Below are 57,671 nucleotides of genomic sequence, written 5' to 3'. Positions count from 1 at the left end.
GCATCATACAAACGAAGGCGCCGATCCGGTCGCCGAATTTAAGAATGGGATATCGATCGGCCATATCGATGCGCCCCGCGCCAAGGCCGGCGGTCTCGCCGGCGGTCTTTGCGCCATCTATATTCCTTCCGGCCATCTCGTCTTTGCCGAGCCCGACCGCAACGGCCATTATGCGACGCCCCTCGCAGCCCCGCTGGAACGGGCACCCTCGCTCGATATCGCGCTGGAAATGGCCGCAATTGCGCTCAAGCTCGACCGTGCCGGCGCCTGGAAGCTTTGCCGGTCGACCGCAGACATCCGCGACAGCATGGAAAAAGGCATCTTCGCCGCCGTCATGCATATGGAAGGCTGCGAGGCGATCGACGCCGATCTCGTCGCGCTCGAGACTTTCTATGCGGCGGGCCTGCGCTCGCTCGGCCCGGTCTGGAGCCGCAACAACGTCTTTGCCCATGGCGTGCCCTTCGCCTATCCGAGCTCGCCGGATACCGGCCCCGGCCTGACGGATGCAGGTTTTGCGCTGGTGCGTGAATGCAATCGGCTCGGCATCGTCATCGATCTCGCCCATATCACCGAGAAGGGCTTTTGGGATGTGGCGAAGACATCGGACCAGCCGCTGGTCGCCAGCCACTCCAACGCCCATGCGCTGACCCCGGTCGCGCGCAACCTGACCGACAAGCAGCTCGACGCCATCAAGGAGAGCCGTGGGATCGTCGGCCTCAACTATGCGACCGCCATGCTGCGAGAGGACGGACGCTCGGATGCCGACACGCCGATCGAGGTGATGATCCGCCATCTCGACCATCTCATCAAACGCGTCGGCATCGATTGCGTCGGGCTTGGATCGGACTTCGATGGGGCGACGATTCCGGCGGATATCGGCGATGCCGCGGGCAATCAAAAGCTGATTGCTGCGCTCCGGAACGTTGGCTATGGTGAGGCCGATCTTGCGAAGCTATGCAGGGAGAACTGGCTTCGTATTCTGGCGTCCGCTTGGGGAGAGGGCGGCGCGTCGCGTGCATAATTATACTGATAAAAGTCAAAATAAGGGAACAAGAACATGATGATCACCAGGATGAACCGCAGATTCCGTGCCCTTTCGGCCGGTGCGGCTCTCTCGATTTTGCTGGCAGCGGCACCGAACGCCTTCGCCGAAACGCCGAAGGACACGCTGGTCGAGGGCTTCGCCTTCGACGACATTCTCAGCATGGACCCGGCTGAGGCCTACGAGCTTTCCGCCGCCGAAATCACCGGCAACACCTACAGCCTGCTCGTCCGCCTCGATATCAAGGATACCTCCAAGATCCAGAGCGATCTTGCCGAGAGCTGGTCGGTGTCCGACGACCATCTGACCTATACATTCAAGCTGAAGCCCGGCCTGAAATTCGCCTCCGGCAATCCGATCACCGCCGATGATGTGGCTTATTCCTTCGAGCGCGTCGTCAAGCTCGACAAGAGCCCGGCCTTCATTCTCACCCAGTTCGGTCTCACTGGTGACAACGTGACGGAAAAGGCCAAGGCAACCGATCCGAACACATTCGTCTTCACCGTCGACAAGCCCTATGCGCCGAGCTTCGTGCTGAACTGCCTGACCGCCACCGTCGCCGAAGTGGTCGACAAGAAGCTGGTTCTGCAACACGTCAAGCCGGCGACGCCGACGGCCGACTACAAGTATGACAACGACTTTGGCAATAGCTGGCTGAAGACCGGTTTTGCCGGTTCCGGCCCGTTCAAACTGCGCGAATGGCGTGCCAACGAGGCCGTGGTTCTCGAGCGTAATGAAAATTTCTATGGTGAAAAGCCGAAGCTTACCCGTGTCATCTACCGCTTCATGAAGGAAAGCTCGGCGCAGCGCCTGGCGCTGGAGAACGGCGATATCGACGTTGCGCGCAATCTGTCGCCGACCGATCTCGCCGCCGTCGAAAAGAACGCGCAATTGGCCTCGACCAGTGCGCCGAAGGGCACGATCTATTACATCAGCCTCAACCAGAAGAACCCGAACCTTGCCAAGCCGGAAGTGCAACAGGCGTTCAAGTACCTGGTCGACTATGACGCCATCGGCAAGACGCTGATCAAGGGCATCGGCGAAATCCATCAGACCTTCGAGCCGAAGGGCTTGCTTGGCGCGCTGGACGAGAATCCGTTCAAGCTCGATGTCGCAAAGGCCAAGGAACTGCTGGCCAAGGCCGGCCTGCCCGACGGCTTCTCCGTGACCATGGACGCGCGCAGCATCGAGCCGGATACCGGCATCGCCACCACGATCCAGCAGACGCTCGGCCAGGCCGGCATCAAGGTGGAGATCATTCCCGGCGACGGCAAGCAGAAGCTGACCAAATATCGCGCCCGCAATCATGACATCTATTACGGCCAGTGGGGCAACGACTATTGGGATCCCCATTCCAATGCCGATACCTTCACGAACAATCCCGACAACTCCGACGCCGGCACCAACAAGACGCTTGCCTGGCGCAATACCTGGACGACGCCGGAACTCGACAAGGAAACAAAGGCCGCCCTGTTCGAGATCGATACCGCCAAGCGCGCCGCCATGTATCAGGAGATCCAGAAGAAGTACCTGGAAGCCAGCCCCTTCATCTTCCTCTATCAGCAGACGGAAGTGGCCGGCTATCGCAAGGACGTGAAGGATTTCAAGCTCGGTCCAAGCTTCGACACCAACTTCGTATGGCCGATCTCGAAGTGATAATCCGGCAGGATTGATCCCTTGAGCACTGTCGAACGGAAAATGGAGGTGCGGCCCAAAAAGGGCCGTGCCGCGCCCATCGCGATGGGCGTTTTGCGCTTCCTGGTCGTTGCCATCACGACCTATCTCGGCCTTCTGGCCGTCACCTTCTTTATCGGGCGGGTAATTCCGATCGATCCGGCGCTGGCGATTGCCGGCGACCATGCGCCTGCGCAGGTGATTGAACGCCTGCGCCGCGAAATGCATCTCGACCAGCCGCTCTATCAACAGTTCTACTTCTATCTGGTGAGCGCGCTTACCGGCGATTTCGGCACGTCGGTGCTGACGACCAATCCGGTGATGGACGATATAAGGCGCGTCTTTCCGGCAACGATGGAGCTTGCGACCGTCGGCACGATCATCGGCGCCGTCTTTGGCGTTCCCTTCGGCGTGCTTGCCGCCGTGCGCCGCAACAGTTTCATCGACCAGATCGTCCGCGTCATCGGTCTCGTGGGCTATTCGGTGCCCGTCTTCTGGCTGGCGATGATATCGCTCCTCATCTTCTATGCCGAGCTGCGCTGGGTAGCCTATCCCGGCCGCATCGACATCGCCTATGAATATACCTTCACACCGATCACCGGCTTCTACCTGCTGGACAGCGCCATGCAGGGGCAATGGGACGTGTTCTGGGACGTGTTTCGCCACATTATCCTGCCCGCCTCGCTGCTCGGTTATCTGTCGCTGGCTTATATCAGCCGCATGACGCGCAGCTTCATGCTGAACGAACTGGGCCAGGAATATATCGTCGCTGCCCGCGCCAAGGGACTTTCGGAAACGCGGGTGATCTGGGGCCATGCGCTGCGCAGCGCCGCCGTGCCGCTGATCACGGTGATCGCGCTCTCCTATGCATCGCTGCTGGAGGGCTCGGTGCTGACGGAGATCGTGTTCTCCTGGCCGGGCATCGGCTTTTACATCACCAGTTCGCTGCGCAATGCCGATATGAACGCCGTGCTCGGCGGCACCATCGTCATCGGCACGGTTTTCATCGGCATCAACCTGCTTTCCGATCTGCTCTATCGGACCCTCGATCCAAGGACGCGACGTAAATGACGGCTGGGACCACGCAAATCGGCTGGCGTGACTGGCTGCTGTCGGACCGGCCACAGTCGCGCCGGCAGGCAAGGCTCGGGCGCGCTTACGTCACCTGGCGGCAATTTTCCGCCAATCGCTTGGCCGTCGTCGGATTGCTGATCATCCTCGCACTGGTGCTGATCGCAGCACTTGCCGATGTTATTGCCCCGCATTCGCCTGTTATCGGCGATCTCAGCAATGCCTATCTGATGCCGCCGGGCACGGAGGGCTACCTTCTCGGCAGCGACGATCTCGGGCGCGATATTCTCTCCCGGCTGATCTACGGATCGCGCTGGACCTTGTATATCGTCGTGCTCGTCACGATCATCTCCGCGCCGATCGGGCTGATCATCGGCATGGTTTCCGGCTATATGGGCGGCTGGGTCGATACCGTGCTGATGCGTATCACCGACATCTTCCTTGCTTTTCCGAAGCTGGTGCTGGCGCTGGCCTTTGCCGGCGCGCTCGGGGCGGGCATTGAAAACGCCGTCATCGCCATCGCCATCACCTCCTGGCCGCCTTATGCGCGCCTGGCGCGGGCCGAGACGATGACAGTGCGGCGCTCGGACTATATTGCCGCCGTGCAGCTCATGGGCGCCTCGCCGCTGCGCATCATCTTTCGCCATGTCATGCCGCTTTGCATCTCCTCGTTGATCGTGCGTGTCACACTCGACATGGCCGGCGTCATCCTGACGGCCGCCGGTCTCGGTTTTCTCGGCCTCGGCGCGCAGCCGCCGTTGCCGGAATGGGGCGTGATGATCGCCAGCGGCTTCAAATACTATCTCGACCAATGGTGGGTGGCGGCCATGCCCGGCATCGCCATCCTGATCGTCAGCCTCGGCTTCAACCTGCTCGGCGACGGCCTGCGCGATGCGCTCGATCCGAAGGAGAGCGGCCAATGACGACGATGTTGACAGTCGAGAACCTTAGAGTTCGCTATCCCACCCGTACCGGCGTCATCGAGGCGGTACGGGGCGTGTCCTTCACGCTCGGCCGCGAGCGGCTCGGCATCGTCGGCGAGAGCGGTTCCGGCAAATCGCAGACCGGTCGCGCCATCATGGGGCTGACACCGCCGCACGCGCTCGTCAGCGCCGACAGGCTGAATTTCAACGGCATCGATCTCTTGTCGATCTCCGCCAAGGAGCGCCGTTCGCTGCGCGGCAAGCGCATCGCCATGGTGCTGCAGGATCCGAAATATTCGCTGGACCCGGTGATGCCCATTGGCCGGCAAATCACCGAGACGTTGCGCACGCATGAAAAAGTCGGCAGGGGCGAAGCGCGTGATCGCGCCATGGCCATGCTGGAAGCCGTGCAGATCCGCGACCCGAAGCGGGTCTACGACCTGCATCCGCATGAAGTTTCCGGCGGCATGGGCCAGCGCGTGATGATTGCGATGATGCTGATCGCCGGACCGGAGCTGCTGATCGCCGACGAACCGACCTCGGCGCTGGATGTCACGGTGCAGCTCGATGTGCTGCGGATCATGGATAAGTTGGTGTCGGAGCGTGGCATGGGGCTGATTTTCGTGTCGCACGATCTGCGGCTGGTCTCCTCCTTCTGCGACAGGGTCATCGTCATGTATGCCGGCAAGATCGTTGAGGAGCTCAAGGCCTCCGAGCTCAACAATGCGCAGCATCCCTATACGCGTGGCCTGCTGAACTGTATGCCCGTCATTGGCGAGAACCGCCATCCGCTGCCGGTTCTCGACCGCAAGCCGGAGTGGGCGGCATGACGGCAGCACTTGCGGTTGACGGCCTCAGCGTCGTCTATGATGGTTATTATGCCCTGGATGCTGTCAGCATCGATGTGAACCGGGGCGAATCCTTCGGTCTCGTCGGCGAGTCCGGTTCCGGTAAATCGACCTTGCTGCGGGCCGTCGCCGGTCTTGCGCCGATCAGCGGCGGCACGATCCGCATCGACGGCGAGGTGCTGAAGGGTTCGAAGCGCGCCAAGGCGTTCTATCGGCAAGTCCAGATGGTGTTTCAGGACCCCTACGGCTCGCTGCATCCGCGCCAGACGATCGACCGGTTGCTGTTGGAGCCGCTGGCAATCCATGGCATCGGCGACAGCGAGACGCGCATTGCCCGGGCGCTTGACGAGGTCGGTCTCGGTACCGGTTTCCGCTTTCGCTATCCCCACCAGCTTTCCGGTGGCCAGCGTCAACGCGTGGCGATCGCCCGCGCCCTGATCGTCGAGCCGTCCATCCTGCTGCTCGATGAGCCGACCTCGGCGCTGGATGCATCCGTGCAGGCCGAAGTACTCAATCTCTTGGAACAGGTGCGCAGGGATCGCCATCTGACATTCGTCATGGTCAGCCATGATCTTGGCGTCGTCACCCATATGTGCGAGCGCCTCGTGGTCATGCAGAACGGCGCCATCGTCGAGCGGCTGAGCGCGAAAGATCTGGCGGCCGGCAAGGTCGAAGAAGACTATACGCGCAATCTGATGATCGCGAGCAAAGGGTTTGTTCGCGATTAAGATGTAGCTATACGATTGATTTAGCTTGTTAATCTATCGTCATCGCACCAAAAGACGACCAATCGTATAGACTATTGACACCTGCCGCATTTCTGTCATGATGTTGTTAATGACGGTTAACTTTCGTGATCCTGACCGGGTCGTACACGAGTGGAGGCAGGCATGTTTTTCATGGGTGGCATGACCATGGGCTATCTTCATCCGCCGATACCGGCGAAGGAAGAGGACGCCTTGACCGTCACTCTGCCGGAAGAAAAGAGCCGTCATCTGATCGGTCAAACTGAGGCTCCGGCCTCTGAATCAAGCGCCGTGGAGCGCACCTTGATCTGGGCCCGCCGCATTCTCTGCTGAGCTTCTGCTCCGCCGATTGTCGAGCCCCACCTGTATCCAGTGGTTTATTTTTCCCCTCGCGGCCCTCTGGACGGAAAACTATCTCTACCTAATTGATAGAGACTATATAAATGTCAGGCATGGGTTCGTCCCTGCGACAATAAAAAATCAACGGAGGCAACACATGGCGAATTTGGGTATGTCGAATACGCATGTGAACCGGTTCGATGCTTCGAAGCGTGCTGCCGCGACGCGGCACAAGATCCACACCGCGATCAATGTTGCGCTGTGTTCCGCCGCGTTCATTTTCGTCGCCGCCATCGTTTGCGGCGTCGTGGTCTGATTTCCGTCGAGGGTGATGCGGCCGGGTTTGGCCGGTCGTGTTGAAGCGGTCTTCTCTCGCTTGTCCCCAGGAACGACAGTATTTCATCGGGCCGGTGTTCAGCTCCGGTTGGCTATGGCTGGCGGTTTGATCCAGCTTTTTCCAAAATCAATCCTTCCCGCACATGGCCGGAACTTTGCCGGGCAAAGAAATTTTGCCCTGCCCAATAGAATGCGCCTCGTTAAAACAGTAAGCTCCGCCAAAAGATAAAATAGATTGGGGCGGAGGGATGACCAAGGTGGAGGCTGGGCGCAGCGGCAGGCGGAATGGTGCACATGATGCGAAGGCAATTCTGAAACAGGATCCGCACGCCCTGCGCGACGCGAAGGAGAACAACCTCGAAATGGCGATCGGCCATGAGGTTCGCGCCTATCGCAAGAAGCTCGGCATCACCGGCGCCGATCTCGCCTCGGCCACGGGCATCTCGCTCGGCATGCTCTCCAAGATCGAAAACGGCAATACCTCGCCGTCGCTCACCACGCTGCAGTCCCTGGCGCGGGCACTCGGCGTGCCCGTCACCGCATTCTTCCGGCGATTTGAAGAGAAGCGCAATGCCGTCTTCGTTAAGGCTGGCGAGGGTCTGGAGATGGAGCGTCGCGGCACGCGCGCCGGTCACCAGTACAATCTGCTCGGCCATATCGGCAACGGATCGAACGGCCTGCAGGTCGAGCCCTATCTCATTACCCTGACGGCCGATTCGGATGTTTTTCCGGCGTTTCAGCACGCGGGGCTGGAATTGATCTATATGCTGGAAGGCGAGGTCAAATATCGCCACGCAGACAAGCTCTATGCCATGTTGCCGGGCGACAGCCTGTTCTTCGATGCCGATGCGCCGCATGGCCCGGAAGTGCTGGTCAGTCTGCCGATCCGTTTTCTGTCGATTATTTCCTATCCGGAAAAAAATGGCGCTTGAGACGAATTTGCGAATCTTTTGAGGGAGTTCAGTTTAAGTTCATCTTCAGCGGGATATGGAGGGCTCAGTCTGAAATACCCTGCTTCCTGTTTGCAAGAAGTCAGCCCAAGGAGAATGCCTCGTGACCCTGATCGATTGTTTTTAACGCACCGGGACTGCTGTCGGAGCGATCCGGCCGCCTTTCAAGTTTCATGGGAAGCCTGTTTCGCATGGTGGCGTAAAATCGCCACGATCCCGAAGAAAACCCCATGAAAATCTTCGCCTGAATCGTTTGTTCTAAGCCGCCACCTCCAATTCACCCCCTTCGCGCGCCGGGAAGCGAAGCAAAAGGGTCCAAATGTGTGAATGGTTGTGTCGGGCAGAATAAAGACATCAAAGGCGATAATGCCTGTCACTCTGTTTGGACCCAGAACCCGAATCCATGACGACACAAAATCTCTCCACTGTTTCGCTACGCGATTCTGAAGCCAAGCAGATCGATCACAATGATTCGATCCGGGCTACCTATTTCTCCAACGAGCAGATACGCGAATGCGGCGCGACCTTCGCCCGCAACGGCGCCAAGACGACGCTGCCGGGCTTTGCGCCTTTCGACTTCTTCGCGCGCCACAAGGAGAACGAGAAGGAGATCCTGCGGGTCTATCGTTCGGCCAATGCCGATGTCGACGCGGGCGAATCGATCACGCCGGCGGCAGAATGGCTGCTCGACAACCATTACGTCATCGAAGAGGCGATCCAGGAAGTCCGCCGCGATTTCCCGAAGAAGTTCTACGATCAGCTGCAGACGATCACCATCGGCGGCATGGTCATGCCGCGCACCATGGCGCTCGCCTGGCTCTATGTCGCCCACACGCACAGCACCGTGTCCAACCAGGGCCTGCTGGCGCTGGTGGAAGGCTTCCAGTCGGTGGAGATGCTGAAGATCGGCGAGTTATGGGCCGTCCCGTCGCTGGTGCGCTATATCCTGGTCGACAATCTGCGCCGCATCTCCAGCCGCGTTGAGCAGAGCCGCATCACGCGCAAGAAGGCCAACGAGGCCGTCGACGAGCTGATCCGCCTTAACGACGACGCCAAGGTCGCCGAATTCCTGAAGACGCTCGAGCCCTATACCTCGGACAATACGTTTGCGACGCAGTTCCTTTATCGTCTCCGTGATGGCTCCCACACCTCGGGTCTCGCCGTCACCTGGATGGAAAAGCGCATGGCGGATGCCGGTACGGACGCCGAAAGCGTCATGATGGCCGAGCATAACCGGCTGTCGTCCGGCAATGTGACGATGGGCAACATCATCAAGAGCCTGCGCCTGATCGACGATACGGACTGGTCGGTCTGGGTCGAGGAGGTGAGCGCGGTCGACAAGCTGCTGTGGGACGAGACCGACTACGCCAAGCTCGATCCCGGTTCGCGCAACAGCTATCGCCGCCGCATCGAAAAGCTCGCCCGCCGCTCCAAGAAGACCGAGATGGAAATCGCCCAGGTCGCCATGGCGATGACGGAAGCCGCCAAGGCTTCGGGCGAGCCGCAGCCGCAAGAGCCGAATATCGGCGACTACATCATGGGCCAGCAGACGGAAAAGCTGGAAAAGGCGATCGGATATCGTCCTCTGCTCTCGGCGCGTTTCGTGCGCCAGTGGCGCAAGCTCAACTGGCTGGCAATTGCAGCGCCCGTGATGCTTTTGACGGCCCTTGCGTTGGCCGTCGTCGGCTATTTCATGATCCAGGCCGGCATGGGCTGGGCTGAAACCATTCTCCTGCTGCTGATGTTCTCGCTGCCGGCGTCCGAAGGGGCGACGGGCCTGTTCAATTTCTTCGTCACCATGTACCTCACGCCGGCGCGCCTCGTCGGTTACGAGTTCAAGGAAGGCATTCCGGAAGAGGCCCGCACGCTGGTCGTCGTGCCGACCCTTATCGGCAACCGCGACAGCGTCGACGAACTGGTGCGCAATATCGAGGTGCATTATCTCGCCAATCCGCGCGGCGAAGTCTATTACGCGCTGCTCAGCGACTGGCCGGACAGCCAGGAGGAAGAGAGCGAGCGCGATCTGGAAATCCTGGACTACGCCCGCCGCGAAGTCGCCAGCCTCGCGGCTCGCTACGCCGAGGACGGCAAGCAGCGTTTCTATCTCCTGCATCGCCGCCGCCTCTACAATCCCGCTGAAGGTTCCTGGATGGGCTGGGAGCGCAAGCGCGGCAAGCTGCACGAACTGAACCTGCTCCTGCGCGGCGACCGAGATACGACCTTCCTGCCCGGTGCCAATACCGTGCCGAAGGACGTGAAATACGTCATGACGCTCGATTCCGACACGCGCCTGGTGCGCGATACGGTGACGAAGCTCGTCGGCAAGCTGCATCATCCGATCAACCGCCCGGTTTTCGATCCCGAGACCAAGCGTGTCGTTCGTGGCTACGGCGTCTTGCAGCCGCGAGTCACCCCTTCGCTGACGACCGGCAAGGACGCTTCGGTGTTCCAGCGCGTCTTCTCCGTCAATCGCGGTCTTGACCCCTATGTCTTCGCTGTTTCCGACGTCTATCAGGATCTGGTCGAGGAAGGCACGTTTACCGGCAAGGGCCTCTATCATATCGATGCCTTCGAGGCCTCGCTGAAGGGCAAGATCGACGAGAACGCCGTTCTCAGCCACGATCTGCTCGAAGGTTCAATGGCGCGCTGTGCGCTGGTGACCGATTGCGAGCTCGTGGAAGACTTCCCGATCCGCTATGAAGTCGAAGTCTCGCGCCAGCATCGCTGGGCTCGCGGCGATTGGCAGCTGCTTTCCTACCTCTTCAATCCCAAGCGCGGTGTCACCGGTCTTGGCCGTTGGAAGATGATGGACAATCTGCGTCGTTCGCTGACGCCGATCGCCTGGTTCTTCGCCTCGGTTCTCGGCTGGTATTTCATGGGGCCGTTCGGTGCCCTGATCTGGCAGATCCTCTTGATCTTCTGCCTATTCGTGGCGCCGACGCTGTCGCTCATTAACGGCATCATTCCGCGCACCAGCGATATCATCGCCCGCGCCCATCTCTATACGGTCTGGACGGATATCCGCGCCGCCAATGCGCAAGTGGCGCTGCGTATCGTCTTCATCGCCGACAGCGCCTGCGTCATGGCCGACGCCATCGGCCGTTCGCTCTACCGCGCCTTCGTCAGCCGCAAGCTGATGCTGCAATGGCGGACCGCCGCCAGTGCCCAGGCAGCGGCCCAGACCACCATTCTCGGCCACTACCGCGTCATGTGGCATGCGCCGGTACTGGCGCTGCTGGCGCTCGCCTTTGCGTCGCTGTCGGGCGACAATGCCTTCCTCGTCGGCATTCCCTTCGCGTTGCTCTGGGTGCTGTCGCCGGCGATTGCCTGGTATGTCAGCCAGTCGGCGGAAACCGAGGACAAGCTCGAAGTGTCGGAAAGCGTCTCGTCGGAACTGCGCAAGATCGCGCGGCGTACCTGGCGCTATTTCGATACCTTCGTCGTCGACCAGCAGAACCATCTGCCGCCGGACAACGTGCAGCAGACGCCGCATCCGGTCGTGGCTTCGCGCACCTCGCCGACCAATATCGGCGTCTATTTTCTCTCGGTCATCTCGGCCCGCCACTTCGGCTGGATTTCCTTCGAGGAAACCATCGATCGCATGGAAAAGACCATGGCGACCGTCGAGAAGCTCGAAAAGTTCCGGGGACATCTCTGCAACTGGTATCACACGGACACGCTGAAACCGATGGGCGCGCGCTATGTCTCGGCGGTCGACAGCGGCAATTTCGCCGGTCACCTGATCGCCGTGTCCTCGGCCTGCCGCATCTGGGCGGAAGCGCCTTCCGCGCATATGCAGGGCAATCTCGACGGCATCGGCGATGTCGCCGGCATTCTTGGCGAAATGCTCGCCGAACTTCCGGATGACCGCAAGACCGTGCGTCCGCTGCGCCATCGCCTGGAAGAGCGCATCGTCGGCTTCCATAATGCGCTGGCGGCGGTCAAGCGCGAGCATGAGTTCGCCTCGATCCGCATCATCAATCTTTCGGTCCTGGCGCATGATATCGAGAAGCTTGCCGCCAATCTCGACCATGAGGTCAAGTCGCAGCAGAGCGGCGAGGTGCTCACCTGGTCGCAATCGCTGGTGAAGGTCTGCGAAGGCCATATCGCCGACAGCGTTTTCGATCTCGCCAATGTTGACGCGCTGCGCCAGCGGCTGGCGAAGCTCCGTGACCGTATGCGCGAAACCGCCTTCGGCATGGAATTCGACTTCCTCTATCGTCCGGAGCGGCGCCTGCTCTCCATCGGTTTCCGCGTGGAAACCAACGAGCTCGATGCCGCCTGCTACGACTTGCTGGCGTCGGAAGCCCGCCTCACCAGCCTGTTCGCCATCGCCAAGGGCGACCTGCCGACGGAGCATTGGTACCGCCTCGGCCGTCAGGTCGTGCCCGTGGGATCGCGCGGCGCGCTGGTGTCCTGGTCCGGCTCGATGTTCGAATATCTGATGCCGCCGCTCGTCATGCAGGAGCGTCAGGGCGGTATTCTCAACCAGACCAACAATCTGATCGTCCAGGAACAGATGAACTATGCCAAGCGTCTCGGCGCCGGCATTCCCTGGGGCATTTCGGAAGCGGCCTTCAACGCCCGCGACCACCAAATGCAGTATCAGTACACCAACTTCGGCGTGCCCTCGCTCGGCCTGAAGCGTGGTCTCGGCCAGAATGCCGTCATCGCGCCCTATGCCTCCATTCTCGCCAGCCAGTATCGGCCGGAAGCGGCGCTCGAAAACCTGCAGAAGCTGCGCAAGGTCGGCGCGCTTGGCATCTATGGCTTCCATGACGCCGTCGACTTCACGCCGACCCGCGTTCCCGAAGGCAAGAAATGCGCGGTGGTCTTCAATTACTATGCCCACCACCATGGCATGTCGATTGCGGCTATTGCCAACGTCGCCTTCAACGGACGCCTGCGTGAACTCTTCCACGCCGATCCAGTGATCGAAGCGGCCGAACTGCTGCTGCAGGAAAAGGCGCCGCGCGATATCCCGGTCATGGCCGCCAAGCACGAGAGCGACCAACCGGCCAATATTCAGGAAGACATGCTGCGTCCGGAGATCCGCAAGATCGCCGATCCGGCCACGCGGGACCGCGAACTCGCCTTCCTCTCCAACGGCCATTACTCCGTCATGCTGACGGCGACCGGCGCCGGCTATTCGCGCTGGAATGGCCTCACCGTGTCGCGCTGGCGGCCCGATCCGACGGAAGACCGCTGGGGTACTTTCATCTTCCTGCGCGATACCGTGTCCGGCCAATGGTGGTCGACGACATCGGAGCCGCGCAGCATCGAAGGCGAAAAGGTCAAGGTCGCCTTCAGCGACGAAAAGGCGGAATACAGCAAGACCATCGGCGATCTCACCAGTGAGGTCGAGTGCATCGTCGCCACTGAACACGACGCCGAAGGCCGTCGCGTTACCTTGCTCAACATGGGTACGGAAGATCGCTTCATCGAAGTGACCTCCTATCTCGAGCCGGCGATTGCCAGCGATGATGTCGATTCCGGCCATCCGGTCTTCGCGCGCATGTTCGTGCGCACCGAAATCGGCGGCAGCGGCGACGTGCTCCGCGCCGAGCGCAACAAGCGCGACTATAACGAGCCGGACATGTCGATCGCGCATCTGGTCGTCGACAATGCCGGTTCCGAGCGCCCGACGGAATTCGAGACGGATCGCCGCAAGTTCCTCGGCCGTGGTCGCACCCTTGCCGAAGCCGCCGCCTTCGATCCGGGCGCGACGCTGTCGGGCACGGAAGGCTTCACGATGGATGCCTGCCTGTCGCTGCGCCGCGTCGTGCGCGTACCGGCCGGCAAGAAAGTCAGCGTGATCTTCTGGACGATCGCCGCGCCGAACCGCGAAGAGGTCGACAAGGCGGTGGACCGCTACCGCAATCCGGATGCTTTCGCAGCCGAACTGACGCAGGCCTGGACGCGGACGCAAATGCAGATGCGCCATGTCGGCGTCTCCTCGCAGCAGGCGGCCGCTTTCCAGAAGCTTGCGCGTTATCTCGTCTATCCCGACATGCATCTGCGCGCCGACAGCGCCACCGTGCTCGCCGGCCTGCATTCGCAGTCGGCGCTCTGGCCGGTGACGATTTCCGGCGATTTCCCGATCTTCACGCTGCGCATCAATGACGAAATCGACATCGAAATCGCCAAGGAAGCGCTGAGTGCCGGGGAATATCTGCGCTCGCGCGGTATCGCCGCCGATCTGGTGATTCTCAACGAATGCGCCGCCGAGCATGTACAGGCGATGCAGCATCAGCTGGATGCGCTTGCCGACCATATCCGCCACAATCAGGGGGATGGGCTGCGCCAGCACATCTTCGCGGTGCGCAAGGACCTGATCGAGAACGAGACCTATCAGCAGATCCTCGCCTCCTCCCGCGTCGTCTTCCATGCCCGCAACGGCAAGCTGGTCGACCAGATCGCTCGTGCCGCAACGCTGTTCGGCTCGGCACCGCAGGGCGATCAGGCCCCGGTCGATCGCCGTGCCGTGGCGCTCGCGCCGCAGGAATCGGTGTTTGTGGCCACGGAACTGGGAGCGCAGGCCGATCTCGACTTCTGGAACGGCTACGGCGGCTTCGCCGAAAACGGCCGCGAATATGTCGTCCGGCTTGCCGGGGGACAATCGACGCCGCATCCGTGGATCAACGTCATCACCAATGAGCGCTTCGGCTTCCATGTGCCCGCCGAAGGCGGCGGTTTCACCTGGAGCCACAATTCGCGCGACTATCAGTTGACCCCATGGACCAACGACATGGTCATCAACCGTCCGGGCGAGGCGCTTTATGTGACCGATCTCGACAGCAATGCGGTCATGACCCCCTATGCCGGCCTGTCGCGCAATCCGAAGGTTCAATATGAGGCCCGCCACGGCCTCGGCTATTCGGTCTTCTCGAGCGAAGAGAACGGTATTGCGCTGGAACTGACGCAGACGGTCGATCGCGAGCGTCCCGTGAAGGTCTTCCGCCTGCGCGTCAGCAACAAGGGCAAGAGCACCCGGCGGTTGCGGCTCTACAACTATGCGGAATGGGTGCTTGGCATCAATCCGCACAAGACCAAGCCTTTCATCCTCTCGTCGCTGGACGAGGAGACGGGAGCGCTGTTTGCCAACAATCCCTACAGCATCGATTATTCCAAGCGGGTCGCCTTCATGGCGGCAAGCGAGGCGCATTCGAGCTTCTCGGCCAGCCGCCGCGAATTCATCGGCCGTCACGGCACGGTGCAGATGCCGGAAGCCGTTGTCTCCGGCGCCGTCCTCTCCAACTCCACCGACCTCGACGGCGATCCCTGCGCGGCACTCGCCTTCGACCTGACCATCGGTGCGGGCGAAGAGAAGGATATCTGCTTCTACATGGGCGATACCGCTTCTCTCGAAGAGGCGCGTTCATTGGTCGCCGAGATCCGCAAGGCGGATTTCGAGACGGTGCTTTCGGCCACTCGCGGCTTCTGGGACGGTTTTACCGGCCGTCTGCAAATCTCGACGCCGGATAAGGCGATGAACAACATGATCAACGCCTGGCTCCCCTATCAGAGCCTTGGCTGCCGTATCATGGCGCGCACCGCCTTCTATCAGGCATCGGGCGCCTTCGGCTTCCGCGACCAGTTGCAGGATACGCTGGCCTTCCTGACGCATGCGCCGGAACTTGCGCGCAAGCAGATCGTCAATGCGGCCCAGCGCCAGTTCCGCGAAGGCGACGTGCAGCATTGGTGGCTGCCGGGCAGCGGCGCCGGCGTGCGCACGCATATCTCGGACGACGTCGTCTGGCTCGCCTATGCGATCAACCAGTATTGCACGGTGACGGGCGACAAGTCGCTTCTGGATGAGGAGCTTGCCTTCGTCGAGGGTGCCGCCCTCATGCCCGGAACGCATGACGCCTTCTACCAGCCGAGCGTGTCCGAGGATAAGGTCAGCGTCTACGAGCATGCGGCGCTGGCACTCGATCTCGCCATCAAGCGCAAGGGCGGCAACGGCCTGCCGCTGATCCTCGGCGGCGACTGGAACGACGGCATGAACCGTGTCGGCATTCAGGGTCGCGGTGAAAGCGTCTGGCTCGGCTGGTTCCTTGCCGGCACGCTCACCGCCTTCCTGCCCTACGCGGAAGCGCGCGGCGACAAGGAGCGCGTCGAGCGCTGGACCAAGCATCTGCCCGAACTGCGCAAGTCGCTGGAAACAGCGGGCTGGGACGGCAACCATTATCGCCGTGGCTATTTCGACGACGGCAGCCCGCTCGGCTCCAGCGAGAACTTCGAATGCCAGATCGATTCGATCGCGCAATCCTGGAACATCCTCTCCGGCGAAGGCGACCCCAAGCGCGGCGAGACGGCGATGAACGCCGTTCTCGAAAAGCTGGTCGACGACGACAACCGAATGATCCGGCTGTTCACGCCGCCTTTCTCCAAGTCGGCGCGCGATCCGGGCTACATCAAGTCCTATCCGCCGGGTGTTCGCGAGAATGGCGGTCAGTATACCCATGCCGCCACTTGGGTGGTCATGGCGCTGGCGGAAATGAACCGTGGCGACGATGCCTGGCGTTGCTTCGAGATGCTGAACCCGGTCAACCACGCACTTGATCGTGATCAGGCCGATACCTATCGCGTCGAGCCCTATGTCATTGCCGCCGACATTTATGGTGAGGGGCAATTGACCGGCCGTGGCGGCTGGACCTGGTATACGGGCTCGGCCGGCTGGTTCTATCGCGTCGCGATCGAGGGCATTCTCGGCATCCGCGTCAAGAACGGCCGCCTCTACGTCAAGCCGGCGCTGCCGTCGACGTGGGATGGCTTTGCGGCGGATCTCGATCTGTCGAGCGGAAAATACCGCATTTCCGTCTCAAAAGCGCCCGATGAGAGCGGATACTCGGTCACCGTGAATGACAGGGCGCTTGCCCATCCCGAAGAGGGCTATCCGATCGAGCAGTAACGTTTTCGTGCACTGTTTCGCATCGATCGATGGGGCCAAGGAGGGAACTCTTTGGCCCCATCCGCATTTGATTGTCGGAACAGGAGATGTTCATGAACATCAGGGCACATATCGACACACAGTCGGGAAGCGCCATCGGTTCGCCGAAAATGTCGGCAGGGCGCGATACCAGGCTGGATGTTTTGAGGGCTTTGGCCCTGATCACGATCTTCATCAATCACGTACCCGGCCAGTTCTTCGAACGGCTAACGACAAAGAATTTCGGTTTTTCCGATGCGGCAGAGGCTTTCGTGCTGATCTCCGGCATCTCGGTCGGCCTTGCCTACGGAACGCGGTTCAAGCCCGGCAATCGGCTCTCGACCGCCTGGAAGGCAGTCAAGCGCGCCTTCACGCTTTATACGGCGCATATGATCACCACCTTTATCACGCTGGTGCTGTTCATCTCCGGCGCCTGGATTTTCCGCCAGGTGGGCCTGCTCTGCGAGGTGAATATCCTTGCGGTGCTGATGGATCCGGCTCGCGGCATTCCGGCGCTGCTGCTGCTTGGCCACCAGATCGGTTATAACAATATCCTGCCGATGTATGGGGCGTTGTTTCTCATGCTGCCGCTGATGCTGGTGCTGGAGGCGAAAAGCCCGTTGCTTCTACTCCTGGTTTCTGGTGCCGTCTGGCTGCTCGCCGGCATCTACCAGATCGCGCCGCACACGACGCTGCTCGACGGCTTCTGGTTCCTGAACCCGCTGTCCTGGCAATTCCTGTTTGTCATCGGTTTCGTCGCCATCATGCATGTGAAGCGTGGCGGCCGGATTGCCTATAATCCGGTCCTGTTCGCGCTTTCGCTGGCCTATGTCATGCTGTCCTTCATCTGGGTTACAGATAAGCTCTGGGTGCTGGGCGATCAGTTGGCTGCGCTCGGCCTGCCCACCGTCGTCACCGGTTTCGACAAGACCTTCCTGTCGCTGCCGCGGCTGTTGCATGTGCTGGCGCTTGCCTATCTCATCGTCTGCATACCGGCCGTCTCGCGATTGCTGCGCCGGCCGGCCAACCACCCGCTGGCGATCTTCGGGCGGCATTCCCTCAGCATCTTCGTTGCCGGCACGATCCTCGCCATGGCGGGACAGGTCATCCTCTATGTCACGGAGAAGGACCCGGCCGTCGGCGCCGCTTATGTGGTTGTCGGTATCGTCCTGCAGTTCGCCTATGCTTATTATCTCGAGCACAAGCGGCTGGATACCGCCAACCATCGCCCCGCCAAGACATCGGTGGGCGTGCTTCCCCTGCCTATACGGGTCGAACGGCGCCGATAACCCGTCTGGTGGCCATTCAGTACCAGACGAACAACAGATTGATTTTCAGGGACAATCCATTCACGACACTTTCGTGAATGGATTGTGACGTGATTTTTCTGCAACGCAGTGATGTTTCGGTGCGCCGCAGTCGATATTTAATTGCTCAAAATCTTGTTGTGCAAAATTGAAATCCCTAAATCGAATCCGTGGCGACGCTCGGGGAGCGTCGCCACCCCGGCGTCATACGTGCCCGAACGGGTGCGTGGCGTAATTGTGGGGATCGTCAAAACGGGAATGGGGTAGGGAGCGTCGAATTTTCGACGCGATAACTCATGCCCAATCGATACTGGATTGGAGCAATCATGAATATCAGAGGTCTTCTTCTTGGTTCGGCCGCTGCCCTGGCCGCCGTCTCGGGAGCGCGGGCGGCTGACGCCATTGTGGCCGCCGAGCCGGAACCACTTGAATATGTTCGTATTTGCGACGCCTATGGCGCTGGCTACTTCTTCATTCCCGGAACCGAAACCTGTTTGAAGGTTGGCGGCAAGGTCCGCACCGAGGGCTATTGGAAGGACCCGAGGAACGCTGCAAGCCGCATCGGCACACAATGGCACACCCGCGCGGAACTTTCCTTCGATACCGCCTCCGATACTGAATATGGTCCGCTCAAGACCAACACCGTTTATCGGTGGGATTGGCAGGATGGCGGCACCACCAACGCGAGGCTGCTGTTTGCCAATATCAGCCTCGGTGGCTTCACCGTCGGCAAGCTCGACTCCCAATATACGATGTACATGGGCTACACGACCAGTCTGATCAACGACGAGGTCATCTACGAAGGCCCGAAGGAGCTTAACCAGCTCACCTACAAGTATGATTCCGGCAACGGCTTCACCGCATTGGTGTCGCTGGAAGATAGCAACTCCTCGGCAACCACCTCATCCTATCGCGGTGCGTGGCAGACCGGAGAGGCCAATCATTATGCTCCCGACGTCGTCGTCGGTGCGGGCTACAAAGGCAGCATGTTCCAGCTCAGGATCGTCGGCGGATATGATTCCATCGTCGAAGAAGGCGCCATCAAGGCGCGTATCGATGGCGATTTCGGCGCCTTCAAGCCGTTCTTCATGGGTGGCTGGAATACCGACGGTGACAAGCTGAACAAATATGCCGGATCCTTCCTCAACACCAATTCGGCGGCTTGCCCGAGGAATGGTGCGGATTGCGGATGGGGCGACTGGGCCTTCTGGACCGGCTTCAGCTACACGTTTACGCCGAAGCTGCAGAACACCACGATGGTTGCCTATACTGACAGCGGCATTTTGCAGGCGACGACGAACCTAGCCTGGCGCCCGGTCAAGGACCTGGCCGTCACGCCTGAACTTACCTACATGCGCTACGATGCCACCAATTCCGATCAGTGGACAGGTGCCTTGCGCTTCGAGCGCAAGTTCTGATCTGATCCCGGCTTAACGCCAGTCCTACCCTGGCCTGAAGCTAATCATAACCGATCTGGCGCCCGTCATAACTCCGCGGTCGTCGGGACCGATTTGACCTCCGATCAGAGCAGGAGAAAGGCCCGGTTTTCCCTACCGGGCCTTTCTTGTTTTGTCTCTTAGTTCCGCCCCACGGGCGAGGGTATCAACGCGCGCAAAAAAAACCGGGGGAGCATTGCTCCCCCGGCTTCGACTTTTGGGCCCCATTCGAATGATCAGGCGGCTTCGTGTTCCGTGGTATGGGCCTTGCGGACTTCCTCGTCCGTCAGGATACCGCTGGCGCGCAGCAGGGCGGCGAAGCGGCCGTTGCTCTGGCTGAGCGCGCTGAAGCTGCCGTTCTCGATAACGCGTCCGTTCTCAAGGAAGAGGACGATATCAGCTTCGCGTACCGTCGACAGACGGTGGGCGATGATGAAGGTCGTGCGGTTCTGCCTGAGATTGTCGATCGCCGCCTTGACGCGGTTCTCGGTCTCCACGTCGAGCGCGCTGGTCGCTTCGTCAAGCACGAGGATCGGCGCGTCCTTGAGGATGGCGCGGGCAATCGCAATACGCTGGCGTTCACCACCGGAGAGCTTGTTGCCGCGCTCGCCGACGCGGGTCTCATAGCCGCTTTCGCGCGTCTCGATGAAGTCGTTGGCGGCAGCCGCTTCGGCAGCGCGCATCATCTCTTCCTCGGTCGCACCCTCGCGGCCGAGACGGATGTTGTCGCTGATCGAGCGGTTCAGCAGACCTGCGTCCTGGAAGACCGTGGCGATGTAGCGGCGCAGCGACTTGCGCGTCACCTTGGTGATGTCGTGACCGTCGACAAGGATCTGGCCGCCCTGCGGATCGAAGACACGTTGCAGCAGGTTGACCAGCGTCGTCTTGCCGGCGCCGGTCGGGCCGACGATGGCGACGGTCTGGCCGGCCTTCACCGTGAAGTTGATGTTGTGCAGGCCCTGTGCGCTGTTGCCGAAGCCGAAGGAAACATCGCGGAACTCAACCTCGCCCTTGACGTCCTTAATCTCGGCAAGGCCAGCCGGTTCCTCGCGGTCGCGGACGGAATCTTCCAGTTCATAGAAGTCCACCAGCTTGGCGCGGGCTTCGAAAATCTGGTTGGCGAAGTTGCGCAGCAGCTCCAGGCGGCCGATCAGCACGTTGGCAAAGGCGATGAAGGTGATCAGCGCGCCGATGCTGAGGCTGCCGCCCTGGACGAGTACCGTGCCGATCATCAGGATCGCCATCATCGCGATGGTCGAGGCCGTGCGGTTCAGCGCGCCGGCGAGCGCCCACCAGTCGAGGACCGGATACTGGGCGGCAAGCAGGTGTTCGGTAAAGGACTTCAGCGCCTTGGTTTCAGCCTCGATGCGATTGTAGCTATGCAGCACCGAGACGTTGCTGATCGAGTCGCTGACATGCGAGAAGACGGTATTGTAGTGGCTCTCGACCGAAGTCTGGCCGTCCTTGGTGCGGCTCATGACCAGGCTGCCGACGATCCAGTAGAAGATGCCGAGCAGAACGAGAACCGCGGACAGGCGCAGGTCCATGGCCACGGCGGTCGGGACCATCACGATAAGTGCCACGGCCGTCGTCAGGTGGTTGCGCATGAATTCGAGCCACAGGCCGAACAGGGCTTCGCAAGCGCGCAGCAGCGTGTTCAGCGCGCTGGCCGTGCCGCGCTGGCTATGCCAGGACAAAGGCATGGAAATGATGCGGCTGAAGGCTTCCGTCAGCAGCGATGCGCGACGGCCATGGGCGAGACGGTCCGCCTCGCGGGAAACGATGATGAAGGCCACCGCGCTGAAGACGGCGAAACCGGCCCACAGCATCATGGTCGGCGTCACCGGCTCTTTCTTGCCGATGGCGTCGAAGATGCGGCCGAACAGAACCGGCTCATAGATGGTGGTCATGGCCAACGCGATGTTTGCGACGACGACCATCCAAACGCGGTAACGATACGCGCCAAGATACTTCAGGGCTCTTGCATAGACTTTGAAAAGAGACACGTCTGGCAACCTCTGTGCATCAGCAATTTCGGAATGTTGGCGACACTACAGATTGCTACCTGAACCGGCGATTAACGGAATCCGGCGCTGTTTTTTCAGAGGAAATTTCATGGGTTATGCGCCAAACCGCCAAGGCGGGCTGTTGGCCGCTTGAGAAATATGAGGATTTAGGAATACTTGCCTTCATTAGCATTGTCGTGGGGCGAGGTGATTGCTATTCGAAGTTGAATACTGAATTTCTCGCCAAAGACGTTCAATTTTATCTCGACCCGAGTATGTTTGCCCGCCATTCGCCGCGCCGCATGGCCGAGTGGATATCGAATGGGGCGCTCGCCGATGAAGAACCAGGCTTTCAAGCCAGGGGGTATGTGTGAATATTCATTCGTTAATACAATTGCTTGTGGTCATTGAAGAATGCAAGCAGGCCAAGAATGTCGTGGCGGAGCTGGAGCTGGTGCTGCGCTCCTACAAGTTCGATTTCTATGGCCTGCTGAGGCAGCCGCGGCCGGCTGTCGACCTTGTCAGCGTTATGCTTGCCGGTCGCTGGCCGGACAAGTGGCCGCTGACCTATGTCGCGCGGAAATATGTGCTTGTCGATCCGACCATCCGCTATCTCGGCCAGGCGCAGCGGCCATTCCGCTGGCGCGATGCGATGGCGGCCTTGAAGGGCGATCCGCTTCGCCGCCGCATGGAGCAGATGATGGCCGATGCCCGCGCCAACGGGCTTGTCGACGGCTATATCTTTCCCATTCACGGGCGCAACGGCCTGCTGGGCACGATGACGGTCGGCGGCAATGCGGTCGATCTGTCGCCCTCGGAACTTTCGTTGTTCGATGCCGTGGCCAAAAAGACGTTCTGGCGGCTTCTGGAGCTGCGCGACGAGGCGCGGCCGCTGGAGGAAACTCCCACGACCGACGCCAAGCTGACCAGACGCGAGATGGAGGTGCTGAACTATCTGTCGGAAGGCATGACCTCGATGGAGATCAGCCGCACGCTGAAGATCTCAAACCATACTGTCGATTGGTATATGAACAGCATCCAGGACAAGTTGAACGCCCGGAACCGCCAGCATATCGTCGCAATCGCCTTCAGAAATGGACTTGTTCCCTAGCCGCAACTATTTTGGTTTCTGACGCTACGGGAAATTGAACTTCTCGTGACAAGAAGTTAAGAATTCTCTTCGCGGGTGCAGCATTGCCCGTTTCGATGCCGTGAGGAGACAGCATTGCCCATATCCAAGATCCTGGTTGCCAACCGTTCCGAGATTGCGATCCGCGTGTTTCGCGCCGCCAATGAGCTCGGGATTAAAACCGTCGCCATCTGGGCCGAGGAAGACAAACTGGCATTGCACCGCTTCAAGGCGGACGAGAGTTATCAGGTCGGCCGCGGCCCGCATCTGGCGCGTGATCTCGGTCCGATCGAGAGTTATCTGTCGATCGACGAGATCATCCGCGTCGCCAAGCTGTCCGGCGCCGATGCCATCCATCCCGGCTACGGCCTGCTGTCGGAAAGCCCCGAGTTCGTCGACGCCTGCGATGCCGCCGGCATCATCTTCATCGGCCCGCGCGCCGATACGATGCGCCAGCTCGGCAACAAGGTGGCGGCCCGCAACCTGGCGATCTCGGTCGGCGTGCCGGTGGTGCCGGCAACCGAGCCGCTGCCCGACGATATGAAGATCGTGGCGAAGATGGCCGAGGAGATCGGTTATCCGGTAATGCTGAAAGCCTCCTGGGGCGGCGGCGGTCGCGGCATGCGCGCCATCCGTGACCCCAAGGATCTGGCCAAGGAAGTGACGGAAGCCAAGCGCGAGGCGATGGCCGCCTTCGGCAAGGACGAAGTCTATCTGGAAAAGCTGGTGGAGCGTGCCCGCCACGTCGAGAGCCAGGTTCTCGGCGACACGCATGGCAATGTCGTGCATCTGTTCGAGCGCGACTGTTCGGTCCAGCGCCGTAACCAGAAGGTCGTCGAGCGTGCCCCCGCGCCCTACCTCAACGACGCGCAGCGCCAGGAGCTGGCCGCCTATTCGCTGAAGATCGCCGGCGCGACCGGCTATGTCGGCGCCGGCACCGTCGAATATCTGATGGATGCCGATACCGGCAAATTCTACTTCATCGAAGTCAATCCGCGCATCCAGGTCGAGCATACCGTCACCGAAGTCGTCACCGGCATCGACATCGTCAAGGCGCAGATCCATATCCTCGACGGCTTTGCCATAGGCACGCCGGGCTCGGGCGTGCCGAAGCAGGCGGACATCCGCCTCAACGGCCATGCGCTGCAGTGCCGCGTGACGACCGAGGATCCGGAACACAACTTCATTCCTGACTATGGCCGCATCACCGCCTATCGCTCGGCCGCCGGCTTCGGCATCCGTCTCGATGGCGGCACGGCCTATTCCGGCGCGATCATCACCCGTTTCTACGATCCGCTGCTGGTCAAGGTGACCGCCTGGGCGTCGACGCCGGACGAGACGATCGCCCGCATGGACCGGGCGCTGCGCGAATTCCGTATTCGCGGCGTGGCGACGAACCTCACCTTCCTCGAAGCGATCATCACCCACCCGAAGTTCCGCGACAACAGCTATACGACGCGCTTCATCGACACGACGCCGGAACTGTTCCAGCAGGTCAAGCGCCAGGACCGCGCCACCAAGCTGCTCACCTATCTGGCCGACGTCACGGTCAACGGCCATCCGGAAGCCCGTGGCCGGCCTGCGCCGTCGCCAAAGGCCGCCGAGCCCATTCTGCCCTATATCGATGGCAAGGTGCCCGATGGCAGCAAGCAGCGGCTCGATAAGCTCGGCCCGCAGAAATTCGCCGAATGGATGCGCAACGAAAAGCGCGTGCTTTTGACCGACACGACGATGCGCGACGGCCATCAGTCGCTGCTCGCCACCCGCATGCGCACCTTCGACATCGCGCAAGTGGCCGGCACCTATGCCCGGGCGCTACCGCAACTGCTGTCGCTCGAATGCTGGGGCGGCGCGACGTTCGACGTCTCCATGCGCTTCCTCACCGAAGATCCGTGGGAGCGCCTGTCGCTGATCCGCGAGGGTGCGCCGAACCTGCTCCTGCAGATGCTGTTGCGCGGCGCCAACGGCGTCGGCTACACCAACTATCCCGACAATGTCGTGAAATACTTCGTCCGCCAGGCGGCCAAGGGCGGCATCGATCTCTTCCGCGTCTTCGACTGCCTGAACTGGGTCGAGAACATGCGCGTGTCGATGGATGCCATCATCGAGGAGAACAAGCTCTGCGAGGCGGCGATCTGCTATACTGGCGACATCCTCAATTCCGCTCGCCCGAAGTATGATCTGAAGTACTATACCGATCTTGCCGTCGAGCTGGAAAAGGCCGGTGCCCATATCATTGCGCTGAAGGATATGGCGGGTCTTCTGAAACCGGCCGCCGCCAAGGTACTGTTCAAGGCACTGCGCGAGGCGACCAGCCTGCCGATCCACTTCCACACGCATGATACCTCGGGCATAGCCGCCGCCACGGTGCTGGCCGCCGTCGATGCCGGCGTCGATGCGGTCGATGCGGCAATGGATGCGCTTTCCGGCAATACCTCGCAGCCCTGCCTCGGCTCGATCGTCGAGGCCTTGAAGGGCACGGAGCGTGATCCGGGGCTCGATCCCGAATGGATCCGCCGCGTCTCCTTCTACTGGGAAGCGGTGCGCCATCAGTATGCGGCCTTCGAGAGCGATCTCAAGGGACCGGCCTCGGAAGTCTACCTGCACGAAATGCCGGGCGGCCAGTTCACCAATCTCAAGGAACAGGCGCGCTCGCTCGGTCTCGAGACCCGCTGGCATCAGGTGGCGCAGGCCTATGCCGACGCCAACCAGATGTTCGGCGATATCGTCAAGGTAACGCCGTCGTCCAAGGTGGTCGGCGACATGGCGCTGATGATGGTCTCACAGGACCTGACAGTTGCCGACGTCGTCAATCCCGACCGCGAAGTCTCCTTCCCGGAATCGGTGGTCTCGATGCTGAAGGGCGATCTCGGCCAGCCGCCGGGCGGATGGCCGGAAGCCTTGCAGAAGAAGGCTCTCAAGGGCGATGCGCCCTATACCGTGCGCCCAGGCTCGCTGCTGGCCGAAGCTGATCTCGATGCGGAGCGCAAGGTCATCGAGACCAAGCTCGAGCGCAAGGTCGACGATTTCGAGTTTGCCTCCTACCTGATGTACCCGAAGGTCTTTACCGACTATGCGCTGGCCGCCGATACCTATGGCCCGGTCTCGGTGCTGCCGACGCCCGCCTACTTCTACGGATTGAAGGAAGGCGGCGAACTCTTTGCTGAGATCGAGAAGGGCAAGACGCTGGTGGTCGTCAACCAGGCGATGACGGCGACCGACGAGAAGGGCATGGTGACGGTGTTCTTCGAGCTCAATGGCCAGCCACGCCGCATCAAGGTGCCGGATCGCGCCCACGGTGCTGCGGGCAGTGCCGCCCGTCGCAAGGCGGAACCCGGCAATGCCGCCCATGTCGGCGCGCCGATGCCGGGCGTCATCTCCCGTGTCTTTGTCACCCCCGGCCAGGCGATCAAGGCCGGCGACGTGCTCGTCTCCATCGAAGCGATGAAGATGGAGACGGCGCTGCATGCGGAGAAGGACGGCACCATCACCGAAGTCCTCGTCCTTGCCGGCGACCAGATCGACGCCAAGGATCTGCTCGTCGTCTACGGGGCTTAGGGTCCGTCACGAGACAAAGGAAGTGGCCGGCTCCTGGGCCGGCCCTTTCCTGAACGTGGCCTTCAAGGCGAGATCGCATCCATGACCGACAGTCTCCGGCGTTTCGGGCAGTATGACGTTATCCTTTTACGCGATGGCGTCTTCGAAGCGCCGGCGGACGTGTTGATCCATGCGGATGGCGGCGTTGCACGGCAGCGCGCGATCGAGGCGTTGGGCAAGCCGACGCTTCAGGTGGATGTAAACTGTTTCGCCCTGCGCGGCGCCGACGGCATCATTCTCGTGGACGCCGGTACCGGGACCGCTTGGGGACCCAAATACGGCCATGCGCGTTCGGCGTTGCATGAGGCCGGCATCACGCCGGACCAGATCCGGCTGATATTGCTGACCCATATCCATGGGGACCATGCGCTCGGTCTGTTCGACGGAGATGCACCGTATTTCGCCAATGCCGAAGTATTCGTGCCGGCCAGGGATTTTGCCTTTTTCACCGATCCGGTCGCTCGAGAGGCGACACCGGAGGCGCGCCGCGGCGGCTTCAAGATAGCTGAGCAGCTTGTCCGCATCTATGGGTCTCGAGTCCGGCAGATTCCGGATGGCCCTGTGTTGGCCGGTATAGAGGCCCGCCTTCTGCCGGGTCACACCCCCGGCCACACCGGCTATCTGGTGCGCGGCGGCGATCGGATCGACGCTGAGAACAAGGATCTCCTGATCTGGGGCGACACCTTGCATTTGGAAGATCTTCAGCCCGGCGATCCGAAGATCGGCCTGGTTTTCGACCTCGACCCCGAGATGGCGGTGCGAACTCGTCAGGCGACATTGGAAGATGCCGCCCGCGAAGGCTGGATTATCGCCGGTGGTCATATCACCGGCTTTGGCCGCGTAGAACGGGCCTCCGAGGGCTACCGGATCGTGCCGGTGTGAATCTGGGATCTCCGGGAAGACGCCCCGATCTCATATATCGTAACTATGCCCCGCATTCAGCGTCGAGATGAACTGCTTCGTCCGTTCCTGCTGAGGTGCGCCGAAGATGGTGCGGGAGGGGCCGGTTTCGACGATGTTGCCGGCTTCGAGGAAGACGACATTCGTGGCGATCTTCGAGGCGAGGCGCAGGTCGTGCGTCGCCATCACCATGGTCGTGCCCTCGTTGGCGAGCCGGCCGAGGACATCGACGACTTCGGCGGCCAGTTCCGGATCGAGCGCCGAGGTCGGCTCGTCGCAGAGGAGAACGCGGGGCGAGGGGGCAAGGGCGCGGGCGATCGCCACGCGCTGCTGCTGCCCGCCGGAGAGCGTCGATGGCCAGGCATCGATCTTGTGCGCCATGCCGACCTTGGTCAGAAGCTCGACGGCGCGGGCGCGCGCCTTGTCGGCCGGCCAGCGCAGCACCGTCGTCAGGCCCTCCATGACGTTTTCGATGGCGGTCCTGTGCGGAAAGAGCTGGAAATTCTGGAAGACCATGCCGGTCTGGCGGCGGATCTTCTGGATATCCTGCCAGGCAGTTTTCTTGCCCGGCTGGAAGGTGGTGCTCACGTCGCCGATGCGGATCGTGCCGGCCGTCGGGATTTCCAGGAGGTTTATGCAGCGCAAAAGCGTGCTCTTGCCGCCGCCGGAAGGGCCGACCAGCGCCGTCACCGTACCTTCCGGAATGGTCAGGCTGATATCCTTCAGGATGACACTGTCGCCGAAGCGTTTTTCGATATGTGACAGCTCGATCATGTCCGCGCCTCCAGCGTGCCGCCGGAGCGGGCGAAACGGCGTTCGAGGTAGCCCTGCAGCGTCGAGAGGAAGGTGCTGAGCACGAGATAGATGATGGCGGCCTCGATATAGAGGATCAGCGGCTCATAGGTGGTCGCGACGATGCGCTGTGCGGCCTGGAACAGTTCCGGCACGGTGATCGCGGCGGCCAGCGAGGTGTCCTTGACCAGCGAGATGAAGGTGTTCGACAGCGGCGGCACGGCGACGCGGGCCGCCTGCGGCAGGATGGTGCGGCTCATCGCCTGGCGCCAGTTCATGCCGATGGAATAGGCCGCTTCCCACTGGCCCTTCGGCACGGAGGAGATGACGGCGCGGATGATCTCGGATGAGTAGGCGCCGACATTCAGCGTGAAGCCGATGACGGCGGCCGGAAAGGCGTCGAGCAGGATGCCCATGCTCGGCAGGCCGTAGAAGATGACGAACAGCTGCACCAGCAGCGGCGTGCCGCGGATCACCCAGACATAGAAGCGCGCGACGGCGACAAGCGGTTTTGGGCCGAACAGCCGGGTGACGGCGGTGACGAGGCCGAGCGCTAAGCCGAGAACGAAGGTGATCAGGGTGAGCGGGATGGTGAAGATGAGCCCCGCCCAAAGCAGCGTGCCCAGCGACTCCCACATCAATTGCAACCAGTGCTCCACGGAGAAGCGACCTTTCCATAATAAAATGCGTCCGGGGATGGCCCCGGACGCATCTTTTTCACAATTTGGCGTTTCTGCCTATTCCCACTTACTTCGAAACGTCCTGGCCGAAGTATTTGTCGGAGATCTTGGCGTAGGTACCGTCAGCCTTGATGTCGGCCAGCGCCTTGTTGATGGCGGCCTGCAGTTCCGGCTCGCCCTTGCGGATGATGGCGGCGGAAAAATCGGCATTGGCCTGCTGGGCGACGATCTTCACCGGCGCGTCGGGCTTGTGCTTCTTGAAATCGAGGAAGGACAGGCTGTCGTTGATCGTGGCGTCGGCGCGGCCGGTGAGCACAAGCTGGATCGACTGATCGAAACCATCGGTGCCGACGAGTTCGGCGCCGGACGCCTGAGCGAGCTTGCCGAAATTGCTGGTCAGCGACTGCGCGGACTTCTTGCCCTTGAGGTCAGGGAAATCCTTGATGTCGGTGTTGCTGTCCTTGACGATCAGCACGGCTTTGGAGGCGATGTAGGGGTCGGAGAAGTCATACTTCTGCTTGCGGGCATCGGTGACGCCGACTTCGTTGATGACGGCGTCGTAGCGCTTTGCGTCGAGGCCGGCGATCAGGCCGTCCCACTTGCCTTCCAGAAACTCGGCCTTGACGCCGAGCTTGGATGCGATGGCTTCGGCGATCTCGACATCGAAGCCGACGAGCTTGCCGCTCGCGTCATGAAAGGTGAAGGGCGCATAGGTGCCTTCCGTGCCAACCTTCAGTACGCCGGCGTCCTGGATCGCCTTGAGGTTATCGCCGGCATGGGCGGGCAAAAGGAAAGCGGCCTGCACAAGGGCAGCAGCGGCTACGGTCTTCAACCAGTTCATCGTTTTCTTCCGTTTCTGGAACGTGTTGCAATCAATGTTGCATACATCGCAGAAAAATCGGAGCGGGGAAGCGTAGAAAACTGCGAAAGAAATCGGCAATTGCGAATATTTTTCTCAAGAGTCGGTGGATTCGACAGCTTTGCCGAGCATACCGCAACTATGTGCCGACAGTACGCGCATAGTTCAGCGGCTGCAGCACTCCCTATTCTGCGGCATTGCCGGTTGGTGCCCTGATCGCACTCAGCTCTCTGGGACTACAAGCGAATCTTCCTCGCGAACCCGGAGGATGCGGTCGATAAGGCCCCATTCGAGAGCTTCTTCCGCAGTCATGAAACGATCGCGGTCCATCGCGCGCTCGAACTCCTCGTAGGTGCGTCCGCAATGTTCAGCGTAGAGCCGCGTCATGCGGTGCTTGGTTCGCTCCATTTCCGCGGCATGGATGAGCATGTCGGACGCTTGTCCTTGGAAGCCACCCAATGGCTGATGGATGTGGATGCTGGAGTTGGGCAGTGCGGATCGCTCGCCGGCTTGGCCCGCCATCAAGAGGAACGATCCCATCGAACGGGCCGTCCCCATGCAGAGTGTGTGCACCGGCGCGCGGATGTAGTGCATCGTGTCATACATGGCGAGGCCGCTGGTCACGACGCCGCCCGGCGAATTGATGTAGAGACTGATCGGTTTCCTGGGGTTTTCCGCCTCAAGAAACAGCAATTGTGCGCAGACCAGAGCTGAAACGGTATCGTTTACCTCGCCGTTGAGGAAGATGATTCGCTCCCGCAGCAGGCGGGAATAGATGTCGAACGATCGCTCCCCTCTGCTGGATTGCTCTATGACCATAGGGACGAGTTGCATCGCTTCGCGCATCGGCGAACTCCAATCTTCCAGGATTTGTGCGGGACTCGCGGCCGTCAGGCAGCGAGCATGAGAGGCGGACTGTTGTTGTTTTCGGCGGCCCTCGTCATCCGGTCGAACCTCATGTCAGTCAGTTCGTGGATGATCCGCAGGCTGGTTCCACCGGTCGCGTTCGGGGTAATCCTGAATGTCACAGTGCTTTCAAGGAATGGCGGTGCGTTGTCGCGCATCCTGTAGCAAACCTCCTCGCCGGGCGTGACAGAGGTCGCCTCGGGATCCGCCAGCGCTTCCTTCGGCAGCCAGCTTTCGCGAAACTCTGGAATGCTGATTGCGCGCCAGACCTTTTGCGGGGGCTCATTGAGCTCATACTCAAGCGCTATCCCGTTTTTCTGCTTGTCGGTCTTTCCGTCGTTCATTGATCCATATCCTTCAGCAAGACCTTGAGAGCGTCGATGCGCGCAGGCCAATAGGCACGATATTTCGCCAACCATTCCGCGATGAGAGCCAGCCCTTCCGGATCGACCTCATAGTTCACGAAACGCCCCTGTCGTTCTTCCTTGACAAGCCCGGCACTCCGAAGAACCGAGAGGTGCTGGGACATCGCCGGCTGGCTGATCTCCATGCCCTCGCGCAAGGCGCTGGCGTTCGTGCTGCCTGCCGCCAGCTTCTCAAAGATTGCCCGGCGGGTCGGATCAGCCAGAGCTCGGAATATGTCGTTCTCGATCATGACAACACATAAGCACGCACTTATGCGATTCGCAAGACCTTTCTCTCTTTGCACAAACGTTCAAGATCGATCCAAGGCCGCGGTTCATAACCTCCCTTCCTGTATTCGAAAGGGAAGACCATGACAGACATAAGCGCGGCATCGACCAGGCGGCCCATCAACTTCCAGGAGAAGCTTGGAAAGCTTCAGGGGTTTTGGCAGCCCCGTGTCATCGCCGAGATGAACGACTACCAGTTCAAGCTCGTCCGCATCGAGGGGGATTTCATCTGGCACGATCATCCGGAAACGGACGAGACTTTCATCGTTCTCGAGGGGCAGTTGCGGATCGATTTTCGCGACGGTGCCGTCCATGTCGGACCCGGCGAGATGTTCGTCGTTCCGAAGGGCGTGGAACACAAGCCGTTCGCGGAGAAGGAAGTCCGGATGATGCTGATCGAGCCGCGCGGCACCTTGAACACCGGCCATGAAGGCGGCGAGAGGACGGCTGAAAACGATCTCTGGATATAGATCACGTTCCGCCAAGGCCGGTCGCGAAGGCCGGGCTTGTTGACGGCGATATCGGCGATGTGGCAGCGTTCCCCCAAGTGGGCGCCGCCTCGTCATCTTGATGTTGCTGCTGGCCCGAACAAATGCGGCTCGTCCCGATGCATCCTCGCCTTCTCAAGACATTTCTCGCGGTCGCCCGGAGCAAAAGCTTCACCCGGGCGGGTGAGGAGGTTCATCTGGCGCAATCCAGCGTCAGCGACCAGATGCAGTCGCTGGAGGCCGAGCTGGGTGCTGCACTTTTCAACCGCTCGAAGCGGGGTCTGGAGCTGACGCAGGCGGGTGAGACGCTGGTCTCCTATGCCCAGGAGCTATTGGCGCTGGCGGACGAGGCGCGGGCGGCGGTGGCGGCAACCGCCGGGCACGAGGCCGGATCGGTCACCATCGGCGCGCTGGAGACGATTGCCGCCGTCAAGCTTCCGGCATGGCTATCTGCTTTCCAGACCGACCATCAGGGTATCAGTCTCCGGCTGAAGGTCGCTGGCAGCGGCGATCTCTTGCGCAAGCTCGAGGCCGGCGAGATCGAGGTCGCTTTCTGCTTCGATCAGGGTGGTCTGGACGAGCGTTTCGTCAGCCGCGTGATCGCGACCGAGCCGCTGATCCTTGCGACACCCCCCGCGGGGAAATTTCCGGTGGGAAAGCCGGATCTGGCCGGGCTTGCCTCGATGGATTTTTTGACGACCGAAGTCGGCTGCGCCTACAGGGCCATGTTCGACACGGCGTTTGCCGAGGCTGGCATAGTGGCGCCGAAGCCCGCCGCCGAGGTCGGCAGCATAAACGCGATCGCACGGCTTGTGGCAGCCGGGGCTGGCGTCGGGTTGGTGCCGCGCCTTGCTGTTGCCGAGGCACTCGATCGCGACGAGATCAGCGAATTGCCATGGCCGGGGCCGACGCAAACGGTCTCGCTTGTGATGATTTGGCGGCGCCGGCGGGTTCAGCCGCCAGCGCTGCGATCGTTGCTCGCGGCTGCGAGCAATCATTTCGCGCCGGCTAGATCAGCCGATGTCCGCCCTCGACATGCAATGTCGTCCCCGTCGTAAAGCCGTTGCCCATCAGATAGGTGATAGCGTCGGCGATATCCTCCGGCTGCCCGACGCGCCCGACCGGTAGCCGCTTTGCCATGGCGTCCAGCGTCTCGTCCTTCTTGTCGCCGGCAACGAATGTCCAGATGGGGGTGTCGACCCAGCCAGGCGAAACGGCATTGACGCGGATCGGCGCCAGCTCGACCGCAAGCGCACGCACCAGCCCCTCGAGCGCCGCATTGACGGCGGCGACCACCGACCCGCGCGCCGATGGGCGATAGGCCGCGATGCCGGAGGTGAAGGTGATGGAGCCGGTAGCGACAAGCTTTGGCGCGCCATATTTGGCAAGCAGCAGCGGCCCATAAAATTTGCTCTCTACGACCCGTTGCGCGGCTTTCAGATCCAGCGCCGGCAGCAATTCATAGGCGCCCTCGATATCGGCGGCGGTGCTGACGATATGATCGAGCCGGCCGATCCGGTCGAACAGGTCGGCGACCTGTGCTTCCTGCGTGATATCGACCGCCACTGTGGAGAGTGCCGGATTTTGCAACTCCGCGCTGGCGCGCCGGAGCCTGTCCTGGCTCCGCCCGACGATGATCACCTCCGCGCCGGCAGCGAGCGCGGATTTTGCCAGCGCTAAGCCCATCCCGGAACTGCCGCCGACGATGAGAATTCGTGAATTCGCGATATCTGCAAGTGCCATGTCTTTTGTCCCGAAGGTGAATGATTGCGGGCGAAGACTTGGCAGAGAGGTTCGGGGAGGGAAAACGGAGAAAAACGATGGTGTCATCGGGGATTCCGATGTTGCCCTCTAATCAGTTCATCGTTTTATTCTGTTTCTGGAACGTGTAGCAATCAATGTTGCATAAATCGCAGAAAAGTCGGAGCACGAAAACGTAGAAAACTGCGAAACAAATGGGCAATTGCGAATATTTTTCTCAATATGTTGCAATTGAGCGCTCTAAGAGCGCTTCTGTCTCTATTTACCGTCCATAATTACTGATCGACCTGGCATCAGCGGCATGGTAACAATTTTCAATATTGCCCTACTTCTCCAAATGTTGCTCCATTTCTCTCAATGTTGTTCTGTGCGTCATTTGATTGTTGTTTAGGTGTGGCATCGTTCACGTAGAGCGTGCGCGCTATTAATGTGTCCTGCCGGTTTGCCGGGAGACACCGGCGGCAATCGAAATGCGTTTCTATCAGCTAGTGAAGTGCAGGAATTGGTCTGACACAGTCCGAAGAGGTGACGAATTGCCCATCGTTGCGCGCTGGCGGCCCTGGCCGGTTACTAGTACTAGGCTTTTTGTCGCGGCTGCGTCTTTCCTTCTGGGTTTGTCTACCTTCATGCCGACCTTTGCGGCAGAAACGACTGAGCGGCCATCGAAATGGATCGGCCGGGTTGCTGCTGATGATGCGGCTTTTGGCTGGCCTGGCAGCGGTTTCGCGCTTCGTTTCGAAGGCAGATCACTCTCCGTCACGCTCGTCGATACCGGAAAAAACAGCCTGGAGATCGAAGTGGATGGTGTTCCCCAGCGCCTCGATCTGCTGGCGGGACAGCACCAATACCAGCTTGCCGACGGGTTGCAGCAAGGCGTCCATGAGGTTCGCGCGACGCGCCGCACCGAGGGATGGATTGGCGATACCACATTCGTTTCGGCTGAGACCGACGGTTCTTTTCTCCCGGCAGCGGCACCGACGGACGAGCTGGTGGCGATAGGAGATTCCATTACAGCCGGCTATGGCGTCGAGGGCGTCGGCCCTGGATGCAAATTCAGCCCTGATACGGAAAACCAATACTTGACATATGCCGCAGTGGCAGCGCGCAGTCTGGGGATGGAACTGACGACGCTCGCGGTTTCAGGAATCGGTCTTTCGCATGCCGGCAAAGGCACGAAAACCATGGCTGATGTGATCGATAACGTGACGCCGTTGAGACGTGGCGCACCCAGCGTCCCAAATGAACGCGTTTCCGCAGTGGTTATCAACCTGGGAACGAACGACTTCTCGGGCAACAAGAATCCCAGCGATTTTGTCGACGAATACGTCAGGCTCGTCGCCAGGCTGAGGCATCAGTTTCCGAAGGCGTATCTCTACGCCGCACTCGGTCCGATGATGTCCCAGAAGGATTTCGATGTAGCGGAGAAAGCAATTGAGCTCGCCGTCCAGACGAGCGCCGCGAAAGGCGAAAATCGTCTGCGGTATCTGAACTTGCGGGTCAAACCGACAGATTTCGGATGCGATTGGCATCCAAGCCGCAGCACCAATGCGGCAATGGCAATAGTGCTGGAACAGACAATCAAAGCGGATTGGGGCCGTCATGATTAACGAGCGCGTACTTTCAATTCGGCAATCAAACTCGAAGCATCTGGAATCTCTTCAATTACTTCGGTTCGCGGCGGCTTTCGCCGTGGTTCTCTTCCATTTCGGAAGCGGTCTTACGATACAGTATCATCTCGATCGCAACTATCTCGGCATGGGCGCAGCCGGCGTCGACGTTTTCTTCGTTCTCAGCGGATTTATCATCAGTTACTCCTCCGATCCGGCGCGCGGGGTTGCCTATTTCGCCCGCAAACGACTTTCCAGAATCGTTCCGCTCTACTGGCTGCTGACGCTCGCGATTATCTTGATTGCGCTTGTGAAGCCCAACCTGCTCAACTCGACGATCGTGAACGTGGAGACTGTGGCTAAATCTCTTCTGTTCATCCCTTATCAGAAAAACGGAGGCGCCATACAGCCGATTCTGTTTCTGGGGTGGACGCTCTGTTACGAGATGTTCTTCTACATGATTTACGGTGCCTGCCTGCTGTTTGGCACCAAGGCGACATGGTATGCCTGCGCAATCGTCCTATCCTTGGTGGCGTTAGGCATGATCTGGCCGCACGGGTCCGTCGAATGGCGTTTCTACACAAGCCCGATATTGATTGAGTTCGCTTTCGGCATGATGCTTCACAAAGCACACTCCGCGTCCAGCTCCTTCAGGAGCGGATCGAACACCGTCGCGGTTGCGCTGGTTATTCTGGCGTGTGGAGCCGATTTCCTCATCGTGACATTCGCCGGCCCCAGTCTTTTCGCCTCAAGCCTGTTTGCGGTCCTGCTGGTCTCGGGCTTCCTGCTCATGCGCCTACCAGGTGGAAAAGTATGGGCTATCCTGGTTCTCCTCGGAGACGCTTCCTACTCGCTTTACCTCATACATCCCTACACGTTGCAGCTTCCAATCAAATTGCTGGGCGAGCACTTTTCCATATCCTTTGTGACGGCAATATTAGCGCTGGTCACGCTCTGCACGATCGGGATCTCGGTGACGCTTCTGAAGTTTTTCGAGCGACCGATGCAGGCTTTCTTGATGAGGCGTTCGAAACCTATCGGGCAGCCTGTCGTTCAGGCCGAATAAAATCCCGGCAATCCGGCGGCGGTTGAAGCGTTTGTTTGCGACGCAGTCTTTGGCTTGTGCCTGCCGAAAGCACGCCGGCGCGGCTCAAGCCGCAGCTGTGCGCCGCCGTCGCCGTTCGCTGAAGATAATAATCAGCCCGGCGCTGAGGATCAGGATCGCGCCGATGAAGGTGTTGATCTTGGGAACGTCGCCCCAGATGAGGTAGCCGAGCCCAAAGGCCCAGACGAGCGAGGTATATTCGAACGGCGCCAGCACCGAGACCGGGGCCTGGCGCATGCCTTCGAATAGTGCCAGCTGGCCGATGCCGGCGAAGATGCCGGTGGTGCAGAGCAGGATGAGTTCGTAGCCCGTCGGCGTCTTCCAGTGCAGGATCGCCATCGTGCCGGTCATCAGGATCAGCATGATGTTGGAGACGGCCATCTGGATGTGGCTCTTTTCATGCAGCGCGGTCTTGCGCAGCAGCACCATGCCGGTCGCCCAGAGGACGGCTGCCTGCAGGGCCAGATAGACCGGCCAGGAGATCGACAGTCCCACCGGGTTTGAGGCGATCACCACGCCGCAGAAGCCGACGCCGACCGCCGTCCAGCGCGCCACGGTGACCTTTTCCCGAAGCACGATGGTCGCAAGGATCGTGCCGACGATCGGGGCGGCGTAGTAGAGCGTCGTGACCTCCGCGAGCTGGAGATATTTGGCGGCCGAATAATAGGAAATCCAGGCGATCAGCAGCAGCATGCTGCGTATGATCATCGGCTTGACCACCGGTGAGCGCGCCACCTTGCGCACCAGCGACGGCCCCTCGTAGACGAAGCAGCCGGCAAGGATGGCACAGCTTCGAAGGAACAGCACCTGCCAGACCGGTATGGTGACGACCAGCAGTTTCACCGCCGAATCATGGGCGGTAAACAGCATATAGCCGAACACCGTAAGCAGGATGCCGTAGCTGATGGGGTTTTTCACTGGGGTACCAAGGGGAAGGGCCGATGCGAAGCAGTCGAGGAATCTTTCAGGCCTCAAGCGATAGGAGCCTACCTTTTCGTCGTCAATAGACCATATGAGCAGGGCAGATCAGGTTGGAAATATTTATTCGTGGTTGTGGCTCCGTCGCCTCCGTTTTAACAGATGGTGATGAAACGTGACCGGTGCGCCTGTTTTCGGATATTGCGATTTCAATCGATTTAAATATCTTGGCGGCACCGATTTGGGAGATTTTTCATGAATGATATGATGCAGTCCGAGGGTTTGCAGGCGCGCAGAAGCGGATTCTTCACAAAACCGCGCGCGGCCATCTCGCTGCTGTTTCTGATGAACGGCTTCAGCGTTGGTTGCTGGGCACCGAAGATTCCGGAGTTTGCCGAGCGGCTGCAACTGAGCAAGTTCGAACTGGGCCTGATGATCCTGGTCTTCGGCGTCGGTTCGCTGGTGATGATGCCGGTTGCGGGCGCGCAGATCGCCGGGCGCGGCTCGAAGATCGTCGTCAAGGCCTTCGCCGTGCTGCTCGTGCCGATGCTGCTCGCCATGACCCTGGTCGAAAGTGTCTGGACCGCGGCCATTGCCATTTTCCTGTTCGGCGGTTTCATCGGTGCCATGGACGTGGCGATGAACGCCAATGCCGTGTCCGTGGAGAAATCCATGCGCCGGGCGATCATGTCGTCCTGCCACGCCTTCTGGAGTCTTGGCGGTCTCCTCGGTGCGGCAATCGGCGGTTTCCTGATCTCGCATCTGGGCTTCCTCGGCCATGCCGAGGTTGTCACCGTGCTTTCCATCCTCATCCTGGCCGTGGCATGGCCGATGATCCTCGGCGACCAGCCGCATCCGGACGAGGCCAAGCCCAAGGCGCGGTTGCCGATGGTTCCGCTGCCCTGGCTGCTCGGCCTCATGGCATTGTTCTCGATGATGCCGGAGGGCGCGGTGCTCGATTGGAGCGCGCTCTATCTCAGCCAGGAAAAGGCAGCCTCCGTGACGCTGTCGGGCTTTGGTTTCGCCGCTTTCTCGCTCACCATGGCGGCAATGCGCTTTGCCGGCGATTTCGTTCGCGACCAGTTGGGCGCGGTCAAGACGCTGCGCGTCTGCACGGTTTTCGCCATTGTCGGCATGGTGATCGCGGCGCTGGCGCCGAATGCGGAATTGGCCATTGTCGGCTTCGCGCTGTGCGGCATCGGTATTTCTAACATGGTGCCGATCGCCTTTTCCGCCGCCGGCAATATTCCGGGGCTGCAGCCGGGTATCGGCATCTCGGTCGTCACCACGCTCGGCTATTCCGGCATGCTGGTCGCCCCCTCGGCGATCGGTTTTGCCGCCGAGCATGTCGGCTTCTCGCCGGTGCTGCTGGCGCTGCCGGTGCTGCTGCTCGTCGTCCTGGCGCTGTCGTCTCTGGCGCGTTACGCCGACGGCATCGGCGAGAATTCGCATTAATTCGGCCGTCGTGACCTGTTATGGTCATGTTCCAGCCCGAGAAAGTGATATCCGGAGCGGTTGACAACGACCGCTCCGTGATCCACCTGAAAGGCAGCAATTCCCTAGGGCTAACGAGAGTTTTCCATGTCGTCCGCCAGTGATTTTGATCCGAAGCCGCGCCGTTCCTCCGTTGCCGTCGATGTCGGCGGCGTTATCGTCGGCGGCGGCGCGCCCGTGGTTGTGCAGTCCATGACCAATACCGATACCGCCGACATCGATTCGACGGTGGCGCAGGTGGCAGCTCTCTTCAAGGCCGGCTCGGAGCTGGTGCGCATCACCGTCGACCGCGACGAAAGTGCCGCCGCCGTGCCGAAGATCCGCGAACGGCTGCTGCGGCTTGGCATGGACGTGCCGTTGATCGGCGATTTCCACTATATCGGCCACAAGCTTTTGGCCGATCATCCGGCCTGCGCCGAGGCGCTGGCAAAGTACCGCATCAATCCCGGCAATGTCGGCTTCAAGGACAAGAAGGACAAGCAGTTCGCCGAGATCATCGAGATGGCGATCCGCTACGACAAGCCGGTTCGCATCGGCGTCAACTGGGGGTCGCTCGACCAGGATCTCTTGACGGCGCTGATGGACCAGAACTCCGCCGCTGGCTCGCCGCTCTCGGCCCGCCAGGTGACGCGCGAGACGATCGTACAATCGGCTCTGATCTCGGCGGATCTCGCCGAGGAAATCGGCCTTCCGCGCAACCGCATCATTCTCTCCGCCAAGGTCAGCCAGGTGCAGGACCTGATCGCCGTCTATTCCATGCTGTCTGAGCGCTCCAATCACGCGCTGCATCTCGGGCTCACCGAGGCCGGCATGGGCAGCAAGGGCATTGTCGCCTCGTCGGCGGCCATGGGCTATGTGTTGCAGCACGGCATCGGCGATACCGTCCGCGTCTCGCTGACGCCGGAGCCGAATGGCGACCGCACCCGCGAGGTGCAGGTGGCGCAGGAACTGCTGCAAGTGATGGGTTTCCGCCAGTTCGTGCCCGTCGTCGCGGCTTGTCCCGGCTGCGGCCGCACGACGTCCACGGTGTTCCAGGAACTGGCGCAGAACATCCAGAACGACCTGCGCAAGAACATGCCGGTCTGGCGCGACAAATATCCGGGTGTCGAAGCGCTCAACGTCGCCGTCATGGGCTGCATCGTCAACGGCCCCGGCGAGAGCAAGCATGCCGATATCGGCATCTCGCTGCCCGGCACCGGCGAATCGCCAGCCGCCCCCGTCTTCATCGACGGCCAGAAGGCGATGACGCTTCGTGGCCCGAATATCGCCTCGGACTTCGAGGCGCTGGTTGCCGATTATATCGAGAAGCGTTTCGGCCAGAAGAGCGTCGCGGCGGAGTGATCCGCCGCCAAATCTTGCCTTAGATGTTGCTGGTCAGCAGCTTGATGCCGGCGAAGCAATAGAAGCCGGCCATAGCGCCTTCGATCCAGCGGCGCCCATTCCTGTAGATCTTCAGCGCATGCGGCGTCGAGAACAGCAGCGCATAGCCCATGAAGGCGATAAAGCCGGTCGTTCCGCAAACCGCTATGATCAGCACCGCAACCGAGGCCGGCGCGCCCTGCGGCATGCCGAGCGCGATGATGGCGAGCCAGGCGAAGATCGCCTTCGGATTGGTGACGTGGATGCCGTAGCCGCGCAGGATCAGCGACCTGTAGCTTGGTGCTTTTGCCTCCGTCACGGCCGCTTGCAAGTCGCCGCTTGCGCGCGCGGCGCGCAATGCCTTGTAGGCGAGATAGAGCAGATAGAGCCCGCCGAAGATCTTGAGAATCTCGAGCGCGATCGCATAGGTATGCAATAGGGTCGCCAGCCCGGCGGCCGCCGCGATCGCCCATGTCAGCGAGCCGCCGAAGATGCCGAGCGAGATCGCCATGCCCGACTTGCGGCCATGGGTCATCGACGTGGCGATGATGGCCATGATCGCGGGACCTGGGCTGACGACAGCGATGATATAGGCGATATAGGCCGGCAGGATCTGCGGCAGATAGGCGAGCGCCTCATGCATGGGATGGCTCCGGGGGGATTTCAGGCGACGATATCTGCCATGGAAAGGCCTGGTCGTCACCCGTTTTCCGCGCGATTTCTTGTCACGGGGACATGTCCGGCGATCTAATAACGCCTGAAGCGAAGGCTCAGCTCTTCCGGTTTGCCACGAAACGCGCGGTCTCGATCAGGATGGCCGCTTTTTCCCCATAGGAAGACAGCAGCTCCGTTGCTTCGCTCACCAGTCTCGCAAGCGTCGTCTCGGCCCATTCCCGACCGTGCAGCGCCACCAGCGTGCCCTTGCCGCGGGCGGCATCCTTGCCGGTGGCCTTGCCCATGGTGGCGGCGTCGGCAGTGAGGTCGAGGAGATCGTCGGCAAGCTGGAACGCAAGGCCGATCTTTTCGCCGAAGCTGCGCAGCCGTTGGCGGTCTCCGGCCGGAGCGCCGGCCAGGATGGCGCCGGCTTCGCAGGCAAAGCGGATCAGCGCGCCGGTCTTCATGGCCTGCAGAGTGGTGATGCCCTGTTCGTCCGGCGTCACCTTCTCGGCGGCGAGATCGAGCGCCTGGCCGCCGGCCATGCCGCCGATGCCGGCCGCGCGCGACAGCGCCAGCACGAGCTCCATCTTCCGGTCCGCCGGTAGATCCGTTTCCGGGGCGGCGATGATATCGAAAGCGTAGGTCAGCAGGCTGTCGCCGGCAAGGATCGCGGTTGCGTAGTCGAAGGCGATATGGACGGTCGGCTGGCCGCGACGCAGATCGTCGTCGTCCATGGCCGGCAGGTCGTCATGCACCAGGGAATAGCAGTGAACGCATTCGAGCGCCGCGCCGATCCGCAGCGCCGCATCGGCGTTGCCGCCAAGAAGTGCGGCTGTCTCCAGCACGAGAAAGGGCCGCAGCCGCTTGCCGCCGTTCAGCACGCCATGTCGCATCGCCTCGAGCAGGCGGGCTGGACGGGCGATCTCGTCATCCAGGCGGGCATCCGCGAGAAGCCGGCTCAGGACGGCTTCGACCTTGCCGGCATTATCCCTGAGGCGATGTTCGAAGGAGGAAGTGGTGCTGTCCATGGCCGCTGTTTGGCATGAGTGCCGGTCGCTGGCAACGGCAATTGTCAACAGCCGGGGTGGGAATCTCGTCGCACTCTGGTCATCGCTTTGTGTAGACGGTATGACGATTGAAGCATTCCCAGCGCGTTCCTCGAATGTGCAAGGGGTGCTCTGGGATGGGGTGATGGTGGACCTTCGGCAATTGGACATATCGACGGACAGCGAGGAGGAAGCCGAGATGCCGCGACGCTCGGCCCTGCTTGCGCGGTTCATGGCCCGTCCGCTGCCGCAGCGCATCGTTCTCGTCGTCGTCGGTTTGCTGCTGCTGCCCTATCTGCTCATCGTCCTCTACATCCTGCCTTTCGTTCATCCGGTTTCGACGCTGATGCTGCGCGATGCCGTGACATTTCAGGGATACGACCGCCGATGGGTTTCCTTCGACAAGATATCGCCGGTGCTGGTGCGATCGGTCATGGCGTCCGAGGATGGGCAATTCTGCTTTCACGGCGGTGTCGACTGGGGTGAGATGCGCATGCTTGTGCAGCAGACGCTGAAGGGCCAATCGACACGCGGCGGCAGCACGATCCCGATGCAGACCTCGAAGAATCTCTTTCTCTGGAACGGCCGCTCCTTTGTGCGCAAGACGATGGAGCTGCCACTGTCCGTCTCCTCCTCCTTCGTCTGGTCGAAGCGGCGGATGATGGAAGTCTATCTGAACATCGCCGAATGGGGGCCGGGCATTTACGGCATCGAGGCGGCCGCGCGCTATCATTTCAAGGTGCCGGCTTCGAAACTCAACGCGCGTCAGGCAGCTCTTCTCGCCGTCTCCTTGCCCAATCCGATCGATCGGGTGGCGAGCAAGCCGGGACGCGGGCTGCGCCAGCTCGCCTCGCTGATCCAGCGGCGGGCGGCGAATTCCGGCGAGTACATCAAATGCCTTTATAACTGATATCAGAACTTGTCGTTCGATCGTGCGGCTGACATCTGGCATTTTCGGCTGGAATATGAGGCTGCTCGAACTGCGCCCACCGGCCTTTCGCGGACCAAAAGGGACCAACCATGGACAAACTGACCCTCTATATCGGTAACAAGAACTATTCCTCCTGGTCGTTCCGGCCATGGATCGCGCTGGAGGGCTGCGGCGTTCCTTTTCAGGAGGTGCTGATCCCCTTCGATTTCGAGGCCGGCAACCCGGCCATCCGCGCGGTCTCGCCGACGGGCAAGGTGCCGTTGCTGGCTCATGGCGGGTTCAAGGTCTGGGAATCGCTGGCGATCATCGAATATGCGGCCGAACTTTTTCCCGAAGTGGGGCTCTGGCCTGGGGACCGGCAGGCGCGTGCCGTTGCGCGGTCTTACAGCATGGAGATGCTTGCCGGTTTCAGTGCCCTGCGCGGCGCCTGCCCTATGAACATGCGCCGTCCCGTCAGCCGGCTCGATCTCCCGGAAGGCGTCACGGACGACGTGGCGCGCATCGAGACGATCTGGCGCGAGGCGCGGGACCGGTCCGGCGGTCCTTTCCTGTTCGGCGCGTTTTCCGCTGCCGATGCGATGTTCGCGCCGGTGGTCAGCCGCTTCGAGAGCTATGACCTCGTCAGCGCCGCCGACACGCTGGATTACATGGCGGCGATGAAGGCACTCCCCGCCTGGCAGAAATGGGAAAAGGCGGCCCTTGAAGAGACGTGGCGCGTGGCGGTGGACGAGGCTTGATCGCCGATTCCGCTTCAATCCATCTGAATCCGGTGGCGCGGGCAAAAAATGCTGTGAGGGACTGGTCAAAGCCCCGCAAGGTATGTATAAGCCCCACCAAATTCCGAAATTGATCCATGTCTGTTTCGGCCGCCTGGCTGGCCGCTGACATGTTTCGTCCGCAAAGTGGAGTAACGAAAATGGCTGTACCGAAGAGAAAAACAAGCCCGTCCAAGCGCGGTATGCGCCGTTCGGCTGATGCGCTGAAGGCTTCGACCTACGTTGAAGACAAGAACTCCGGCGAACTGCGTCGCCCGCATCACATCGACCTGAAGACCGGCATGTACCGCGGCCGTCAGGTTCTGACGCCGAAGGAAAGCGCATAATCTAAGCGCTCCCTTAAGGGGTGAGATTGAAAAGGCTGGCGTTTCGCCGGCCTTTTTCTGTTTTGTTCGGGATGTATAGGGGCTTGCTTATACCCTCGCCCCAGCGGGGAGAGGGTGGCGCGGAGCGCCGGGTGAGGGGGCGTTACCGGGAAAATTGCCTTTCGCTTCCGCTTAGGACCTTCGTCGCATCGCTTCTCGGCGCCCTCATCCGCCCTTCGGGCACCTTCTCCCCGAGGGGAGAAGGGGATTATCTCACAAGCTATCCAGCTTGCTCTGCATGGCGCGGAGCTGCTCCTTCAGCTCGTCGATGTCCTTTGCTTCCGCCTTGCGGCTTTCCTTCGCCGGCGGTTTCATGAAGGGCGAGAACATCTGCATGGCCTGCTGGAACATCTCAGTGTTGCGGCGGACCTGTTCCTCGACCATCTGGATCGGGAGTTGCAAATTCTTGACGAGCGGTGTCTCGCCGAAGGCGCGGTTGATCTGTTCGCGCATCTGCACCTGCTGCTCGGTGAAGGAGCGCATGGAATGTTCGAGAAAACTCGGTACGACCATCTGCATCTGATCGCCGTAAAAGCCGATCAGCTGCCGGAGGAAGGAGATTGGCAGGAGCGTGTTTCCGGTTTTTGATTCCTGTTCGAAAATGATCTGTGTCAGGACCGAATGCGTGATGTCGTCGCCGCTTTTCGCGTCCTGAACGGTAAATTCCTCTCCCTTTTTCACCATTTCCGCCAGGTCATCCAAGGTCACGTATGTGCTGGTGCCAGTATTGTATAGGCGGCGGTTGGCGTATTTCTTGATTACGATCTGGCCCTCATTCTTTGCCATTACTCAGTCTCCTGACCCCGTCTGATTGTATGGAATACTCCTCCATTACCAAGTGTAGACGCAAAAGAAGCTTGGTGACAATCGCTTTGTGCGATGCGGCAAGCCCTTTCTATTGGTTGTATTTTTCGTTGGTGGTGACGGCTTGCTGAAATATGGGCAACCGCCGTCTTGCAGTTTGACTCGGGCGCAAAGCTTTGACAGTTTCGCCTCATATATGTTCATCCTGTGAGGAGGCTTCCATGAGCAATCCATCCATCGTTATCGCCAGTGCCGCCCGCACCGCCGTCGGCTCTTTCAACGGCGCGTTTGCGGCTATTCCGGCCCATGAACTCGGTGCGACCGCCATCAAGGGGGCGCTGGAGCGCGCCGGCGTCGATGCCAAGGAAGTCGATGAAGTGATCCTCGGCCAGGTGCTGCAGGCCGCCGAAGGGCAGAATCCGGCCCGCCAGGCCGCGATGAAGGCCGGTATTCCGCAGGAAGCGACTGCCTGGAGCGTCAACCAGCTTTGCGGCTCGGGCTTGCGCGCCGTCGCGCTCGGCATGCAGCAGATCGCAACCGGCGACGCCAGGATCATCGTCGCCGGCGGCCAGGAATCCATGTCGATGGCACCGCACGCGGCCCATCTTCGCGCCGGTACCAAGATGGGCGACATGAAGATGATCGATACGATGATCAAGGACGGCCTGACGGATGCTTTCTATGGCTATCACATGGGCATCACGGCGGAAAACATCGCCCGCCAGTGGCAGCTTTCGCGCGACGAACAGGATCAGTTCGCTGTTTCTTCCCAGAACAAGGCCGAGGCCGCGCAGAAGGCCGGGCGGTTCAAGGATGAGATCGTTCCCTTCACGATCCAGACCCGCAAGGGTGACATCATCGTCGATGCCGACGAATATATCCGCCATGGTGCGACGCTGGACAGCATGGCCAAGCTGCGTCCCGCTTTCGACAAGGACGGCACGGTGACGGCAGCCAATGCCTCCGGCCTCAATGACGGCGCGGCGGCTGCCGTGCTGATGTCCGAAGCGGAAGCCTCGCGTCGCGGCATTACACCGCTTGCCCGCATCGTTTCCTGGGCGACGGCGGGCGTCGATCCGCAGATCATGGGTTCAGGCCCGATCCCGGCCTCGCGCAAGGCGCTGGAGAAGGCGGGCTGGTCGGTCGGCGAGCTCGATCTCGTCGAGGCCAACGAGGCCTTTGCCGCCCAGGCCTGCGCCGTCAACAAGGATCTCGGCTGGGATACGTCGATCGTCAACGTCAATGGCGGCGCGATCGCCATCGGCCACCCGATCGGCGCTTCCGGCGCCCGCGTCCTCAACACGCTGCTGTTCGAAATGAAGCGCCGTGGCGCCAAGAAGGGCCTTGCCACGCTTTGCATCGGCGGCGGCATGGGCGTGGCCATGTGCTTCGAGGCGTTCTGAGGCCTTTGCGCGGTCCCCGGACGGCACGAGACGGTTTTTGAACACGATCAGGCTCAATAAAAGCGGGCGCGGGATGGACGACTCCAGAATCGATCCTCCCGCCCTAGCGACAACAAAGGGGAGTGGCACATGAGCAGAGTGGCGTTGGTGACAGGCGGTACGCGCGGCATCGGGGCAGCCATTTCGATGGCGTTGCGTAACGCGGGCTACAAGGTCGCGGCGACCTATGCCGGCAACGAGGAGAAGGCGCGGGCCTTCCATGAGGTGACGGGCATTTCTGTCCATAAATGGGATGTGACCGACTATGAGGCCTGTGGCAGGGGCATCGCCAAGGTGCAGGACGAACTCGGGCCTGTCGAGATCCTCGTCAACAATGCCGGCATTACCCGCGACGCCATGTTCCACAAGATGACGCCGCTGCAGTGGAACGAGGTCGTCAATACCAACCTCACCGGCCTGTTCAACATGACGCATCATGTCTGGCAGGGCATGCGCGACCGCAGTTTTGGCCGTGTCATCAACATCTCGTCGATCAACGGCCAGAAGGGCCAGATGGGTCAGGCGAATTATTCCGCCGCCAAGGCCGGCGATCTCGGCTTCACCAAGGCGCTGGCGCAGGAAGGGGCGGCCAAGAACATCACCGTCAACGCCATCTGCCCCGGTTATATCGGTACGGAAATGGTGCTTGCGGTGCCCGAAAAAGTGCTGAACGAGCGTATCATCCCGCAGATTCCGGTTGGACGCCTGGGGGAGCCGGAGGAAATCGCGCGCGTCGTCGTCTTCCTCGCCGCCGATGATGCCGGCTTCATCACCGGATCGACGATCAGCGCCAATGGCGGGCAGTTCGTCGTTTGAGCCGAGGGGAACAATGGGTTGGCTGATTGTCGGGAGTGCCTGGCAATCAGCGCCGGCTTGAATTCCCGGTGCGCTGTTGCCTGGGTTTGAACTCCAGGATGACGGGCTTGAAGACCATCCGGCGCATTTCCCTGTCACGCACCCGTGAGGCGTGGATCAGCACGATGAAGCTGGTGCCGACGAGAGCGAGTGCTGCGATGCCTGCGATGATTGCAACCATGGTGTCCGTCCCTTTTCAAAAACGTTACCCATCCCTACGCGATCGGCGCGGGTGCCTTTATTGGTCTAAAAATGCCGGTTCGAAGTTTTCGGCATGACGTCTTGACCTTCACGACCGGCCGCCAACACAGCGTTGACGGCCGGCCGGAGGTGACTGTCTTAGCGGCAACGCGCCTCATAGCGATTGCCATAACGGTCGCGGTAGATGCAGTAGCCGCGGCGTTCATGAGACCGGCCGATAAGATTGCCGACAACACCGCCGGCCACGGCGCCGACTGCAGCACCTCCCCAGCTATTGGTGGCAACGCCGCCGATGAGCGCGCCGGTTCCCGCACCGATGGCTGTGCCCTTCTCCGTTGCGGTGCACGAGGCGAGCGCGCCAACAATGGCGATCGCGACGATGATTTTTTTCATGGTATTTGCTCCCTGGTATAGCGAGGTTTTCAACATTATCAGCCGGATCAGATTCGGCCCATCAGCAGTAGAATGAGAACAATGACAAGAACGAGGCCGAGACCACCCGATGGACCATATCCCCAACTTCGGCTGTAACCCCAGCTCGGGAATGCGCCGATCAGCAGGAGAATCAGTATCACGAGCAAAATGGTACCAAGCATGGCTTGTTTCCTCCTCATCTAGCGTCTTAAGCTTTTCATCTGGCTTGAAACTTCATGCAAGCCGATCGTTGCTTCAGCCGACACACCTTCTATCCCGTTCCTACCAAACGGACGGCGCATCGTTTTCGCTGTCTGGGGAAACTCACGTCGCGATAAATTGTTCCGGCTCAGAAATAACATTGGGCCGAGAGGTGGATGGGTACGCCATGATGAAAGGTTAACGGCATGGAGCGCAGCGCGCGGAAAATGCCAGTTAATGATCGTGGTGTATGGTTAAAAATTGATTTAAATACAATATGTTGCGGTGAACGAAACGGGAAAATGGCCCTGTCTGTGATTCGTCGGCGATTCGTTCTGCATTTGGACTTTGGTTAACGTCGGCCCTCGAAACGACTATCTTTTTCGGACATTCGGATTTGGGTTTGATCGCCTAGAGGTAGTGCCCGCCGACCGAAATCGTTAATATCGGAAACTTTCCGGTCGGTCTGCTCCGTCTCTCCATTCTCCATTTGGACCGGCCTCTTCATCCGAACGCTAGATCTAGCCGTGAACAAATGGAATACACGATGAAATCAGCGATTCGTCGCCGATTCGTTCCGGCTTTGGTCGGGGTGTTAACGAGTACAATTACTGCGGGAATTTATTGATTTCTTTTATTCGATTTCGCTTAAAGGTTAATTGCAATCCCCGATTCGGGCCGATTTCGCGCTTCAACCATCCGGAGTCCTGTGTCCTTTCTCCGTAAATGCGCTAGATATTGTGGAGAACAAAGGTGGAATCCTAAGAAGTCGATGATTCGTCGCCGATTCGTTCCGGCTTTGACCAGAATCTTAACGGGGCACCTATCTGCGCCGGATTCTCAATGGAAATTGTCGAATTTACAAATGGTTAACCATGTTTCCCGCGACAGTCATGATCCCGGTCGAATAGCCGCTTGATGTTCTTTTTCTGAGAAAAGCGAGTCAAAAGACGATTCAGCATTTGGTGTGAGTCTGGTAATCGAAATCCACATGTTGTAGTGAACAAAAAAGGAACTCTCGGGAGTCAGCGATTCGTCGCTGATTCGTTCACAAGCTGTTCCGGACTCGTCGGGACTCGCTTGGGATGTAGCGATAATGTAGCTTTTGGTTGAGATTGCTATTTATGAAATCGAGTGTTGCGGCGGTTGTTTTTTGATTCAGGTCTTGCCTTTGTCACATATGGTCGTCATCTCTTCTTCTCTTTCCTGGGGAGCTTGCTGATCGCAAGACAGTGGTTTCTCGCCATGCATGGACCTATGACTCAGACCTCGCAGCCAATGATCCAGAGCGGACGCGGCGTAACCGCGGTGCTCGGACCGACCAATACCGGCAAAACCCATTACGCTATCGAGCGCATGGTGGCGCATGGCAACGGCGTGATCGGCCTGCCGCTGCGGCTGCTGGCGCGCGAGGTCTATACGCGTGTCGTCGAGAAGGTTGGCGCGCAGAATGTCGCGCTGGTCACCGGCGAAGAGAAGATTTCGCCGCCCAATGCGCGTTATTCGGTCTGCACCGTCGAGGCCATGCCGCGTGAGACACGCGCCTCCTTCGTCGCCATCGATGAAGTGCAGCTTGCCGGCGATCTGGAGCGCGGCCATATCTTCACCGACCGTATCCTGCATCTGCGCGGCCGCGACGAGACGCTGCTGCTCGGTGCTGGTACCATGCGGCCGATCCTTGAACAGTTGCTGCCGGGGATCACCGTCGTCGAGCGGCCCCGCCTGTCGCATCTCTTTTATGCCGGGCAGAAGAAGATCACCCGCCTGCCGCAGCGCACCGCGATCGTCGCCTTTTCCGCCGACGAGGTCTACGCCATCGCCGAGCTCATCCGCCGCCAGCGCGGCGGGGCCGCGGTCGTGCTTGGCGCGCTCAGCCCGCGCACCCGCAATGCGCAGGTGGCGCTCTATCAGGCTGGCGATGTCGAATATCTGGTTGCGACCGATGCGATCGGCATGGGCCTCAATCTCGATGTCGATCACGTCGCCTTTGCCCAGGACCGCAAATTCGACGGCTATCAGTTTCGCAATCTCAATCCGGGCGAACTCGGCCAGATCGCCGGCCGCGCCGGTCGCCATCTGAAGGACGGCACCTTTGGCGTGACCGGGCAGGTCGATCCCTTCGACGATGAGCTGGTGCGGCGCATCGAGGGTCACGAGTTCGACATGGTCAAGGTGCTGCAATGGCGCACCAAGGATTTCGATTTTTCGTCGATAGCCTCGTTGCGCGCGAGCCTCGAAAGCGCGCCCCGCGTGCAGGGCTTGACACGCGCACTGCCGGCGGTTGATCAACAGGCGTTGGAACATCTGTCGCGCGATCTGGAGATTGCCGATCTCGCCAGCAGCCCGGAGCGGGTGGAAAAATTATGGGAAGCCTGTGCGCTTCCCGACTATCGGCGTATTACGCCCGCCCAGCATGCCGATCTTATCGCTGCCCTCTTTTCCGACCTCGTGCGCTATGGCACGGTAAAGGAGGAGTTTCTTGCCGAACAGGTGCATCGCGCCGATCGGACGGATGGCGAGATCGACACGCTTTCGGCGCGAATCGCGCAGATAAGGACTTGGACCTATGTGTCGAACCGGCCCGGTTGGCTTGCCGATCCGACACACTGGCAAGAAAAGACGCGGGAAATCGAAGATCGATTGTCCGATGCGTTACATGAACGGTTGACGAACCGCTTTGTTGATCGCAGGACATCTGTGCTCATGAAGCGCCTGAGAGAGAATGCGATGCTGGAAGCTGAAATCAGTGTGAATGGGGATGTCTTCGTTGAGGGGCATCATGTGGGGCAGTTGACCGGATTCCGGTTCACGCCTATCGCGGGAACCGAGGGACCGGACGCCAAGGCTGTCCAGACCGCCTCGCTAAAGGCGCTCGCGCTGGAGTTCGAGGCGCGCGCCGCCCGGATGCATGCGGCCGGCAATAGCGATCTGGCGATCAGCGCGGACGGTCTTGTCCGCTGGCTCGGCGATCCCGTGGCGCGCCTGTCGGGCAGCGATCACATCATGCGGCCGCGCGTCATCCTGCTCGCCGACGAGCAGTTGACGAGCAATGCGCGCGATCATGTCGCAGCGCGCATCGAGCGCTTCGTGAACCATCATATCAGCACGGTGCTGAAGCCGCTCGACGATCTGTCGCGTGCTGAGGATCTGCAGGGGCTTGCCAAGGGGCTGGCCTTCCAGTTGGTCGAAAATCTCGGCGTGCTCTTCCGCCGCGACGTCACCGAAGAGGTGAAGTCGCTGGATCAGGATGGACGCGCCTCGATGCGCCGCTATGGCATCCGCTTCGGTGCCTACCACATCTTCGTGCCAGCCTTGTTGAAGCCGGCACCGGCCGAACTCATCACCCTGCTCTGGGCGCTGAAGAATGACGGCCTCGATAAGCCGGGCTATGGCGACCTGATCCCGGTGCTCGCCGCCGGCCGGACCTCCGTCGTTACCGACCCGACCTATGAGCGCACCTTCTACAAGCTCGCTGGTTTCCGTTTCCTCGGCAAGCGCGCGGTGCGCATCGACATTCTCGAGCGCCTGGCGGATATCATCCGTCCGCTGCTGCAGTGGAAGCCGGGTCAGGCGTCGCGTCCGGAAGGCGCCTATGACGGCCGCCGCTTCACCACGACGACGGCGATGCTTTCCATCCTCGGCGCGACACTCGAAGACATGGAAGAGATCCTCAAGGGTCTCGGCTATCGCGCCGATGCCGTGAAGGCGGAGGATGCGACGGCCCACCTCGCGCAGCAGGATGCCTCCTCGGCTCCGGCGCCGCAGTCTGCCGAAGTTGCCGCCGAGAGTGCCGATCATGACGACGCCGATGGCGCCAGCGATGAACCGGCAACCGAAGGCGAAACCGTTGCTCAGGAGGCTGCTCCCGCTGCGGAAGCCCCTGTCACGGAAACCCCTGTCGCTGAGGCTCCAGCGGAGCCGGCCGTTGCCGAGCCCGTGGAAGCCTCTGCTATTGATGCTGCCGACGCGGCCGCTGCCGAGCCGGCCGAACCGAAGCCGGTTCTGCTCTGGCGCCTTGGCGGACGCAACGACAACCAGCAGCGCCAGGGCGGACGCGGCCAAGGCGATCGCCGCGGCCAGCAGGGCCAGGGCGAGGGACGTGGCCAGCAGGGCAATCGTCGCAACAGCGGCGGTGGCGAGCAGCAACCGACCGGTGATGGTAATCGGGAAGGGCGCGAAGCTCGCGGCGACAACCGTGGCCCGCGCGGCAACAACCGCGATGGCGGCCGTCCTCAGAATCAGGGTAACCGCTCCGAACGCGGCGATCGTCAGGATCGCGGCGAGCGGAAAGACCGCAATGACCGGAACGACCGCAACAATCGCGGCGCGCCACAGCCGCTGCGTTTCGAAGCCAAGCCGCCGCGCAAGGAGAAACCGATCGATCCGGATTCTCCCTTCGCCAAGCTCGCGGTGCTCAAGGAGCAGATGAAGAAGTAGGTCATGACGGACGAAAGACAGCCATCTTCCGGTTCGCGCCAGCGCATCGACAAGTGGCTGTTCTTTGCCCGTATGATAAAATCTCGGTCGCTCGCGCAGGTTTACGTCCAGAAGGGCAATGTGCGGGTGAACGGCGAGCGGATCACGCAGCCGAGCCATGGTGTCAAGGCGGGCGACCGTATCGAGCTATCGCTGGAGCGGCGCGACGTCATCCTGATCGTGCGGCTGCCGGGTAATCGCCGGGGACCTTTCGAAGAAGCGAAGCTGCTCTACGAGGATCTGACGCCACCACCGGATGAGACAAAACGCCTCACGCCGTTCGAGCAAGCGCTGCGCGCGCCGGGCAGCGGACGGCCGACAAAACGCGAACGGCGCGCCATCGACCGGCTCACCTCCGGCGACGATTAGAAAACTCTGTCCGGCCTCTGGGGTTTTCAGAATTGTTTGTCCTTGAAATTGGCTGTCAAAGTGGATACCTGACGGTCAACCCGCTGGTAATCCGCCGGGCGGCATGCTTGTGCTAAGCCGCATTCGCTTGTCCGCTCCGGCTTCCGAGGGAAAGGCGCGACGTTCCAGGTTGTGCGCCCACGGAAAATGAGAGTCATTCCTGGAGTGCTTCATGACATATGTCGTGACCGACAATTGCGTTCGCTGCAAATACACCGACTGCGTGGAAGTCTGCCCTGTCGACTGCTTCTACGAAGGTGAGAACTTCCTCGTCATCCATCCGGACGAGTGCATCGACTGTGGCGTTTGCGAACCGGAATGTCCGGCCGAGGCGATCAAGCCCGATACGGAGCCGGGTCTCGACAAATGGCTGAAGATCAATGCGGATTATGCATCGATCTGGCCGAACATCACGGTGAAGCGCGACGCGCTGCCGGACGCCAAGGAATTGGACGGCGAAGAGGGCAAGTTCGAGAAGTATTTCTCGGCCAATCCCGGTTCCGGCGACTGATCGAGAGCCGTGACAGGCTGTCGATAAAGGTGTAGTCGGTAGGGCATCGACACGAATCATTGCCGTTGGCTTGCTGGGCGGTCAACGTGGCCGTTTGGCGTGTGTAAAGCAAATTATTGATTTCCTCAGATTTTTGTGATAGCTTCCTCATACTGATCCACTGCGGCATTTCGCATGCCCCGAACCATCACGAAAGCAAATAACCAATCCGTACGCGGTTTCCTTGACATATCAACGATTTGAGTTGTCGGGTCTGGGATCGCGATGAACGGATTTCTTTTTTTATGCGTATGGTTGGAACAGAATGAAGTCACCCCGACGGTGCTTCCGTCTCATCCGGGCCTGACTGACCCGGCCCCGGCCCTCACCGGGTGCGTAACAGGGAGTTTTTGAAAAGAATGACGACCCAGCAGAAAAAACCTTCAGCAGCACGCCATGGCTTCAAGACAGGTGAATCGATCGTATATCCCGCTCATGGTGTTGGTATGATCACCGCGATCGAAGAGCAAGAAGTCGCAGGCATGAAGCTTGAGCTTTTTGTCATCGATTTCGAGAAAGACAAGATGCGTCTGAAGGTGCCCGTGGCCAAGGCCATGAGCATTGGCATGCGTAAGCTTTCCGAAACGGATTTCGTCGAACGGGCGCTGAAGGTCGTCCAGGGCAAGGCCCGCGTCAAGCGTACCATGTGGTCGCGCCGCGCCCAGGAATATGATGCCAAGATCAATTCCGGCGATCTGATTTCCATTGCCGAGGTGGTTCGCGATCTCTATCGCGCCGAGAACCAGCCGGAGCAGTCCTATTCCGAACGTCAGCTTTACGAAGCCGCGCTCGATCGCATGGCGCGCGAAATTGCCGCCGTCAACAAGATGTCCGAAACCGAGGCTGTCCGTCTGGTTGAGACCAATCTGAACAAGGGTCCGAAGCGCGGCAAGGTCGTCGAAGAAGACGAATCCCAGGACGAAGCCGCATAAGGCCGAAAGTCGAAATGCCACATCCAAAAAACCCGGCCATCGTGCCGGGTTTTTTCTTTGGAACCTTTTGCCGCTTGCTGCGTTTAGGCCTCGTGTTTTGCGGCTGTATGGGTTTTCTCGTGGTTATGAGTTCTCTCGGACTGGCCGTTTCCCCTGACGTTCATGAGGACCGGCCGATGCGTTTTGACAGGAAATTTCCCGGCGATCTAAAGTTATTTCGTTCGCCAGATTATTTCGGCGAAGTCGAACTAGACCGGTAACCGACCGTCCGGTTATCCGGACATCGGTCTCCAATCGCATTGCATTCATAGCTTTTCATCCGCTCAGCGATGTTCGGAAACGATGTTTGCTGCCTTTTCCGTCGACCCGCGGCACAGAGATGATTTTGAGGCCGAACTTAGGGAGATGCATATGAATATGTCTGCAGATCGGCGCATGATAAAGATCGCGATGGCCGCTCCCTATCTTGCCCGCGACGAAGAGCACGATCTCGCCATCCGCTGGAAGGATCACGATGATCGCGGCGCCCGCAACAAGATCGCCACCGCCCATATGCGCCTGGTGATTTCCATGGCGGGGAAATTCCGCAATTTCGGCCTGCCGATGAGCGACCTTGTACAAGAGGGTTATGTAGGGCTCCTGGAAGCGGCGGCAAGGTTTGAGCCGGAGCGAGAAGTACGATTTTCCACCTATGCAAGCTGGTGGATCCGCGCCTCGATCCAGGATTACATCCTGCGCAACTGGTCGATCGTGCGTGGTGGTACAAGTTCGGCGCAGAAGGCGCTGTTCTTCAATCTCCGCCGCCTGCGCGCCAAGCTTGCCAGGGGCAATGCCGGCGTCACCGTGCAATCCATTCATGAGGAAATCGCCGTCGCCCTGGGGGTTAGCCTCGCCGACGTGCAGACCATGGATGCGCGCCTTTCCGGCAATGATGCCTCCCTGCAGGCGCCGTCTATATCCGGCGATGCCGAAAGCGCCGAGCGCATGGATTTCCTGATCAGCGACGAGCCTTTGCCGGACGAACAGGTCTCCAACATGATCGATGGCGAACGCCGCCGCGTCTGGCTGGCCTCCGCACTGAAACATCTGAACGAACGCGAAATGAAGATCATCCGCGCGCGCCGCCTGGTGGAGGATGGCGCGACGCTGGAGGAGCTGGGTGCCGATCTTGGTATTTCCAAGGAACGCGTGCGCCAGATCGAAAGCCGCGCCATGGAGAAGCTCCGCAGCGCCCTGGTCGATGCCGATCCACGCATGGCAAGCTATGCGTGAAATCCTTCTCCCCTCGGGGAGAAGGTGCCGGAGGCGATAACGGGACGAGGAGTGTTCGTTTCCGACGCATTTGGCGCAGGTTGAGGGCAGCCTGATGGCCAGTGACCTGCGCATGCCGCGCGCCTTCTCCCCGTTGGGGCGAAGCCGTGTTTTCCCTATTCCGAGATAATCTTGACCCGGTCGCCGGGTGCAATCGAGGCGCCGGTCGGCAGCGCATTGATTAGCTTGAACAGATCGAGCTTGCGGTCGGTGCCCATCATCCGGGCGGCAAGCGTGGTGATCGTGTCTCCCGCCTTGACGGTGACGACGCGCACGCGCAGCGGCTTCAGCGACGAGGCCTCTTCCGGCGTCATATGCCTGAAGCTTGAGCGCAGCACATCGGCCGTCTGCTCGAGCTGGGTGATGTTGCCCTTCGGCACCGCCGTCAGGAACCGGAAGATCTGCGCTCGGTCGCGCACGACGGTGACATCGAAATCCCAGCGATCGGCCGAGGCACGCGCCGTTGCGGCTTCCATGCCGTTGACCGTGATCGACTTGATCGATGTCGGGTCGAGGCCGGTAACCCAGCCGCTGGAAATATAATTCGTCAGGTTCTGGTTCTGGCTGTCGGCGACGCCATCGAAGCGGATGGCGATGTCGCCGGGGCCGGTCGCCATGACTGCCTCGACCTTGTTGTCGATGCGGAATTCCGGCGGCACGTCGAAGCGGATGCCGAGCCCGCCATGCAGGAAGGTCTGGCCGCGCACATAGCCTTCCTCCGGGCTGTCGCCATAAAGCAGGCCATCGATGCCGTTGAGATAATAATCGCGGCCGGTATCGCCGACCTTGCCTTCCTCGCCGAATTCGCGGGCATGTGCCTTGGCGAGATCAATGCGCTGCGGCGTGCTCGGATGGCTCGATAGGAAGTCCAGGCTCTGGTCGGCGTCGGAGTTCGCCGTCATGAAGCGGCTGTAGTCTTCCATCGCGTTGAGGAAGCGGGAGGCGGCGTAAGGGTCGTAGCCGGCCTGACCGAGCGTACGGATGCCGATCTCGTCGGCCTGCAGCTCCTGCTGGCGCGAGAAGGCGGCGAGCCGCAGCTTGCCGCGGGCGAGTGCCTGCTTGCCGGCGAGATCGCTGGACAAGACCTCAGCGACAACGCGGCTGGCGATGACCTCGGCCTCTTCGCGCTTCTGGCGCTCGATGCCGTGATTGGCGGTGACGTGCGCCATCTCGTGCGACAGTACGGCGGCGACTTCCGAGGCGTCGTTGGCAAGCGCCAGCAGGCCGCGCGTGACATAGAGATAGCCGCCGGGCAACGCGAAGGCGTTGATCGACGGTGAATTCAGGATGGTGATGCGGTAGGACTGCTGCGGATTTTCCGAGACGCTGGTCAGCGCGCCGGCGATGCGGGCAACGAGACGCTCGGTTCTGGCATCCTTGTACTCGCCACCATAGCTCGCCAGAATGCGGGGGTGCTCGCGGGCGCCCATCTGCGCGCGCGGATCATTCTTCTGCACCTCGGAAACGATTTGCGGATTGGCGGAGGGCGACACATTCGGCTGATAGGACTGATCCATCACCGACTGGCAGCTATTGAGCACCGTCGCGGCAACTAGGACGAGAGCAAGGCGGCGCGCATGGGCCACGGCAGTCGCGCTGATCGTCCGGCCCGCGTGCTTGGTTTGCTTCAGTACCTGTGTCCCACTCATTTCGCTGCCATACCGGCCGGGTGCCAAAACTGATTGATCATGACCGGCCGATCATCGCCGCGCTTCAAAAAGGTTACATCCACCCTGATCGACCTTGAGTTCATCCGGATGGTCTTCGCCCCTTCCTGTAGCCGATTTCGGCATCAGTTGCATAGCGAGACTCCGTTTAAATGTGGCAGCGTTGTATTTTAGCAAGCATTTCCCAGGACTTTCAGCCGCATGCCGCGACGAAATTAAGGCAAAATCGCCTCCGGAATGCTGCATTGCGCCTAATGTTGTAAAAATGTGCTCAGCGCCGGGATGCCATTCTCTTCCAGGAAACGGTCGATGGGCGCCGAAAGCCGGATCGTGCCGCCGTCTATGAAGACAGCGTGATCGGCGAGACGCCGCACTTCCGAGGGATCGTGAGAGACGATCAGCACCGTATTGCCGGTTTCGCGGTGGAGCGTGGTCAAGAGCTCGGCCATGCCGGCGCGCAGGCCGGGGTCGAGGGCGGCGAAGGGTTCGTCGAGGAGCAGGATCGGCTTATCGCGCACCAGAGCCCTTGCGAAAGCGGCGCGTTGTCGTTCGCCGCCTGAGAGCGTGCCCGGCTTGCGCCGCTCGAAGCCGGCAAGGCCGACGCGCGCCAAGGCTTCGGATATTCGTTGTTTGCTGTCCGTGGACAATTTTAGCGACGGGCTGATGCCCAGCCCGACATTGGTGAAGAGGTCGAGATGGGCGAAGAGGTTGTTGTCCTGAAAGACCAGCGATACCGGC

General features: G+C 60.6%; 49 protein-coding genes (2 of these 49 cut by a window edge). 32 read left to right on the top strand and 17 right to left on the bottom strand.

Translation table 11 applies throughout. From position 1 onward, the window contains the following. From EX00_RS02005 to EX00_RS01955, 12 genes are all read left to right on the top strand, one after another. A protein-coding gene (locus EX00_RS02005; protein ID WP_047453618.1) for a dipeptidase crosses the window boundary here: on the top strand, window positions 1–1,021 show its 3' portion. Its footprint begins 47 nt before the window's first position; only the last 1,021 of its 1,068 coding nucleotides appear in the window; its start codon lies off the left edge, out of view; the stop codon is at window positions 1,019–1,021. 36 nt (window positions 1,022–1,057) lie between these two features. Then, the gene (locus tag EX00_RS02000; protein WP_047453617.1) at window positions 1,058–2,698 is read left to right on the top strand and encodes an ABC transporter substrate-binding protein; all 1,641 of its coding nucleotides are present in this window, start codon (window positions 1,058–1,060) and stop codon (window positions 2,696–2,698) included. Window positions 2,699–2,719: 21 nt separating this feature from the next. After that, window positions 2,720–3,787, top strand: a complete 1,068-nt coding sequence (locus EX00_RS01995; RefSeq protein WP_047453615.1) for an ABC transporter permease — start codon at window positions 2,720–2,722, stop codon at window positions 3,785–3,787. Beyond that, window positions 3,784–4,710 carry an ABC transporter permease gene (locus EX00_RS01990; RefSeq protein ID WP_047453614.1) on the top strand — a complete coding sequence of 309 codons (927 nt, stop codon included), beginning with the start codon at window positions 3,784–3,786 and terminating at the stop codon, window positions 4,708–4,710. The genes EX00_RS01995 and EX00_RS01990 overlap by 4 nt, the downstream gene beginning before the upstream one ends. After that, window positions 4,707–5,540: an ABC transporter ATP-binding protein gene (locus EX00_RS01985; protein WP_047453612.1), complete on the top strand. Its 834-nt coding sequence runs from the start codon at window positions 4,707–4,709 to the stop codon at window positions 5,538–5,540. The genes EX00_RS01990 and EX00_RS01985 overlap by 4 nt, the downstream gene beginning before the upstream one ends. Then, window positions 5,537–6,286: an ABC transporter ATP-binding protein gene (locus EX00_RS01980; protein WP_047453610.1), complete on the top strand. Its 750-nt coding sequence runs from the start codon at window positions 5,537–5,539 to the stop codon at window positions 6,284–6,286. Before EX00_RS01985 ends, EX00_RS01980 begins: the two co-directional genes overlap by 4 nt. A gap of 162 nt (window positions 6,287–6,448) precedes the next feature. After that, complete coding sequence (locus EX00_RS01975; RefSeq protein ID WP_047453608.1) at window positions 6,449–6,637, top strand: hypothetical protein; 189 nt, start codon at window positions 6,449–6,451, stop codon at window positions 6,635–6,637. Between the two features lie 163 nt (window positions 6,638–6,800). Further along, window positions 6,801–6,959 (top strand): hypothetical protein, encoded by a 159-nt coding sequence (locus EX00_RS31675; RefSeq protein ID WP_202903677.1) that lies wholly within the window; start codon window positions 6,801–6,803, stop codon window positions 6,957–6,959. A gap of 268 nt (window positions 6,960–7,227) precedes the next feature. Continuing rightward, a complete protein-coding gene (locus EX00_RS01970) occupies window positions 7,228–7,911 on the top strand; it encodes a helix-turn-helix domain-containing protein (RefSeq protein ID WP_047453606.1) in 684 nt (227 codons plus the stop codon). A 421-nt stretch (window positions 7,912–8,332) separates the two neighbouring features. After that, the gene (locus EX00_RS01965; RefSeq protein WP_047453603.1) at window positions 8,333–16,843 is read left to right on the top strand and encodes a glycoside hydrolase family 94 protein; all 8,511 of its coding nucleotides are present in this window, start codon (window positions 8,333–8,335) and stop codon (window positions 16,841–16,843) included. A gap of 149 nt (window positions 16,844–16,992) precedes the next feature. Continuing rightward, window positions 16,993–18,150 (top strand): OpgC family protein, encoded by a 1,158-nt coding sequence (locus EX00_RS01960; RefSeq protein WP_234708954.1) that lies wholly within the window; start codon window positions 16,993–16,995, stop codon window positions 18,148–18,150. Between the two features lie 344 nt (window positions 18,151–18,494). Next, window positions 18,495–19,586, top strand: coding sequence for a porin (locus EX00_RS01955; RefSeq protein ID WP_047453600.1), 1,092 nt, complete (start codon window positions 18,495–18,497; stop codon window positions 19,584–19,586). Window positions 19,587–19,840: 254 nt separating this feature from the next. Here EX00_RS01955 and EX00_RS01950 read toward each other — a convergent pair whose 3' ends face one another. After that, window positions 19,841–21,610, bottom strand: coding sequence for a glucan ABC transporter ATP-binding protein/ permease (locus tag EX00_RS01950; RefSeq protein WP_047453597.1), 1,770 nt, complete (start codon window positions 21,608–21,610; stop codon window positions 19,841–19,843). A gap of 14 nt (window positions 21,611–21,624) precedes the next feature. On the opposite strand from EX00_RS01950, the gene EX00_RS01945 reads away from it, so the two are divergent. The 4 genes from EX00_RS01945 to aidB all read left to right on the top strand — a co-directional run bounded on the left by EX00_RS01945 (window position 21,625) and on the right by aidB (window position 27,218). Continuing rightward, entirely contained in the window at window positions 21,625–21,984 is a 360-nt protein-coding gene (locus EX00_RS01945; RefSeq protein ID WP_155294001.1) for a hypothetical protein, read from the top strand. Continuing rightward, complete coding sequence (locus EX00_RS01940) at window positions 21,981–22,721, top strand: helix-turn-helix transcriptional regulator (RefSeq protein WP_047453594.1); 741 nt, start codon at window positions 21,981–21,983, stop codon at window positions 22,719–22,721. Before EX00_RS01945 ends, EX00_RS01940 begins: the two co-directional genes overlap by 4 nt. Window positions 22,722–22,835: 114 nt before the next feature. Then, on the top strand, window positions 22,836–26,297 hold the full coding sequence (gene pyc / locus EX00_RS01935; RefSeq protein WP_047453592.1) for a pyruvate carboxylase: 3,462 nt from the start codon (window positions 22,836–22,838) through the stop codon (window positions 26,295–26,297). A gap of 81 nt (window positions 26,298–26,378) precedes the next feature. Then, entirely contained in the window at window positions 26,379–27,218 is an 840-nt protein-coding gene (aidB, locus tag EX00_RS01930; RefSeq protein WP_047453590.1) for an AidB family quorum-quenching N-acyl homoserine lactonase, read from the top strand. Window positions 27,219–27,248: 30 nt separating this feature from the next. On the opposite strand, the gene EX00_RS01925 is transcribed toward aidB, so the two are convergent. From EX00_RS01925 to EX00_RS01900, 6 genes are all read right to left on the bottom strand, one after another. After that, window positions 27,249–28,010, bottom strand: a complete 762-nt coding sequence (locus EX00_RS01925; RefSeq protein WP_047453588.1) for an amino acid ABC transporter ATP-binding protein — start codon at window positions 28,008–28,010, stop codon at window positions 27,249–27,251. Next, the gene (locus EX00_RS01920; RefSeq protein WP_047453586.1) at window positions 28,007–28,687 is read right to left on the bottom strand and encodes an amino acid ABC transporter permease; all 681 of its coding nucleotides are present in this window, start codon (window positions 28,685–28,687) and stop codon (window positions 28,007–28,009) included. The genes EX00_RS01925 and EX00_RS01920 overlap by 4 nt, the downstream gene beginning before the upstream one ends. An 88-nt stretch (window positions 28,688–28,775) precedes the next feature. Further along, on the bottom strand, window positions 28,776–29,549 hold the full coding sequence (locus EX00_RS01915; protein WP_047453584.1) for an amino acid ABC transporter substrate-binding protein: 774 nt from the start codon (window positions 29,547–29,549) through the stop codon (window positions 28,776–28,778). Window positions 29,550–29,789: 240 nt separating this feature from the next. Further along, window positions 29,790–30,413: an ATP-dependent Clp protease proteolytic subunit gene (locus EX00_RS01910; protein WP_047453582.1), complete on the bottom strand. Its 624-nt coding sequence runs from the start codon at window positions 30,411–30,413 to the stop codon at window positions 29,790–29,792. Window positions 30,414–30,457: 44 nt separating this feature from the next. Further along, complete coding sequence (locus tag EX00_RS01905; protein WP_047453580.1) at window positions 30,458–30,817, bottom strand: SRPBCC family protein; 360 nt, start codon at window positions 30,815–30,817, stop codon at window positions 30,458–30,460. Then, window positions 30,814–31,128 carry an ArsR/SmtB family transcription factor gene (locus tag EX00_RS01900; protein WP_047453577.1) on the bottom strand — a complete coding sequence of 105 codons (315 nt, stop codon included), beginning with the start codon at window positions 31,126–31,128 and terminating at the stop codon, window positions 30,814–30,816. The genes EX00_RS01905 and EX00_RS01900 overlap by 4 nt, the downstream gene beginning before the upstream one ends. Before the next feature lie 120 nt (window positions 31,129–31,248). Between EX00_RS01900 and EX00_RS01895 the strand changes: the two genes are divergently transcribed. Beyond that, window positions 31,249–31,635 (top strand): cupin domain-containing protein, encoded by a 387-nt coding sequence (locus EX00_RS01895; RefSeq protein ID WP_047453575.1) that lies wholly within the window; start codon window positions 31,249–31,251, stop codon window positions 31,633–31,635. A gap of 137 nt (window positions 31,636–31,772) precedes the next feature. Then, window positions 31,773–32,711, top strand: a complete 939-nt coding sequence (locus tag EX00_RS01890; RefSeq protein WP_047453713.1) for a LysR family transcriptional regulator — start codon at window positions 31,773–31,775, stop codon at window positions 32,709–32,711. On the opposite strand, the gene EX00_RS01885 is transcribed toward EX00_RS01890, so the two are convergent. Next, entirely contained in the window at window positions 32,662–33,396 is a 735-nt protein-coding gene (locus EX00_RS01885; protein ID WP_047453573.1) for an SDR family oxidoreductase, read from the bottom strand. The genes EX00_RS01890 and EX00_RS01885 overlap by 50 nt on opposite strands. Before the next feature lie 644 nt (window positions 33,397–34,040). Between EX00_RS01885 and EX00_RS01880 the strand changes: the two genes are divergently transcribed. Further along, window positions 34,041–35,021, top strand: coding sequence for an SGNH/GDSL hydrolase family protein (locus tag EX00_RS01880; protein WP_047453572.1), 981 nt, complete (start codon window positions 34,041–34,043; stop codon window positions 35,019–35,021). Continuing rightward, entirely contained in the window at window positions 35,014–36,087 is a 1,074-nt protein-coding gene (locus tag EX00_RS01875) for an acyltransferase family protein (protein ID WP_047453569.1), read from the top strand. Before EX00_RS01880 ends, EX00_RS01875 begins: the two co-directional genes overlap by 8 nt. 84 nt (window positions 36,088–36,171) lie before the next feature. Here the strand turns inward: EX00_RS01875 and EX00_RS01870 are convergent, their stop codons facing one another. After that, a complete protein-coding gene (locus EX00_RS01870) occupies window positions 36,172–37,044 on the bottom strand; it encodes a DMT family transporter (protein ID WP_047453567.1) in 873 nt (290 codons plus the stop codon). A gap of 255 nt (window positions 37,045–37,299) precedes the next feature. Between EX00_RS01870 and EX00_RS01865 the strand changes: the two genes are divergently transcribed. Together EX00_RS01865 and ispG are read left to right on the top strand one after the other, a co-directional pair. Next, window positions 37,300–38,499, top strand: coding sequence for an MFS transporter (locus EX00_RS01865; protein ID WP_047453565.1), 1,200 nt, complete (start codon window positions 37,300–37,302; stop codon window positions 38,497–38,499). Window positions 38,500–38,625: 126 nt separating this feature from the next. Further along, on the top strand, window positions 38,626–39,879 hold the full coding sequence (gene ispG / locus EX00_RS01860) for a flavodoxin-dependent (E)-4-hydroxy-3-methylbut-2-enyl-diphosphate synthase (protein WP_047453563.1): 1,254 nt from the start codon (window positions 38,626–38,628) through the stop codon (window positions 39,877–39,879). Window positions 39,880–39,898: 19 nt separating this feature from the next. Here the strand turns inward: ispG and EX00_RS01855 are convergent, their stop codons facing one another. Both EX00_RS01855 and EX00_RS01850 read right to left on the bottom strand, forming a co-directional pair. Then, on the bottom strand, window positions 39,899–40,540 hold the full coding sequence (locus EX00_RS01855; protein WP_047453562.1) for a LysE family translocator: 642 nt from the start codon (window positions 40,538–40,540) through the stop codon (window positions 39,899–39,901). 127 nt (window positions 40,541–40,667) lie between these two features. After that, window positions 40,668–41,582 carry a polyprenyl synthetase family protein gene (locus tag EX00_RS01850; protein WP_047453560.1) on the bottom strand — a complete coding sequence of 305 codons (915 nt, stop codon included), beginning with the start codon at window positions 41,580–41,582 and terminating at the stop codon, window positions 40,668–40,670. A 181-nt stretch (window positions 41,583–41,763) separates the two neighbouring features. Here EX00_RS01850 and mtgA point away from each other — a divergent pair, with 181 nt between their 5' ends. The 3 genes from mtgA (at window position 41,764) to rpmF (ending at window position 43,633) form a co-directional block, all read left to right on the top strand. Then, entirely contained in the window at window positions 41,764–42,510 is a 747-nt protein-coding gene (gene mtgA, locus EX00_RS01845) for a monofunctional biosynthetic peptidoglycan transglycosylase (RefSeq protein WP_047453711.1), read from the top strand. Window positions 42,511–42,620: 110 nt separating this feature from the next. Then, window positions 42,621–43,268, top strand: coding sequence for a glutathione S-transferase family protein (locus EX00_RS01840; RefSeq protein WP_047453558.1), 648 nt, complete (start codon window positions 42,621–42,623; stop codon window positions 43,266–43,268). Window positions 43,269–43,447: 179 nt separating this feature from the next. Beyond that, entirely contained in the window at window positions 43,448–43,633 is a 186-nt protein-coding gene (gene rpmF / locus EX00_RS01835; protein ID WP_006724402.1) for a 50S ribosomal protein L32, read from the top strand. Between the two features lie 252 nt (window positions 43,634–43,885). On the opposite strand, the gene phaR is transcribed toward rpmF, so the two are convergent. Beyond that, window positions 43,886–44,458, bottom strand: coding sequence for a polyhydroxyalkanoate synthesis repressor PhaR (phaR, locus tag EX00_RS01830; protein ID WP_047453550.1), 573 nt, complete (start codon window positions 44,456–44,458; stop codon window positions 43,886–43,888). Window positions 44,459–44,697: 239 nt separating this feature from the next. Here phaR and EX00_RS01825 point away from each other — a divergent pair, with 239 nt between their 5' ends. Further along, window positions 44,698–45,879, top strand: coding sequence for an acetyl-CoA C-acetyltransferase (locus tag EX00_RS01825; protein ID WP_047453547.1), 1,182 nt, complete (start codon window positions 44,698–44,700; stop codon window positions 45,877–45,879). A gap of 129 nt (window positions 45,880–46,008) precedes the next feature. Beyond that, window positions 46,009–46,734, top strand: a complete 726-nt coding sequence (gene phbB / locus EX00_RS01820) for an acetoacetyl-CoA reductase (RefSeq protein WP_047453545.1) — start codon at window positions 46,009–46,011, stop codon at window positions 46,732–46,734. 46 nt (window positions 46,735–46,780) lie between these two features. Here the strand turns inward: phbB and EX00_RS31670 are convergent, their stop codons facing one another. The 3 genes from EX00_RS31670 to EX00_RS30905 form a co-directional block, all read right to left on the bottom strand. Then, on the bottom strand, window positions 46,781–46,954 hold the full coding sequence (locus EX00_RS31670) for a hypothetical protein (RefSeq protein WP_202903676.1): 174 nt from the start codon (window positions 46,952–46,954) through the stop codon (window positions 46,781–46,783). Between the two features lie 158 nt (window positions 46,955–47,112). Next, window positions 47,113–47,367, bottom strand: coding sequence for a YMGG-like glycine zipper-containing protein (locus EX00_RS01815; protein WP_047453542.1), 255 nt, complete (start codon window positions 47,365–47,367; stop codon window positions 47,113–47,115). Window positions 47,368–47,414: 47 nt separating this feature from the next. Beyond that, on the bottom strand, window positions 47,415–47,570 hold the full coding sequence (locus EX00_RS30905) for a DUF3309 family protein (RefSeq protein WP_080761183.1): 156 nt from the start codon (window positions 47,568–47,570) through the stop codon (window positions 47,415–47,417). 1,276 nt (window positions 47,571–48,846) lie between these two features. On the opposite strand from EX00_RS30905, the gene EX00_RS01810 reads away from it, so the two are divergent. The 5 genes from EX00_RS01810 (at window position 48,847) to EX00_RS01790 (ending at window position 55,227) form a co-directional block, all read left to right on the top strand. Next, window positions 48,847–52,026, top strand: a complete 3,180-nt coding sequence (locus tag EX00_RS01810) for a helicase-related protein (protein ID WP_047453709.1) — start codon at window positions 48,847–48,849, stop codon at window positions 52,024–52,026. 3 nt (window positions 52,027–52,029) lie between these two features. Continuing rightward, the gene (locus tag EX00_RS01805) at window positions 52,030–52,434 is read left to right on the top strand and encodes an RNA-binding S4 domain-containing protein (RefSeq protein WP_047453541.1); all 405 of its coding nucleotides are present in this window, start codon (window positions 52,030–52,032) and stop codon (window positions 52,432–52,434) included. A 211-nt stretch (window positions 52,435–52,645) separates the two neighbouring features. Next, on the top strand, window positions 52,646–52,984 hold the full coding sequence (fdxA, locus tag EX00_RS01800) for a ferredoxin FdxA (RefSeq protein ID WP_047453539.1): 339 nt from the start codon (window positions 52,646–52,648) through the stop codon (window positions 52,982–52,984). Window positions 52,985–53,382: 398 nt separating this feature from the next. Then, window positions 53,383–53,955 (top strand): CarD family transcriptional regulator, encoded by a 573-nt coding sequence (locus EX00_RS01795; RefSeq protein ID WP_047453537.1) that lies wholly within the window; start codon window positions 53,383–53,385, stop codon window positions 53,953–53,955. Between the two features lie 411 nt (window positions 53,956–54,366). Then, window positions 54,367–55,227: an RNA polymerase factor sigma-32 gene (locus tag EX00_RS01790; RefSeq protein WP_047453708.1), complete on the top strand. Its 861-nt coding sequence runs from the start codon at window positions 54,367–54,369 to the stop codon at window positions 55,225–55,227. 155 nt (window positions 55,228–55,382) lie between these two features. Here EX00_RS01790 and EX00_RS01785 read toward each other — a convergent pair whose 3' ends face one another. After that, a complete protein-coding gene (locus tag EX00_RS01785; protein WP_052210627.1) occupies window positions 55,383–56,915 on the bottom strand; it encodes a M48 family metalloprotease in 1,533 nt (510 codons plus the stop codon). A 269-nt stretch (window positions 56,916–57,184) separates the two neighbouring features. Continuing rightward, window positions 57,185–57,671 carry the 3' portion of a thiamine ABC transporter ATP-binding protein gene (locus EX00_RS01780; RefSeq protein WP_047453535.1) on the bottom strand. Its footprint extends 242 nt past the window's final position, so the window shows 487 of its 729 coding nt (coding positions 243–729); its start codon lies off the right edge, out of view; the stop codon is at window positions 57,185–57,187.

Source organism: Martinezella rhizogenes (assembly GCF_000799715.1).
In the GTDB taxonomy this organism is placed as follows: Bacteria; Pseudomonadota; Alphaproteobacteria; order Rhizobiales; family Rhizobiaceae; genus Rhizobium; species Rhizobium rhizogenes_C.
This window is presented reverse-complemented; position numbering and strand designations above follow the sequence as displayed.

What these genes read in the sequence shown, in the direction of transcription:
- EX00_RS01975 (WP_047453608.1), top strand. Translation starts at nt 6,449, where the DNA reads ATGTTTTTCATGGGTGGCATGACCATGGGCTATCTTCATCCGCCGATA.
- EX00_RS01970 (WP_047453606.1), top strand. Translation starts at nt 7,228, where the DNA reads ATGACCAAGGTGGAGGCTGGGCGCAGCGGCAGGCGGAATGGTGCACAT.
- EX00_RS01810 (WP_047453709.1), top strand. Translation starts at nt 48,847, where the DNA reads ATGACTCAGACCTCGCAGCCAATGATCCAGAGCGGACGCGGCGTAACC.
- EX00_RS31670 (WP_202903676.1), bottom strand. Translation starts at nt 46,954, where the DNA reads ATGGTTGCAATCATCGCAGGCATCGCAGCACTCGCTCTCGTCGGCACC.
- EX00_RS01925 (WP_047453588.1), bottom strand. Translation starts at nt 28,010, where the DNA reads ATGATCGAGCTGTCACATATCGAAAAACGCTTCGGCGACAGTGTCATC.
- EX00_RS01890 (WP_047453713.1), top strand. Translation starts at nt 31,773, where the DNA reads ATGCATCCTCGCCTTCTCAAGACATTTCTCGCGGTCGCCCGGAGCAAA.
- EX00_RS01815 (WP_047453542.1), bottom strand. Translation starts at nt 47,367, where the DNA reads ATGAAAAAAATCATCGTCGCGATCGCCATTGTTGGCGCGCTCGCCTCG.
- EX00_RS01880 (WP_047453572.1), top strand. Translation starts at nt 34,041, where the DNA reads ATGCCGACCTTTGCGGCAGAAACGACTGAGCGGCCATCGAAATGGATC.
- EX00_RS01885 (WP_047453573.1), bottom strand. Translation starts at nt 33,396, where the DNA reads ATGGCACTTGCAGATATCGCGAATTCACGAATTCTCATCGTCGGCGGC.
- EX00_RS01855 (WP_047453562.1), bottom strand. Translation starts at nt 40,540, where the DNA reads ATGCATGAGGCGCTCGCCTATCTGCCGCAGATCCTGCCGGCCTATATC.
- EX00_RS01990 (WP_047453614.1), top strand. Translation starts at nt 3,784, where the DNA reads ATGACGGCTGGGACCACGCAAATCGGCTGGCGTGACTGGCTGCTGTCG.
- EX00_RS01980 (WP_047453610.1), top strand. Translation starts at nt 5,537, where the DNA reads ATGACGGCAGCACTTGCGGTTGACGGCCTCAGCGTCGTCTATGATGGT.
- EX00_RS01865 (WP_047453565.1), top strand. Translation starts at nt 37,300, where the DNA reads ATGAATGATATGATGCAGTCCGAGGGTTTGCAGGCGCGCAGAAGCGGA.
- EX00_RS01785 (WP_052210627.1), bottom strand. Translation starts at nt 56,915, where the DNA reads ATGAGTGGGACACAGGTACTGAAGCAAACCAAGCACGCGGGCCGGACG.
- EX00_RS01985 (WP_047453612.1), top strand. Translation starts at nt 4,707, where the DNA reads ATGACGACGATGTTGACAGTCGAGAACCTTAGAGTTCGCTATCCCACC.
- EX00_RS01965 (WP_047453603.1), top strand. Translation starts at nt 8,333, where the DNA reads ATGACGACACAAAATCTCTCCACTGTTTCGCTACGCGATTCTGAAGCC.
- EX00_RS01850 (WP_047453560.1), bottom strand. Translation starts at nt 41,582, where the DNA reads ATGGACAGCACCACTTCCTCCTTCGAACATCGCCTCAGGGATAATGCC.
- EX00_RS01825 (WP_047453547.1), top strand. Translation starts at nt 44,698, where the DNA reads ATGAGCAATCCATCCATCGTTATCGCCAGTGCCGCCCGCACCGCCGTC.
- EX00_RS01905 (WP_047453580.1), bottom strand. Translation starts at nt 30,817, where the DNA reads ATGAACGACGGAAAGACCGACAAGCAGAAAAACGGGATAGCGCTTGAG.
- EX00_RS01960 (WP_234708954.1), top strand. Translation starts at nt 16,993, where the DNA reads ATGTCGGCAGGGCGCGATACCAGGCTGGATGTTTTGAGGGCTTTGGCC.
- aidB (WP_047453590.1), top strand. Translation starts at nt 26,379, where the DNA reads ATGACCGACAGTCTCCGGCGTTTCGGGCAGTATGACGTTATCCTTTTA.
- fdxA (WP_047453539.1), top strand. Translation starts at nt 52,646, where the DNA reads ATGACATATGTCGTGACCGACAATTGCGTTCGCTGCAAATACACCGAC.
- EX00_RS01795 (WP_047453537.1), top strand. Translation starts at nt 53,383, where the DNA reads ATGACGACCCAGCAGAAAAAACCTTCAGCAGCACGCCATGGCTTCAAG.
- EX00_RS01840 (WP_047453558.1), top strand. Translation starts at nt 42,621, where the DNA reads ATGGACAAACTGACCCTCTATATCGGTAACAAGAACTATTCCTCCTGG.
- EX00_RS01790 (WP_047453708.1), top strand. Translation starts at nt 54,367, where the DNA reads ATGAATATGTCTGCAGATCGGCGCATGATAAAGATCGCGATGGCCGCT.
- EX00_RS31675 (WP_202903677.1), top strand. Translation starts at nt 6,801, where the DNA reads ATGGCGAATTTGGGTATGTCGAATACGCATGTGAACCGGTTCGATGCT.
- EX00_RS01875 (WP_047453569.1), top strand. Translation starts at nt 35,014, where the DNA reads ATGATTAACGAGCGCGTACTTTCAATTCGGCAATCAAACTCGAAGCAT.
- EX00_RS02000 (WP_047453617.1), top strand. Translation starts at nt 1,058, where the DNA reads ATGATGATCACCAGGATGAACCGCAGATTCCGTGCCCTTTCGGCCGGT.
- EX00_RS01955 (WP_047453600.1), top strand. Translation starts at nt 18,495, where the DNA reads ATGAATATCAGAGGTCTTCTTCTTGGTTCGGCCGCTGCCCTGGCCGCC.
- rpmF (WP_006724402.1), top strand. Translation starts at nt 43,448, where the DNA reads ATGGCTGTACCGAAGAGAAAAACAAGCCCGTCCAAGCGCGGTATGCGC.
- phaR (WP_047453550.1), bottom strand. Translation starts at nt 44,458, where the DNA reads ATGGCAAAGAATGAGGGCCAGATCGTAATCAAGAAATACGCCAACCGC.
- EX00_RS01910 (WP_047453582.1), bottom strand. Translation starts at nt 30,413, where the DNA reads ATGCGCGAAGCGATGCAACTCGTCCCTATGGTCATAGAGCAATCCAGC.
- EX00_RS01900 (WP_047453577.1), bottom strand. Translation starts at nt 31,128, where the DNA reads ATGATCGAGAACGACATATTCCGAGCTCTGGCTGATCCGACCCGCCGG.
- EX00_RS01915 (WP_047453584.1), bottom strand. Translation starts at nt 29,549, where the DNA reads ATGAACTGGTTGAAGACCGTAGCCGCTGCTGCCCTTGTGCAGGCCGCT.
- ispG (WP_047453563.1), top strand. Translation starts at nt 38,626, where the DNA reads ATGTCGTCCGCCAGTGATTTTGATCCGAAGCCGCGCCGTTCCTCCGTT.
- EX00_RS01895 (WP_047453575.1), top strand. Translation starts at nt 31,249, where the DNA reads ATGACAGACATAAGCGCGGCATCGACCAGGCGGCCCATCAACTTCCAG.
- EX00_RS01805 (WP_047453541.1), top strand. Translation starts at nt 52,030, where the DNA reads ATGACGGACGAAAGACAGCCATCTTCCGGTTCGCGCCAGCGCATCGAC.
- phbB (WP_047453545.1), top strand. Translation starts at nt 46,009, where the DNA reads ATGAGCAGAGTGGCGTTGGTGACAGGCGGTACGCGCGGCATCGGGGCA.
- EX00_RS30905 (WP_080761183.1), bottom strand. Translation starts at nt 47,570, where the DNA reads ATGCTTGGTACCATTTTGCTCGTGATACTGATTCTCCTGCTGATCGGC.